At 49.4% G+C, this 57,671-nt stretch carries 53 protein-coding genes (2 of these 53 cut by a window edge); 48 read left to right on the plus strand and 5 right to left on the minus strand.

What is annotated here, in order from left to right; translation table 11 throughout:
• Positions 1 to 1,951 carry the 3' portion of a phosphoribosylformylglycinamidine synthase gene (locus tag EJL91_RS01285; protein WP_125140156.1) on the plus strand. The gene continues 1,814 nt to the left of window position 1, outside the view, so the window shows 1,951 of its 3,765 coding nt (coding positions 1,815–3,765); its start codon lies beyond the left edge, outside the window; its stop codon occupies positions 1,949 to 1,951.
• A 900-nt stretch (positions 1,952 to 2,851) separates the two neighbouring features.
• Here EJL91_RS01285 and EJL91_RS01290 read toward each other — a convergent pair.
• Together EJL91_RS01290 and EJL91_RS01295 are read right to left on the minus strand one after the other, a co-directional pair.
• Positions 2,852 to 4,168 carry an IS4 family transposase gene (locus tag EJL91_RS01290; RefSeq protein WP_125140157.1) on the minus strand — a complete coding sequence of 439 codons (1,317 nt, stop codon included), beginning with the start codon at positions 4,166 to 4,168 and terminating at the stop codon, positions 2,852 to 2,854.
• 441 nt (positions 4,169 to 4,609) lie between these two features.
• Positions 4,610 to 5,386 carry a nitroreductase family protein gene (locus tag EJL91_RS01295; protein WP_125140158.1) on the minus strand — a complete coding sequence of 259 codons (777 nt, stop codon included), beginning with the start codon at positions 5,384 to 5,386 and terminating at the stop codon, positions 4,610 to 4,612.
• A 247-nt stretch (positions 5,387 to 5,633) separates the two neighbouring features.
• Between EJL91_RS01295 and EJL91_RS01300 the strand changes: the two genes are divergently transcribed.
• Positions 5,634 to 6,782, plus strand: coding sequence for an N-acetylmuramoyl-L-alanine amidase family protein (locus EJL91_RS01300; protein WP_125140159.1), 1,149 nt, complete (start codon positions 5,634 to 5,636; stop codon positions 6,780 to 6,782).
• A 15-nt stretch (positions 6,783 to 6,797) separates the two neighbouring features.
• Positions 6,798 to 8,474, plus strand: coding sequence for an acyltransferase (locus EJL91_RS01305; RefSeq protein ID WP_125140160.1), 1,677 nt, complete (start codon positions 6,798 to 6,800; stop codon positions 8,472 to 8,474).
• A 130-nt stretch (positions 8,475 to 8,604) separates the two neighbouring features.
• Here EJL91_RS01305 and EJL91_RS01310 read toward each other — a convergent pair whose 3' ends face one another.
• Both EJL91_RS01310 and EJL91_RS01315 read right to left on the minus strand, forming a co-directional pair.
• Positions 8,605 to 9,096: a hypothetical protein gene (locus EJL91_RS01310; protein WP_125140161.1), complete on the minus strand. Its 492-nt coding sequence runs from the start codon at positions 9,094 to 9,096 to the stop codon at positions 8,605 to 8,607.
• Positions 9,097 to 9,180: 84 nt separating this feature from the next.
• Positions 9,181 to 10,059, minus strand: a complete 879-nt coding sequence (locus EJL91_RS01315) for a DMT family transporter (RefSeq protein WP_125140162.1) — start codon at positions 10,057 to 10,059, stop codon at positions 9,181 to 9,183.
• A 325-nt stretch (positions 10,060 to 10,384) separates the two neighbouring features.
• On the opposite strand from EJL91_RS01315, the gene EJL91_RS01320 reads away from it, so the two are divergent.
• The 22 genes from EJL91_RS01320 to EJL91_RS01425 all read left to right on the plus strand — a co-directional run bounded on the left by EJL91_RS01320 (position 10,385) and on the right by EJL91_RS01425 (position 34,002).
• Positions 10,385 to 10,636, plus strand: a complete 252-nt coding sequence (locus tag EJL91_RS01320; protein ID WP_125140163.1) for an HPr family phosphocarrier protein — start codon at positions 10,385 to 10,387, stop codon at positions 10,634 to 10,636.
• A gap of 230 nt (positions 10,637 to 10,866) precedes the next feature.
• Positions 10,867 to 11,697, plus strand: coding sequence for a carbon-nitrogen hydrolase family protein (locus tag EJL91_RS01325; protein ID WP_125140164.1), 831 nt, complete (start codon positions 10,867 to 10,869; stop codon positions 11,695 to 11,697).
• Between the two features lie 253 nt (positions 11,698 to 11,950).
• Entirely contained in the window at positions 11,951 to 13,252 is a 1,302-nt protein-coding gene (locus EJL91_RS01330) for a dicarboxylate/amino acid:cation symporter (RefSeq protein WP_125140165.1), read from the plus strand.
• 89 nt (positions 13,253 to 13,341) lie between these two features.
• Positions 13,342 to 14,343 (plus strand): 2,5-dihydroxypyridine 5,6-dioxygenase NicX family protein, encoded by a 1,002-nt coding sequence (locus EJL91_RS01335; RefSeq protein ID WP_125140166.1) that lies wholly within the window; start codon positions 13,342 to 13,344, stop codon positions 14,341 to 14,343.
• 336 nt (positions 14,344 to 14,679) lie between these two features.
• Positions 14,680 to 15,981, plus strand: a complete 1,302-nt coding sequence (locus EJL91_RS01340) for a dicarboxylate/amino acid:cation symporter (RefSeq protein ID WP_125140167.1) — start codon at positions 14,680 to 14,682, stop codon at positions 15,979 to 15,981.
• Between the two features lie 85 nt (positions 15,982 to 16,066).
• Positions 16,067 to 17,068, plus strand: coding sequence for a 2,5-dihydroxypyridine 5,6-dioxygenase NicX family protein (locus EJL91_RS01345; RefSeq protein ID WP_125140168.1), 1,002 nt, complete (start codon positions 16,067 to 16,069; stop codon positions 17,066 to 17,068).
• A 675-nt stretch (positions 17,069 to 17,743) separates the two neighbouring features.
• Positions 17,744 to 18,697 (plus strand): LysR family transcriptional regulator, encoded by a 954-nt coding sequence (locus tag EJL91_RS01350; protein WP_125140169.1) that lies wholly within the window; start codon positions 17,744 to 17,746, stop codon positions 18,695 to 18,697.
• 165 nt (positions 18,698 to 18,862) lie between these two features.
• Positions 18,863 to 19,486 (plus strand): NAD(P)H-dependent oxidoreductase, encoded by a 624-nt coding sequence (locus EJL91_RS01355; protein WP_125140170.1) that lies wholly within the window; start codon positions 18,863 to 18,865, stop codon positions 19,484 to 19,486.
• 153 nt (positions 19,487 to 19,639) lie between these two features.
• Positions 19,640 to 20,641 (plus strand): 2,5-dihydroxypyridine 5,6-dioxygenase NicX family protein, encoded by a 1,002-nt coding sequence (locus EJL91_RS01360; protein ID WP_125140171.1) that lies wholly within the window; start codon positions 19,640 to 19,642, stop codon positions 20,639 to 20,641.
• Between the two features lie 315 nt (positions 20,642 to 20,956).
• Positions 20,957 to 21,769, plus strand: coding sequence for a nitrilase-related carbon-nitrogen hydrolase (locus EJL91_RS01365; RefSeq protein WP_125140172.1), 813 nt, complete (start codon positions 20,957 to 20,959; stop codon positions 21,767 to 21,769).
• 18 nt (positions 21,770 to 21,787) lie between these two features.
• Positions 21,788 to 23,029 carry an aromatic amino acid transport family protein gene (locus tag EJL91_RS01370; protein WP_125140173.1) on the plus strand — a complete coding sequence of 414 codons (1,242 nt, stop codon included), beginning with the start codon at positions 21,788 to 21,790 and terminating at the stop codon, positions 23,027 to 23,029.
• 305 nt (positions 23,030 to 23,334) lie between these two features.
• Complete coding sequence (locus tag EJL91_RS01375) at positions 23,335 to 24,360, plus strand: LysR family transcriptional regulator (protein WP_125140174.1); 1,026 nt, start codon at positions 23,335 to 23,337, stop codon at positions 24,358 to 24,360.
• The gene (locus EJL91_RS01380; RefSeq protein WP_125140175.1) at positions 24,351 to 25,238 is read left to right on the plus strand and encodes an SPL family radical SAM protein; all 888 of its coding nucleotides are present in this window, start codon (positions 24,351 to 24,353) and stop codon (positions 25,236 to 25,238) included. Before EJL91_RS01375 ends, EJL91_RS01380 begins: the two co-directional genes overlap by 10 nt.
• Before the next feature lie 31 nt (positions 25,239 to 25,269).
• Positions 25,270 to 25,695 (plus strand): DUF3783 domain-containing protein, encoded by a 426-nt coding sequence (locus tag EJL91_RS01385; RefSeq protein WP_125140176.1) that lies wholly within the window; start codon positions 25,270 to 25,272, stop codon positions 25,693 to 25,695.
• Between the two features lie 15 nt (positions 25,696 to 25,710).
• Positions 25,711 to 27,222 carry a polyphosphate:AMP phosphotransferase gene (gene pap, locus EJL91_RS01390; protein ID WP_125140177.1) on the plus strand — a complete coding sequence of 504 codons (1,512 nt, stop codon included), beginning with the start codon at positions 25,711 to 25,713 and terminating at the stop codon, positions 27,220 to 27,222.
• Between the two features lie 55 nt (positions 27,223 to 27,277).
• A complete protein-coding gene (locus tag EJL91_RS01395; RefSeq protein WP_125140178.1) occupies positions 27,278 to 28,522 on the plus strand; it encodes a BaiN/RdsA family NAD(P)/FAD-dependent oxidoreductase in 1,245 nt (414 codons plus the stop codon).
• Between the two features lie 36 nt (positions 28,523 to 28,558).
• On the plus strand, positions 28,559 to 29,245 hold the full coding sequence (gene cmk / locus EJL91_RS01400; protein WP_125140179.1) for a (d)CMP kinase: 687 nt from the start codon (positions 28,559 to 28,561) through the stop codon (positions 29,243 to 29,245).
• A 101-nt stretch (positions 29,246 to 29,346) separates the two neighbouring features.
• Positions 29,347 to 30,198: a 4-hydroxy-3-methylbut-2-enyl diphosphate reductase gene (ispH, locus tag EJL91_RS01405; protein WP_125140180.1), complete on the plus strand. Its 852-nt coding sequence runs from the start codon at positions 29,347 to 29,349 to the stop codon at positions 30,196 to 30,198.
• Positions 30,179 to 31,318, plus strand: a complete 1,140-nt coding sequence (gene rpsA, locus EJL91_RS01410) for a 30S ribosomal protein S1 (protein ID WP_125140181.1) — start codon at positions 30,179 to 30,181, stop codon at positions 31,316 to 31,318. The genes ispH and rpsA overlap by 20 nt, the downstream gene beginning before the upstream one ends.
• A gap of 458 nt (positions 31,319 to 31,776) precedes the next feature.
• Positions 31,777 to 32,091, plus strand: coding sequence for a PadR family transcriptional regulator (locus EJL91_RS01415; protein ID WP_003506802.1), 315 nt, complete (start codon positions 31,777 to 31,779; stop codon positions 32,089 to 32,091).
• 5 nt (positions 32,092 to 32,096) lie between these two features.
• Positions 32,097 to 33,020 carry an HAAS signaling domain-containing protein gene (locus EJL91_RS01420; protein WP_125140182.1) on the plus strand — a complete coding sequence of 308 codons (924 nt, stop codon included), beginning with the start codon at positions 32,097 to 32,099 and terminating at the stop codon, positions 33,018 to 33,020.
• 16 nt (positions 33,021 to 33,036) lie between these two features.
• Positions 33,037 to 34,002 (plus strand): hypothetical protein, encoded by a 966-nt coding sequence (locus tag EJL91_RS01425; RefSeq protein ID WP_125140183.1) that lies wholly within the window; start codon positions 33,037 to 33,039, stop codon positions 34,000 to 34,002.
• Between the two features lie 121 nt (positions 34,003 to 34,123).
• Here the strand turns inward: EJL91_RS01425 and EJL91_RS01430 are convergent, their stop codons facing one another.
• Entirely contained in the window at positions 34,124 to 34,846 is a 723-nt protein-coding gene (locus tag EJL91_RS01430) for a LytR/AlgR family response regulator transcription factor (protein ID WP_125140184.1), read from the minus strand.
• Positions 34,847 to 35,108: 262 nt separating this feature from the next.
• Between EJL91_RS01430 and EJL91_RS01435 the strand changes: the two genes are divergently transcribed.
• The 23 genes from EJL91_RS01435 to EJL91_RS01540 all read left to right on the plus strand — a co-directional run.
• Positions 35,109 to 35,327 (plus strand): small, acid-soluble spore protein, alpha/beta type, encoded by a 219-nt coding sequence (locus tag EJL91_RS01435; protein ID WP_125140185.1) that lies wholly within the window; start codon positions 35,109 to 35,111, stop codon positions 35,325 to 35,327.
• A gap of 61 nt (positions 35,328 to 35,388) precedes the next feature.
• Positions 35,389 to 36,567, plus strand: coding sequence for a cobalt-precorrin-5B (C(1))-methyltransferase CbiD (gene cbiD, locus EJL91_RS01440; protein WP_125140186.1), 1,179 nt, complete (start codon positions 35,389 to 35,391; stop codon positions 36,565 to 36,567).
• A gap of 77 nt (positions 36,568 to 36,644) precedes the next feature.
• The gene (cobI, locus tag EJL91_RS01445; RefSeq protein WP_125140187.1) at positions 36,645 to 37,331 is read left to right on the plus strand and encodes a precorrin-2 C(20)-methyltransferase; all 687 of its coding nucleotides are present in this window, start codon (positions 36,645 to 36,647) and stop codon (positions 37,329 to 37,331) included.
• 53 nt (positions 37,332 to 37,384) lie between these two features.
• A complete protein-coding gene (gene cobM / locus EJL91_RS01450; protein WP_125140188.1) occupies positions 37,385 to 38,179 on the plus strand; it encodes a precorrin-4 C(11)-methyltransferase in 795 nt (264 codons plus the stop codon).
• Positions 38,160 to 39,206: a cobalt-precorrin 5A hydrolase gene (locus tag EJL91_RS01455; protein ID WP_125140189.1), complete on the plus strand. Its 1,047-nt coding sequence runs from the start codon at positions 38,160 to 38,162 to the stop codon at positions 39,204 to 39,206. The genes cobM and EJL91_RS01455 overlap by 20 nt, the downstream gene beginning before the upstream one ends.
• A gap of 110 nt (positions 39,207 to 39,316) precedes the next feature.
• On the plus strand, positions 39,317 to 40,063 hold the full coding sequence (gene cobJ, locus EJL91_RS01460; protein WP_125140190.1) for a precorrin-3B C(17)-methyltransferase: 747 nt from the start codon (positions 39,317 to 39,319) through the stop codon (positions 40,061 to 40,063).
• The gene (gene cobK / locus EJL91_RS01465) at positions 40,056 to 41,522 is read left to right on the plus strand and encodes a precorrin-6A reductase (protein ID WP_125140191.1); all 1,467 of its coding nucleotides are present in this window, start codon (positions 40,056 to 40,058) and stop codon (positions 41,520 to 41,522) included. The genes cobJ and cobK overlap by 8 nt, the downstream gene beginning before the upstream one ends.
• Positions 41,519 to 42,181 carry a precorrin-6Y C5,15-methyltransferase (decarboxylating) subunit CbiT gene (gene cbiT, locus EJL91_RS24465; protein ID WP_243125202.1) on the plus strand — a complete coding sequence of 221 codons (663 nt, stop codon included), beginning with the start codon at positions 41,519 to 41,521 and terminating at the stop codon, positions 42,179 to 42,181. The genes cobK and cbiT overlap by 4 nt, the downstream gene beginning before the upstream one ends.
• Complete coding sequence (locus EJL91_RS01470) at positions 42,178 to 43,608, plus strand: cobyrinic acid a,c-diamide synthase CobB (RefSeq protein ID WP_243125203.1); 1,431 nt, start codon at positions 42,178 to 42,180, stop codon at positions 43,606 to 43,608. The genes cbiT and EJL91_RS01470 overlap by 4 nt, the downstream gene beginning before the upstream one ends.
• Before the next feature lie 9 nt (positions 43,609 to 43,617).
• The gene (locus EJL91_RS01475; RefSeq protein ID WP_125140192.1) at positions 43,618 to 44,649 is read left to right on the plus strand and encodes a tRNA dihydrouridine synthase; all 1,032 of its coding nucleotides are present in this window, start codon (positions 43,618 to 43,620) and stop codon (positions 44,647 to 44,649) included.
• A gap of 547 nt (positions 44,650 to 45,196) precedes the next feature.
• The gene (locus tag EJL91_RS01480) at positions 45,197 to 46,114 is read left to right on the plus strand and encodes an ABC transporter permease (RefSeq protein WP_125140193.1); all 918 of its coding nucleotides are present in this window, start codon (positions 45,197 to 45,199) and stop codon (positions 46,112 to 46,114) included.
• A 14-nt stretch (positions 46,115 to 46,128) separates the two neighbouring features.
• Positions 46,129 to 47,280 carry an ABC transporter permease gene (locus tag EJL91_RS01485; protein ID WP_125140194.1) on the plus strand — a complete coding sequence of 384 codons (1,152 nt, stop codon included), beginning with the start codon at positions 46,129 to 46,131 and terminating at the stop codon, positions 47,278 to 47,280.
• 62 nt (positions 47,281 to 47,342) lie between these two features.
• Positions 47,343 to 48,350 carry an ABC transporter ATP-binding protein gene (locus EJL91_RS01490; protein ID WP_125140195.1) on the plus strand — a complete coding sequence of 336 codons (1,008 nt, stop codon included), beginning with the start codon at positions 47,343 to 47,345 and terminating at the stop codon, positions 48,348 to 48,350.
• 9 nt (positions 48,351 to 48,359) lie between these two features.
• A complete protein-coding gene (locus EJL91_RS01495) occupies positions 48,360 to 49,319 on the plus strand; it encodes an ABC transporter ATP-binding protein (RefSeq protein WP_125140196.1) in 960 nt (319 codons plus the stop codon).
• Between the two features lie 81 nt (positions 49,320 to 49,400).
• On the plus strand, positions 49,401 to 51,101 hold the full coding sequence (locus tag EJL91_RS01500; protein WP_125140197.1) for a peptide ABC transporter substrate-binding protein: 1,701 nt from the start codon (positions 49,401 to 49,403) through the stop codon (positions 51,099 to 51,101).
• A gap of 51 nt (positions 51,102 to 51,152) precedes the next feature.
• Complete coding sequence (locus tag EJL91_RS01505; protein ID WP_125140198.1) at positions 51,153 to 51,641, plus strand: peptidylprolyl isomerase; 489 nt, start codon at positions 51,153 to 51,155, stop codon at positions 51,639 to 51,641.
• Positions 51,642 to 52,809: 1,168 nt separating this feature from the next.
• Positions 52,810 to 53,910 carry a nicotinate-nucleotide--dimethylbenzimidazole phosphoribosyltransferase gene (gene cobT / locus EJL91_RS01510; RefSeq protein WP_243125245.1) on the plus strand — a complete coding sequence of 367 codons (1,101 nt, stop codon included), beginning with the start codon at positions 52,810 to 52,812 and terminating at the stop codon, positions 53,908 to 53,910.
• A gap of 99 nt (positions 53,911 to 54,009) precedes the next feature.
• Positions 54,010 to 54,618: a bifunctional adenosylcobinamide kinase/adenosylcobinamide-phosphate guanylyltransferase gene (locus tag EJL91_RS01515; protein WP_125140200.1), complete on the plus strand. Its 609-nt coding sequence runs from the start codon at positions 54,010 to 54,012 to the stop codon at positions 54,616 to 54,618.
• Complete coding sequence (locus EJL91_RS01520) at positions 54,615 to 55,385, plus strand: adenosylcobinamide-GDP ribazoletransferase (protein WP_125140201.1); 771 nt, start codon at positions 54,615 to 54,617, stop codon at positions 55,383 to 55,385. Before EJL91_RS01515 ends, EJL91_RS01520 begins: the two co-directional genes overlap by 4 nt.
• A gap of 22 nt (positions 55,386 to 55,407) precedes the next feature.
• Positions 55,408 to 55,791, plus strand: a complete 384-nt coding sequence (gene gloA2 / locus EJL91_RS01525) for an SMU1112c/YaeR family gloxylase I-like metalloprotein (RefSeq protein ID WP_125140202.1) — start codon at positions 55,408 to 55,410, stop codon at positions 55,789 to 55,791.
• 32 nt (positions 55,792 to 55,823) lie between these two features.
• Entirely contained in the window at positions 55,824 to 56,273 is a 450-nt protein-coding gene (locus tag EJL91_RS01530; protein ID WP_125140203.1) for a bifunctional adenosylcobinamide kinase/adenosylcobinamide-phosphate guanylyltransferase, read from the plus strand.
• Between the two features lie 53 nt (positions 56,274 to 56,326).
• Positions 56,327 to 57,292, plus strand: coding sequence for an adenosylcobinamide-phosphate synthase CbiB (cbiB, locus tag EJL91_RS01535; protein WP_125140204.1), 966 nt, complete (start codon positions 56,327 to 56,329; stop codon positions 57,290 to 57,292).
• A 158-nt stretch (positions 57,293 to 57,450) separates the two neighbouring features.
• Positions 57,451 to 57,671: the 5' end (the start) of a pyridoxal phosphate-dependent aminotransferase gene (locus tag EJL91_RS01540; protein ID WP_125140205.1), read on the plus strand. 865 nt of this gene lie beyond the right edge of the window; the window shows 221 of its 1,086 coding nt (coding positions 1–221); its start codon is at positions 57,451 to 57,453; the stop codon falls past the right edge of the window.

Here is a 57,671-nt window from a genome sequence, read left to right on the forward strand (position 1 = left end):
CCTTGATACCAACGGAGCGCACCAGGAAGCAGCCGTTACCGTGGAAGTTCCTGTAAAAGAGGGAAATCTCTTCGAGCGCAAAGAAGTGGGCGATGTAAGGGAAACCTGGCTTAAGATGCTGTCCGGTTTAAATGTATGCTCCCAGAAGGGGCTTGTGGAGATGTTCGACGGTTCTATCGGCGCTGCCAGCGTATTCATGCCTTACGGCGGAAAATACCAGCTCACCGAGACACAGACGATGCTTGCCAAGCTCCCGGTGGAAAAGGGAAGCTGCGATACCGTGACGATGATGAGCTACGGATATGATCCATACCTTTCCAGCTGGAGCCCATACCACGGTGCCGTTTATGCGGTTCTGGATTCAATTGCAAAGATCGTGGCAAACGGCGGAGATTACAAAAAAATCCGTTTCACGTTCCAGGAATACTTTAAACGTATGACCGAGGATCCGAAACGCTGGGGAACACCGTTCTCCTCCCTGCTGGGCGCTTATGATGCACAGATCGGGTTCGGCCTTCCTTCTATCGGCGGAAAAGACAGTATGTCCGGAACCTTTAACGACGAGGAACACGGGGAGATCAACGTACCTCCGACACTTGTATCCTTTGCCGTGGATATTTCCGATAAACAGCATGTGGTTTCTCCTGAGTTTAAAAAAGCAGGCAGCAAGATTGTCCTGTTTACAATCGAAAAAGACAAGTACGACCTTCCTGTATACAGCCAGATTATGGACGGCTATGAGAAACTTTATAAGGACATGGAGGCCGGAAAGATTATTTCCGCCTATGCGGTGGAGGGCCACGGCATCGCCGAGGCGGTGAGCAAAATGGCGTTCGGCAACAAGCTGGGTGTAAAAGTTGAGCACAACCTGGATCCGAGAGACTTCTTTGCACCAGGCTGGGGTAATATCGTATGCGAAGTGCCTGACGGAAAAGTGGGTGAACTCTCCATCTCCTATACCGTGATTGGTGAAGTGACGGACAAAGCGGTATTTGAATACGGCAGCGCCGCGATTACCATGGACGAGGCACTGAATCAGTGGACCGGAACACTTGAAAAAGTATTCCCGACCAGCTCCGGCGTAAAACAGACGGAAGTGAGAAATGAGCTTTATAAGGCGGACTGCGTTCATATCTGCAAGAATAAAGTGGCAAAACCAACCGTGTTTATTCCGGTTATGCCTGGTACAAACTGCGAATACGACAGCGCGAAAGCGTTTGAGCGCGCCGGTGCGGATGCGATTGTAAAAGTATTCCGCAACATGAGCGCTTCCGATATCCGCGAGTCCATCGAGGAATATAAGAAAGCAATCAGCCGGTCCCAGATCATCATGTTCCCGGGCGGTTTCTCAGCCGGAGACGAGCCGGAAGGTTCCGCTAAATTCTTTGCAACCGTATTCAGAAACGCGGTGATGCAGGAAGAGATCGAGAAGCTGTTAAACGAGCGCGACGGCCTGATTTTAGGCGTCTGCAACGGTTTCCAGACCCTGATTAAGCTGGGTCTCCTTCCGGGCGGAAAGATTGAGCCTCAGAAGGCGGATTCACCGACCCTTACAATGAACAATATCGGACGCCATATCTCCAGGATGGCAAGCCTAAAAGTTGTATCCAACAAGTCCCCGTGGCTTCAGGAAGCAGAACTTGGCGGCGTATATGTAAATCCTCTGTCACACGGTGAGGGACGTTTCGTGGCAAGCGACGAATGGATAAACACCCTCTACGCAAACGGACAGGTGGCGACACAGTATGTGGATCTTGCCGGCAACCCGACGATGGATGAGGAGTGGAACCCGAACGGGTCTTACATGGCAATCGAGGGTATTACCAGCATGGACGGCCGTATCTTTGGTAAGATGGGCCATTCGGAGAGACGCGGAGACGGCGTTGCCGTTAATATCTACGGTGATCAGGATATGAAAGTGTTTGAGTCTGGAGTGAAGTATTTTAAATAAGTATAAGATGTAAGTGAAAAGCGCACTTTGTCCGAGCGGGGATAAAGTGTGCTTTTATGTTAGTTGAGATGCGAGGACGCCTCTGTAAGGAGGCGGACGGGGGAGTGGGAGGGTGTTTATGAGTCTTCAGTCCCGGTTGGCAGGATGTGGTGAGGGGGAATCCAGGAGAAAAAATTTCTGCGGGGACTCGCTCCCGCTTGTGGAATGCGCAGCGGATGCTAGCTTCGTGTAAGACCTCAGCAAGCACCGGCGGATTCCAAGGTCTCCCTTCGGAAAGTTTTCTCCTTCCTTCCCCGGGCAGGTTGTCGGCGGGACTGAAGACTCAGCGAAGGTTATTGCCCCGTCCGCCGGCTTCAGGGGCTGATTGTCTCTTTCATCAAGTAAGGGGGAGGTATTGTCGCGGCCACTATATAGTCGTGATTCTTTTACATTATGACGACATCTTTGGCTGCATAAAAAGAGGATCAGAATAAATAATCTAGGATTATAAGATTACACAGTTTCATAGCGAACAAGATGTAGTTTTCAGGCATTTTATAAAAACGTAGTGGCAGCGACAAGCGCCTCCCCCATTGAAGGAATAGGACAGATCAGCCGCCGCAGGCCGGGGGTCGGGCAGCCGTCTGGGCTGAGCCTTTCGTCCCGGCCATAACCTTCCTGCGGGGGAAGAAGGGAGAAAAAGATTCCGGAGGGAACCTGGGAGTTTATTGGTACTTACCGAGGTCTTTTCGAGGTTAGTACCATTATGTACTCCAACGAGCGCAATGTCATTAAGTTAAGAGATTTTGATTCCGCCTATGTAATGGATTTTCTTTCGGAAGGTCAAGCGCTGCCTTTTTATGGCACCACAAAAAGGCAGGTTGCCATCTGCCTGGTTTCTGTCTTATAATGAAGGGGATATTAGACAACTCTGTAGTTGAATTTTACTGCGGGATGATAGCTTACCTTCCGGGGAAAGCTCCGATTCGGGCGGATTGGCAGCAGTTCTTTCGCGATCAGTGTTTCTACATCAGGTGGAGCTCCCTGGAAGTGACCTTTCAGGAAATTACGGCAGATATGGATGGCCATTGTGTGGTTAACCTGGTATTGATATTTCGTACCTTTTTTCTCGACGATCACAGCGGCAATGACGATCTCGCAGTAATTATACAGGATGACCCGTGCCAGGATTTCCTGTTGGATGAGCTCCACCTTTTTTGAATGGAGATTGGAAAGGCCAATGGCATATTTCAATTCCCGGAAGGAAGTTTCGATTCCCCAACGCATCCGATAGAGTTCTTTTAACTCTTCCGGAGGAAACTCTTTTTTTGGGAGATTGGTGATGACACACTCATAAATGCCCGGTGATACTTCAAACCGTACAATCCGCAAGGTCATTTTAAACTGCGGCCGCTCCTTGTTGAGAAAATAGGGGGAGTTGCCATGGGTAACGATTTTGTAAAGCTCCGGATGGGTTCGGATATCCTCGTTTTTGCGCCAGGTAAAAATCCGGGTAAATGTTTCGTCGAATTGGGCATCCTTTTCTTTCGGGAGTGGAAAGCCCTTTACAATCACCCCGGTATTGCCGTCCTTGACCCGGAAGAGAAAGAAAAGCTCTTTTTGTTCAATCTGGGCAAAGAGACGGTAGGCCTCATAGCCGCGGTCAGCGATCAGAATCGAACCGGGAGTAAAATCCCGGCGTTCCAACATCTCGCAGAGGCCTTGGACCTCATGGTGCCCTTTTCTTGGATGGATGATCAAATCGGTATAACAGTAATTGCATAAATCATAAAGGGCATTGATATGAAGCTGATAGTAATCCTTCTGGGTCTCGCGCTTTGAATAAGAGTAGGCTTCATTTCCCGGGACATGGTCAAGGGGGACATTCAAAACAGAACCATCGCAGGCCAGGAGTTGGTGTCCACGGTAGGAAGAAGAGAGGAAGGCCTGGTTAAACTGATAAAGAAGGTGATAAAAAGCCTTCAGGCGTATCTTTTTTCTTTGCTGGATTAAAGCGGAGGGAGAGACGGTATCCGCCTGATAGTCAAAGAAGTCCAGAAGCTCTTTTTTTAAGGGAGAAGCCTGCATGGAAAGAGTAAATCTCATGGTGGTGAAGAAGTCAAGGATGCGGTTCCTGGTAAAATCCTTATCCGGATTCAAAACATAAGGAGCCGGGGAAGCGGCCATAGAGCGGATGATTTGGAAAAGCGTATTTTTTGCAATCAGTGCCTGGTTCATAAACGAAACCTCCTAAAGATAATTTATAATTAAGGGCTTCGCTGCACATTTTTATAAAGATGTCAAGTGTTTTTTGCGATTTCAAGAAAAAAATCAAGAAAAAAAGCGACCTATGAAAGGAGGAATTTCATACATCGCTTTATGATGGTAATTATAAATTTCTTAACTTAATGACATTGCCAACGAGCGCAAGCGTTTCCCGCAGGAACTTTTTCTGCCCGGATTCCCCGCCCGCGACAACCTGACGCCCGGGACGAAAGACTCATCGATCCCCCTCACCACCCCGGTCCCCGGCCTGACGGCGGCGTCCTCATTTCTCAACCCAATCCTTATTTAATGAAAATGTAAGTAAAAAGTTATGGATAGGTAAAAAGAGTCTGATATAATTACATTATAAAACCAGTAAAGGAAATTGCGGGATCACATTTTCTGCGGTTCCTTTTAACTCCTGTTTATACCGGAAAAATCGTGAGGAAGAAATTCTCTCAGATATTCCCCGACGGAGCGCCCCATTTCTTTTGAAAAATCGGAATTATATTTTCTGTTACAGAATGCGGTTATCCAGTCTTCATAAGACTGACAGCCGGATTTGTGGGAAAGCATCCGGTGCAGGGCGTCACCATCCATGAGACGGTATGTATTTTCCATTACAATGGAATCCATCGGGCAGCGCTCAGGTTTCGTCCGTTCCCACTGCTGCCTGGTCGGATAACCGAATACCACCATGACGGCTGGGAAGACATAGGGGGGAAGATGTAAGAGTTCCCGGTGGGTTTCACAGCTTTCCATGATGTCCCCGATATAACAGGAGCCGATTCCAAGGCTCCAGGCGGCGGTAACGGCGTTCTGGGCGGCGATGGCGCTGTCCTCTACAGCCAGCATCAAATCACCGGCAGTTGGGAGCTTCGGAGAACAGCCGGCAGACCGGAAGGCGTCGTACCATTTCTGGCAGTCGGCGCAGAAGAGCAGGATAAGAGGAGCTGATGCAATGAAAGGCTGATTGTCGCAGGTGACGGAAAGACGCTTTTTCAGTTCCGGATCCGTGATGTCCAGGATAGTATAAAGCTGCTGGTTTCCGGCAGTGGGAGCCTCGCAGGCCGCCTGAAGGATAATGAGACGATCTTCAGGGGCAACCGGGCGATCTTCAAATACCCGGACAGATTTCCTTTCATAAAGGTTTTTGATAACTTCGTTAGTCTGGTTTTCTAAATGTTTCATAGGGATGGTTTCCTTTCCTGTGATAGCCGGTACGGCCCTGTTAAGGGAACGTACCTGGTACTTCCGGAGATAATTCCGGGAGCTAGATAAAATATATAAATTATTATAATAAATGAATAAAAAACTGTCAAATTTCTGAAAATATGGCAGAGTTTCTTTGACGAACTTAGGTTCATTTGCTATAATAACATATATTAAACAGTAATTTCAGTATACGAAGGTAAAGAGGATGAAGGAGGAGTGTTTTATGAAACGTAACTTGAAAAGGGCAGCGGTTCCTGTTTTTGCAGTGATTACCGCCTGTGCAATGTGTATGACCGCATATGCGGCCGAGAAAAAGATTACCAAAGTAAAGGTTCAGGTGGAGAGCGCAGTACCTGAGGCGGGAGACAATGTAGGGACTCCATCAGTTAAGGTTTCGGTGTCCGGACTTAGCGATTCCGATTTCAAGATAGTCGAGCAGGAGTATTACAATACGAATGATGACGAGTGGGAACGCGGTGAGACTCCGGTAATCAGAGTGGAGCTGGAGCTCCTTGGTGATGCGGCGGATGAATATCAGTTTTATTATACCTCGTCAAAATATTTCTCTATTTCCGGAAACCGCAGTGAATTTAAGAGCGCTAAGAGGCTCGACAGCGGCAGGGGACTTCAGATTGACATTAAACAGCGTAAGGTAAGCGGCGAGCTGGAAGTACCGGAGATTCTCGACTGGGACGGCAGGCATGCTACCTGGGAATCCGTGGACGATGCCGATAAATATGAAGTAAAGCTTTACCGCAACAATTCATCGGTGACAACAATTACAACATCAAATGAAAGCTACAACTTCTATCCGTATATGTCTAAAGCCGGCGACTATTCCTACAAGGTAAGAGCCATCAGCAATTCGGACGGAGAGAAGAGTGAGTGGAGTGACGAGTCCGATGATTACTACATGAACGCCAGCAACGTATATACGGGAACACCGCCAACCGCCAGCAACGGAAGCAGCACTAACGTAAGCGGCGGCTGGGTGCAGGATCAGATTGGCTGGACATACCGCCAGAACGGGACACCGCTGACAAACCAGTGGCTCTATGTTGATAATAACTGGTTCTACCTTGCGGCGAACGGCTACATGATGACAGGTTGGATTTATGTAGACAACAACTGGTTCTATTTAAATCCCGTATCTGATGGAACGAGAGGCGCGATGAAGACCGGCTGGCAGGCAATCGATGGAGCATGGTATTATCTGAACCCGGTTTCCGACGGTTCAAGGGGAGCTAGAAAAACAAGCTACCAGATGATCGATGGCAAATGGTATTTCTTCGACACCGCAACGGGCGCTATGTGGGTAAACAGACAGGCACCGAACGGCAAGTGGATTGATGCCAACGGCGTTATCTGGTAATCTGAAAGATAAAAGATGAAGAATAAAAAAAGAGGTTTGGCCCTGATAATCACGGGGTTGATCGCAGCAATATGCATTGAATTGTGCCTGGCTTGTTTTTCAGCCAGGCGCGGTTCAATTTTAGAAGAAAATATTACGATCCTGCCAGAATATGCAGCGGATGCAGCAGCCGATGGGAAGCCGTACCGGATGGCGGAGGACATGCCCTGGCTGGACTTTGCCCCGCACACGGCGGGCGGATATCTGGAATTTGAATTTGCGGCTCCGGTTCCGGACAAGATGCAGGTTCTCGTCTACTATACGGAGAATGAGGGACAGGAGTTCAACCGGTTCAGGCGGATTGAACGCTGGATTTTAAAGGGTACCACGAAAGGAAGAGTCGCTCTTCCTGCAGGATACTGCGACAGGCTGAGGCTGACCCTGACGGGGGATGCGGAGATTGAGAATGTATCCATGAGTATTCCTGCCGTCCGTCCGGCTTTCGGGGAGGCAATCAGTTTGGTAAATCCTGTCCGGCTGCTGGCAATATTTCTTATTCTAGCTCTTTCAATCCTTCTGCACCACAGGGAACGCCGGGAACAGAAGTTGAGGAAATCTGTAAATAAAGGAAACCCGGGTATAGGATGCCAGGGGAGCGGAGAACGCAGAAAAAGAACAGCCTATCTGGACGGCGTACGCGTCCTGGCAGCCCTGTTTGTAGTAGCGGTGCACGTGGTGGAACCGGTGGCCCTGGCTCAGATTAAGGGTACCCCGAGGGATTTTGTGTTCCGGGCGGTGGTTCTGATAGTCCTGACCTGCAATCTGCTGTTTTTCTTTATCAGCGGAGCGCTCCTTCTGCCTTACAGGGAGGAGACGATAGGTGAATATTATAAAAAGAGGGTGCTGAAAATTCTTCTTCCCTTTGCGCTTTATTCCCTGTTCTATTTGAAAGTTCTCTGTGCAACGCAGGAAGGCATTCTCGGATGGGGAGGCCAGGCAGCCCTCGATTTCCTGGGCGGAACGATTACCATGGGACCTCACCTGTGGCTTATCTATAAGCTGCTGGCCCTCTATCTGCTGGTTCCGTTTTACCGCCTGATGATGGCAAAGATGCCGGAGCGGACGGAAAAACAGCTTTTTGTCCTGATTGTGGCGGCGCTTGCGATCCGGACGGGATGCGAGTATCTCAATTTTGATCTGGGTATTTCCCTGTATCTGGATTCCTGGCTGGGCTTATTCCTGGCAGGCTATCTCCTGAACAGGGCATGGATGAGAAAATACGATCTCTGCCTGGTGTCGGGAGGTATCCTGGCACTGATTATCTCCCTCTGGATTTACAGCTTCCGGGCGGACTATCTGGAGATTATTACGAATTGTTCAATCCTCGAATTCCTCATGGCCTCGGCCGTATTTGTCACAGTGCTCAGGATGAACGGAATTTGTGTGCGTTTTTCAAAAATACTGCAGATACTCGGAAAAAGAAGTTTTTCCGTGCTGATGGTGCATCTGTTCGTCATGTCGGCGGTGCTTCCTCTGGGATTCGTCCCATACGGTATGGTGAATAAGAGTATTGGACAGCTGGTGCTCCCCTATCTGTTCATCTGCGCGGTTTCCTATGCGATTGCCGTCCTGTATGATGAGACTGTAGTCAAGGTATTTGATGCCGGGGCGGAGAGGCTTCTGGCAGGTAAAAATAAAAGGCGTAAACGGTGAGGCTGTCTGAGAACAGAAAGTAGAAATCAGAAAGTGGAAAAGCGGTCCGGAAGAGGCGTAACGGCCTCCCCGGATCGCTTTTATGTACCGGTAATGACGGCGGGCTGAGCATAAAGTCTGCAGCGGCTGCTTATGAGTAACAGAAGACAATCACACGATCCGGCGTTGTCTGGGCGGGAATGCTTCTGGTGGAAGTCGTATACTCCACAAGAACGGTTTTTCCCACAATGGCGCCGGAAAAAATCTGCCCGTTCGGCAGAAATGCATTGAGGGCGGCCATGCTGTTCAGCTGGAGGACTCCGTCTGTACTGATAAAATTATTATAAAACTCTCCAAGATAATACTGGTGATAAGCGGAGAGGGCGATGACAACTGCTTTATACTGCGGTGGATATATAAGGGGCGCAGGGGCATTCCCGTCGTAAAAGACAGTCACCTGATCGCCGGGATGCAGCGTCTGGTTGTCAACAACATAAGTATCTCCATTCAGGGTGAAATTGACTTCTCCCTGCTGCATGGATCGTATGGACATGTTCAATGTACAGCCGTACTGGGCGCTGTTGCCCCCCGTCAGCGGCTGAATCCGGGTGATGACACCGGATACGGATAAATATGAACTCATGAGAACCTCCGTGAAATGGATTATACTCTATCATATTATTGGCGGGCGGCAAAATGAACGAAAAGTTTTAGAAAATGCCTTAAATCAGGACTGTTCCACCCGTGAATAGTAAATTACGCCGCCCAGGATGATGACGCCGCCCAGAATCTGAAGAAAAGCCGGAACTTCGCCGAAGAGCACCATGGCAAACAGGGAAGCTACAACAGGCTCACAGAGCTTTGAGGACGATACAAAGGCCGGTGAGAGAAATTTCAGGCACCAGCTGAAAATGCTGTGGCCGAGCAGAGTAGAGCAGATAGCAAGCAGCAGGCCGCAGAGCAGGGAGGTGCTGCCGTAACCGGCCAGTGGAGTTTTTGTCGCGGCGGATGCTGCAAAGAGGGAGAGGCCGCAGAAAAAATATACGATGTATGTATAGACGGTAGTCGACGTATTCTCCCTGACAACGCGCCCAAGCAGAGTATAGGCGGCCACCATGACGGCGGCAAACAGAGCCAGGAAATCGCCTTTCAGGAGATTGCTGCCGGAACCGTAGTCCGACATGGCAATCAGAATGCTGCCGGAAAAGGTCACGGCGATGCCAAACACCGCTTTTTTAGAAATCCGTCCTTTCAGGAAAACGCAAAAGCCCAGGGCCACCCAGATGGATTCGGTACAGACAATCACGGTGGAGCTGGCTACGGAAGTATAGTTAAGTGATTCAAACCAGGTGACGAAATGAAGAGCCAGGAAGATTCCGCTGACGGCGCACAGGAACACGGTCCTGACAGAAACGGAAAAAAGTTCCTCCCTGAAACCGCGGTTCAGGAACACGACGGGCGTCATCAGGAGAACGGTAAAGAAAAGGCGGTAAACAGCAGTAATCAAAGAGGGGGCGTCTGAATACTTTACTATAATAGCAGACAAAGAGATACCCACTACCCCGGTTGCAATCATGTACATGGGGTGTTTTTCTAAAAATTTCATAACAAATGCCTCTCATATTTAATATTGTGTGCGGCAGATCACGGTCACACTGCGAGTATTATACCATGCCGGATAAAAAAATTACAGCTTTGTTAAACGCAGAGTGTGCGGTATCGCTGAAAATGCTGCTGTGCACGGAGTGAACCGCGACGTCAAATGTGAACAAATTATAAAAGTTATATAAAGAGTTGTACAATGTTGACTATAAGTGTATAATAATAGATAACAAAGCAAATAAAATACATTGACAGAGAAAATAAATGTGATATAGTAAATTAAATGAATATTGTTGACAGCCCTGGATGATGGAAAGGAGGAAGGCCTTATGCTAGCCAGGCAATATAATATGGCCGGGAATGAAAGGATTACCCCGCCGCCGATTTCCGCATTGATTCAGGCTGCGAATCTATTTGGATGTGACATCTATATCAAGTCGGAACAGCACAGAATCAATGTTAAGAGTTATGACGAACTGCAGAGTGGAATACAACGGCAAAGAAAGTTTTTGATATTCTACTTTGACGGAGCAGATGAAAAGGAGGCAGACGTAAAATTCCGCAAAATACTGGGAATTTAAGTGAAGACTATGGAAAACATGAGAGCAACTGTTAACGCAACGACGTAAAACCCTGAAACGGTAATCTGGTTTCAGGGTTTTTTGTTGCCCGGGACCGTACCGCGGCGGAGTAGGGATGGTCTTATAAATGGATCGTTCTCTAAAAAATACAATTCGCTCTTTTCCGCATGCAGATCCATATGATATACTTTTTTCTGCGAGGACACAAATAATACAAATGGAGTGAGAAAATGAAAAATGTAAGGATTGCACTTGGGCAGATGGAGGCGGTTCAGGGAGATACGCAGGCCAATATGGCGAAGATGGAACGGATGGCTGCCGAGGCGGCGGCCGGAGGGGCGGATGTCATCTGTTTTCCGGAACTTTCTTATACGGGATACTTTGTGAAGAAGGACAGGCTGCTCGAGATCGCGGAAACGGAGAACGGTGAATTCTACAGAAGAATCAGCCGTACGGCGAGGGAGAATGGAATCTGTATTGTGGCCGGTTTTGCCGAGCGCGGGCCGGGGGAGGATATTTACAATACGGCCGTATTTGCCGATCGGGCCGGAAGGATTGCAGGAAAGGCGAGAAAAGTATACCTCTGGAAGAGTGAGAAAAAAAGATTTGTGCGCGGTGAGGAGTTCCCTGTGTTCAATACGGAGTTCGGCGGGGTGGCTATTCTGACCTGTTATGACCTGGAATTCCCGGAGCCGGCACGGATAGCCGCCCTGAAAGGGGCGAAACTGATTTTCTGTCCGGCGGCCTGGAGCGTGCCTGCAAGGAACAGATGGGATCTGGATTTGATGGCCTGCAGCCTTTATAACATGGTGTTCACGGCCGGGGCTAATTTCTCAGATGAGCTTTGCTGCGGAGCCTCGGGCGTGGCTGGGCCGGCCGGTTCTATGATCGACCAGTCACAGGGACAGAAGGAAGAAATAGTATTTGCCGACATCGATCTCGATGAGGCGGATAGACAGAGAGAAGACATACCATATTTTGACGACTTGGACGGGATGGTTTTGAAGCAGCTTTCCGGTGCACTTGAGGAATACCGGAAAGAGCGGAAGGTATCGGAATAGAAGCTCTGACTCACGGTAAGCCGGGAAAAGGCGCGGGATTTTTTTATAATCCCGCGCCTTTTTTCGGCTGTTTTGGTATTTATTTATATATTTTAACAATGTCTTAACATATAACCAAAAAACTATATAATATTTCAGATCTTGTATAACAGTTTATTACTGCACCATGTCCTGATAAAATACATTTAAACCTCATGAGGAAAGGGTAATAAAGGGAACTAGTTAATCATCAAAGCAAAAAAGGGGGTCCAATATGGCAGAACAAATGACGGGAGAGATTAAGACTAAAAAGAAACAGCCATTGTATGTGAAGATTTTCATTGCGCTGTTTGCAGGTATTATTTTCGGGTACATATTGAATTTTATGGGAGGAGTAGAAAATCCTACTATCAACGATTACATTTTACCGTTCCTCCAGTTTCTTGGGGATTTCTTTATAAAACTGATTAAGATGATCGTCGTACCGCTCGTATTCTTCTGTATTATTGATGCAGCGCTTTCGCTGGGGGACATCAAAAAACTCAGAAGCATCGGAGTCAAAACAATTTTGTGGTTCCTGTTCAGCTCCGGTATTGCAGCTACAATCGGCCTTGTTCTGGCAAATATCATTCAGCCGGGTAAAGGACTGATTCTTGGCTCAATCGAGAACACGGTGGAAGTAAAAGAACTTCCGGGAGTTTACCAGACAATCCTGGATCTGCTTCCAAGCAACCCGTTTGCATCATTGACAAATGGAGATATGATGCCAATCATCGTATTTTCCCTGTTTCTTGGCTTTGCCATCATCAGTATCGGCGATGCGGCAAAACCGCTTGCAGATGTCATCTCAGTCTGTTCTCAGGCTATGTTTAAGATTGTAAATATGATTCTCGGAATCATTCCGTTCGGTGTATTTGGACTTATGTCGGTATCACTGGCCAAATATGGCCTTGCAATTTTCGGGCCGGTTCTGAAGTTTATTTTGACCGACTATCTGGCGAGCTTCATCATGTGTTCGGTTGTCTATTCCATCTTCCTGATAGGAATTGCGAAGGTAAGCCCTATCAAATTCTGGAAGAAGGCATTTGAGCCCTGGATGATCGCATTCAGTACCTGTACCTCTTCGGCAGCCCTTCCGGTATCTATGGAAGTTGCGCCAAAGAAAATGGGCGTTCCGAAGGATATTGCAAGCTTTGTACTTCCGCTCGGCGCTACCGCCAATATGAACGGCACCTGTATCTATTTTGGTATCATCGTTTTATTTGCAGCACAGCTTTACGGAATTGACCTGAGTATCCAGCAGCAGATTATGCTCGTTGTACAGGCAACCTTCTTAAGCGTAGGCTGCGCGGCTACTCCACAGATTGGACTTGTTATCAGCCTTACCCTGCTGACCCAGATGGGCCTCCCACTGGAAGCATACGCACTGGTTGCAGGTATCTACCGAATCATCGACCAGGCCCACACATCCACAAACTCTGTTGGTGACCTTGTGACATCCGTATGTATTTCCGCAATTGAGGGAGAACTGGATCGCGATAAATTCAACAAGATGGATGATAAGAGCGCGGCATAAGAGTCCGGTGAGGCAGAAAGTATCGGAAGAGAGTTAAGAGATTTAGAACCTATAAAGTCAAGTCATGTTCAAAGAAAAGGAGAAAAACTATGGAAGACAACAGAATTATTGAATGTATCGAGAGAGCGCACTATATTTTATCCAACCTGATGGCGGTAAAACCGGGTGAGGAAGTCCTGATTGCTATTGACCCGCAGACCGACATGCGTATGGCGAACGCCATGGCGGCAGCCGCTTTAATGTGCGGAGCCGAGTATAACGTAAGCATGATGCCAATCCGCGGAAAAGACAAAGCAACGATTTTCCCGAAGACACTGGAACTGGCCATGGAGGCTTGCGACGTATTCGTCGGCATGACGACGGCGTCCGGAGCCGCTATCTACAACAACCGTTTAAAAGAGCTGATGAATGAGAAGAAACTGCGTGAAGTTTCCATCTGCTTAAGACATATCGACAACTTTACAAGAGGCGGCGCCCTGGCGGATTACGAGGCGGTATACGCAGACGGCGAGAGACTGCAGGCAATCTGGAGAGGCAAGAAGAACGCCCACATCACAACCCCGGCCGGAACCGACCTTTATATGGAAATGAACGATATGGAGCCAATCATCGAGTGCGGTATTGCCCGTAACCCTGGAGATGCAATGGCATGGTCAGACGGCGAAGTATCCTTAGGGCCGGTAATCGGAACTACCCACGGAAAACTTGTCATCGACGGACCAATCTGCTACTACGGCTGCCCGACTATCCCGGTAGAGCTTAAGATTGAAGGCGGACGTATCGTAGAGGTAGTAGGCGGAGACGCAAAGATCTGTAAAGAGATCCGCCGCCAGATTGCGGAAGTAAAAGACAGCGACAACATCGCGGAGATTGGTATCGGACTGAACCCGGCCTGCATGTTCAACGGTGACTTCGAGGAAGAGAAGAAAGCAAGAGGAACCTGCCATATCGCAATGGGCAACGGTTTCTACTATGGCCAGCCGGCACGTTCCACGGTACATATCGACATGGTACAGTACAACCCGACCATCACCTTTGACGGTGAATTGATTGTAAAAGACGGAAAGATGGTCTGCCTGGGCGAGGAATAAAAGAAACTGCAAATTATAATTAACTTCCTGTTTTAACAGGGGAGGCGCTCACCGCTTTGCGGTGGGCACCTCCCTTTTTATGCAGGTGATAAGAAAATGAAAAAATAATAGTATATAAGCTAATTGATTTGTATCAAAAACATAATAAATTTATGGATAATATCATTATAAATGAGATTTTTGTTAAAAATATCTGTAAGTTATTACTGAAATATTATAATATATTCGTATTTGTATATACCTTTTTGACATAAAATGGAAACCTGATAGAATGAAGTTCAACCTCATGAGGAAATGGAAACTGGTTGATTGTTCTTCTTGCAAAAGGGGGTCCATATGACAGGGCAAAAAGAAGAAGTGAAAACAAAAAAGAAACAGCCATTGTACGTGAAAATTTTTATTGCATTGTTTGCCGGTATTATTTTTGGCTATGCTTTAAATTTCATGGGAGGGGTGGATAATCCGCTAATTAATGATTATATTCTGCCGTTTCTCCAGTTCCTTGGTGATTTTTTCATCAAATTGATCAAGATGATTGTTGTTCCGCTGGTATTTTTCTGTATTATTGATGCGGCGTTATCGCTGGGGGACATCAAAAAGCTGAGAAGTATCGGTATTAAGACTATTTTATGGTTTTTAGCCAGCTCGGGTATTGCGGCTACTATAGGTCTTGTCCTGGCTAATCTGATACAGCCCGGCAAAGGGCTCATTCTCGGGACCGTGGAAAATACGGTGGAAGTAAAGGAGCTTCCTGGGGTATACCAGACCATTCTGGATCTGTTACCAAGCAACCCCTTTGCAGCGCTGACAAATGGAGATATGATGCCTATCATCGTATTTTCACTGTTCGTCGGTTTTGCCATTATAAGTATCGGAGATACGGCAAAACCGCTGGCCGACGTCATTTCCCTCTGTTCCCAGACCATGTTCAAGATTGTAAATATGGTTCTTGGAATTATTCCCTTTGGGGTGTTCGGACTCATGTCCGTCTCTCTGGCGAAATATGGAGTGGCAATCTTTGGGCCGGTTCTGAAGTTTATTTTAACGGACTATCTGTCCAGCATTATCATGTGCATTGTTGTCTATTCGATCTTCCTGGTGGGGATTGCAAAAGTAAGCCCTGTCAAGTTCTGGAAGAAAGCATTTGAGCCGTGGATGATCGCGTTCAGCACCTGTACCTCCTCCGCCGCACTTCCGGTTTCCATGGAAGTTGCTCCGAAGAAGATGGGTGTTCCGAAAGACATTGCAAGTTTTGTACTTCCGCTTGGCGCGACTGCCAATATGAACGGTACCTGTATCTATTTTGGTATCATCGTATTGTTCGCCGCACAGCTTTACGGTATTGATTTAAGTATCCAGCAGCAGATTATGCTGGTTGTACAGGCGACATTTTTAAGTGTGGGCTGCGCGGCAACCCCGCAGATCGGTCTTGTCATCAGCCTGACGCTGCTGACCCAGATGGGGCTTCCTCTGGAGGCATATGCGCTGGTGGCCGGTATTTACCGGATCATCGATCAGATTCATACGTCCACCAACTCTGTCGGCGACCTGGTGACGGCGGTATGTATTTCTGCCATTGAGGGAGAACTGGATCGCGACACATTTAACAGAATGGATGAAAAAAAGGGCGCGGCATAGACGGACGTTACAACATACCAGGCCCTGAAACAGGAACGAAACGGGAACTTATTTCAAAAGTCATATCATAAAAAGGAGAAAAACGATGGAAGACAACAGAATTATTGAATGTATCGAGAGAGCGCACTATATTTTATCCAACCTGATGGCGGTAAAACCGGGTGAGGAAGTCCTGATTGCTATTGACCCGCAGACCGACATGCGTATGGCGAACGCCATGGCGGCAGCCGCTTTAATGTGCGGAGCCGAGTATAACGTAAGCATGATGCCAATCCGCGGAAAAGACAAAGCAACGATTTTCCCGAAGACACTGGAACTGGCCATGGAGGCCTGCGACGTATTCGTCGGCATGACGACGGCGTCAGGAGCCGCTATCTACAACAACCGTTTAAAAGAGCTAATGAATGAGAAGAAACTGCGTGAAGTTTCCATTTGCTTAAGACATATCGACAACTTTACAAGAGGCGGCGCCCTGGCGGATTACGAGGCGGTATACGCAGACGGCGAGAGACTGCAGGCAATCTGGAGAGGCAAGAAGAACGCCCACATCACAACCCCGGCCGGAACCGACCTGTATATGGAAATGAACCCGATGGAGCCAATCATCGAGTGCGGTATTGCCCGTAACCCGGGAGACGCAATGGCATGGTCGGACGGCGAAGTATCCTTAGGGCCGGTAATCGGAACTACCCACGGAAAACTTGTCATCGACGGACCAATCTGCTACTACGGCTGCCCGACTATCCCGGTAGAGCTTAAGATTGAAGGCGGACGTATCGTAGAGGTAGTAGGCGGAGACGCAAAAATCTGTAAAGAGATCCGCCGCCAGATTGCGGAAGTAAAAGACAGCGATAACATCGCGGAGATTGGTATCGGACTGAACCCGGCCTGCATGTTCAACGGTGATTTTGAGGAAGAGAAGAAAGCAAGAGGAACCTGCCATATCGCAATGGGCAACGGCTTCTACTATGGCCAGCCGGCACGTTCCACAGTACATATCGACATGGTGCAGTACAACCCGACTATCACCTTTGACGGTGAATTGATTGTAAAAGACGGGAAGATGGTCTGCCTGGGCGAGGAGTAGATAAATGATTTAAAGCAGTGAGCTTCTAAATGAGGCGGTGAAAGGTTTGCAAAGCAGACTTTTTACCGCCTTTTTGTATACCGCAAGAGTTGGTTCAGGCATGAACCGTCCATAGGCATACCTGCTATATCTCAAGTAAAGATATAATGAATAGGTTATGGAATATTCATAAAATGACATAATAATTTATGGAGAATTGACAGTATGATAAACTTATAACAAATACTATGATAATGTTTATCTGAATTGTTGAAACAAAGAAGTGAAATGGATAAGGGCAGTGATAAAACTGTTTTTATAGATACGCCGCTGATATCTGGCCGGAAATGATATCAGTCTGGAAGAAACAGCCGGGGAGCTATCTCCTGGCCGTGACCTGTGGCTGTGCCGGTATTATTGCCGGTGTCGTCACGGCAACCGGGATCTCAATTATATTATACATTCCAGCGTGGATTTGCTGGTAATCTGCGGTGTTCTCATGGCAGATGCGTGGAATGTTACGGATCTGATCAGAGTTGCACTGTTTGCTGTGATTATTGGAATCCAGTTAATCAGAAGAAAGAAGCAGACAGCTTAATATGGGAGACAGGTCTGAAGGAGTTCCAAACCGAATCAGGCCTGTTTTTTGGCATCAATAATTACGAATGTGAAAACAGTATGACTGGGGGAGATTACTTGCTGAATGAGATGAAATACGTATATGCCGTGTATCAGGAGAAAAGCTTTTCCAAGGCGGCGAGAAAACTGCAGGTCAGTCAGCCGGCTCTCAGTAAAATGGTGAGAAAGGCGGAAAAGGATATCGGAATCGTAATTTTTGACCGCAGTACAATCCCGATTACCGTTACGAAGGAGGGCGACTACTATATCAAGTCGATAGAGGACATCATGTTTATCCAGAGAAATATCAAGTCCTATTTCATGGATCTGAAAGAGCTGAATACAGGCAGTCTCTCCCTTGGCGGTTCCTCGTTTTTCTGTTCTTTCGTTTTTCCCGGCCTGATAGGAAGGTTTCGGGAAAAGTATCCGAATGTGGTGATCGATCTGATGGAGGGAAATATTGGGGAACTGAGAGAAGGGCTTGAGAATGAAACGGTGGATCTGGTGATCGAGACGGCAACGGATGTAGGAGCCAACATTGAACGCTATTTTTATAATAATGAGAATATCATTCTGGCCGTTCCCACCCGGTATCAGGTGAATAAGAGGCTCCAGCCTTACCGCCTTACATATCAGGATATTCTCACAGGCAGATTTGCCGGAAACAAAACGGAGGCGGTTCCGATGTACGAACTTCGGGAGGTGCCTTTTATTACGATGAAACCCGGCAATGATATGTTCCAGAGAAGTAACCAGATTTGCAGGAACGCAGGTTTTACGATGAAGACAGTCTTATTGGTCGATCAGGTCCTTACTTCCGTCAACATTGCATCCAACGGGGTTGGAGCCGTGTTTATCCGTTCCGATATCGTAAGCTGCATGCCGAAAAATGAGATGCTGACTTATTACAAAATCGGAGATCCATTAGCAACCCGGCCGGTCAGCTTTGCCGCAAAGAAGGGGAAATATACTACATCCGCCATGCGGGAATTTATGCATATGGCCGGTGTGCAAAGAAAGGAAGAGGAATAAGGAGTTATTGTCATACGCCCCGGAATATCCGGGGTGCTTTTTTGATCGTTTGATTGATTTTTAGACATGGTATGGTACACTTAAAGCAGTTTTTCATAAACGAAGAGGATATCTATGACAGGACCGTGCCTTCGCAGAAGGAAGAATGAGAGGAGAATTAAAATTATGAAGAAATTTTTATTTGTAGACTGCTGCATCAGAGGGGAGGAGTCGCGCACAAAAGAACTGGCGGGATGCCTTGTGGATGGGCTTGAGAACCGGCAGGGCATTGAGCTTGAGACGGTGAGGTTAATGGAATGTGATTTAAAACCGTTAGATGCCGGTGATGTGAAGCTGAGGAATGAGCTGATTGCGTCCGGCTGTTTCGAGAATCCTTTTTTTGATCTGACGAGGCAGTTCGCTTCGGCCGACGCGATCATTATCGCCGCCCCGTTCTGGGACTTTTCCTTTCCCAGCCTGCTGCGCGTGTATCTGGAGCGCATGTGCGTCAGCGGAATGACATTCCATTACAACGAGAAGGGGGAGACCGTGGGAGACTGCCGCGCATCGCGCATGGTCTATGTGACGACCAGGGGAGGTTACACGGGAGTTATGCCCGCAGGTTATCCGGATCTTGCCGGAGAGTATATGAGGGCGCTGTGCCAGATGCTGGGGATTGGGCGCTTTGACTGTCTGTCGGCCGAAGGGCTTGATATTTACGGTAACGATGCGGGAGCGATCCTCAATACGGCAAAAGAGCGTGCGGCATGTCTTTTGGAGGAACTTTTACACACCTTTGAAAATGTATAACTAAATAGTGATATGATATAGAAAAATACATATAACGAATGAAATATAGTGCGGAAATTACTACAATATACTCAGGTTCTGAAACAGAAATAAAAGATACAGAAGTTCTGCTCCAGACGGAAACAGGAGTAAATTCAAAAAGGAGATAAGACAATGGAAGACAACAGAATTATTGAATGTATTGAGAGAGCACACTATATTTTATCCAACCTGATGGCGGTAAAACCGGGCGAGGAAGTCCTGATTGCCATTGACCCGCAGACCGACATGCGTATGGCGAATGCCATGGCGGCAGCCGCTTTAATGTGCGGAGCCGAGTATAACGTAAGCATGATGCCAATCCGCGGAAAAGACAAAGCAACGATTTTCCCGAAGACACTGGAACTGGCCATGGAGGCCTGCGACGTATTCGTCGGCATGACGACGGCGTCCGGAGCCGCTATCTACAACAACCGTTTAAAAGAGCTGATGAATGAGAAGAAACTGCGTGAAGTTTCCATCTGCTTAAGACATATCGACAACTTCACAAGAGGCGGCGCCCTGGCGGATTACGAGGCGGTATACGCAGACGGCGAGAGACTGCAGGCAATCTGGAGAGGCAAGAAGAACGCACACATCACAACCCCGGCCGGAACCGACCTGTATATGGAAATGAACCCGATGGAGCCAATCATCGAGTGCGGTATTGCCCGTAACCCGGGAGACGCAATGGCATGGTCGGACGGCGAAGTATCCTTAGGGCCGGTAATCGGAACTACCCACGGAAAACTTGTCATCGACGGACCAATCTGCTACTACGGCTGCCCGACTATCCCGGTAGAGCTTAAGATTGAAGGCGGACGTATCGTAGAGGTAGTAGGCGGAGACGCAAAGATCTGTAAAGAGATCCGCCGCCAGATTGCAGAAGTAAAAGACAGCGACAACATCGCGGAGATTGGTATCGGACTGAACCCGGCCTGCATGTTCAACGGTGATTTCGAGGAAGAGAAGAAAGCAAGAGGAACCTGCCATATCGCAATGGGCAACGGCTTCTACTATGGCCAGCCGGCACGTTCCACAGTACATATCGACATGGTGCAGTATAACCCGACTATCACCTTTGACGATGAGTTAATCGTAAAAGACGGCAAGATGGTCTGCCTTGGCGAAGAATAATTATTATACCCATAGATCACCCCGAGGGGCGTTCCTGAAAAGGAGCGCCTCTTTTAATGCCATAGGAAAATACTCTTAACCATATCTCCGTAAAATCAAAAATTCCTCCTGAAAACGTAGTTCCTCTCTGTATTTCTCTGCGGTAATAACAGTTATAATTGTGAAGTTATAAGGCATAGAAAAATCTGTATAACAGGTGAAAACCCCCATTTATCGCCTTAAACTATAATGTATAAACACTGCATACGGTACGGGGAAAGCTTCATATAAAAGGGGATCGTAGGGCAGGTAAGTATATAAAAGGAGAAAAGAAATATGGGACAGGACAGAAAAGTTAAGATCGCTCTCGGCCAGATGAAGGTAATCCAGGGCGACACAAAGGAAAATCTGCGTAAGATGATGGAGATGATTGACGAGGCGGCGGAACAGGATGTGGATATCATCTGCTTCCCGGAACTTGCCTACACGGGATATTTCCTGGAATCGGAAGAACTGCAGAGACTGGCGGAGCCGGTGGACGGGCCATTTGTACAGACGATGAGAAAATGCGCAAAGGCAAAAGGCATGCACATTATTGCAGGCTATGCCGAATCCGTACATATACCCGGAAAAATGTATAACTCATGTATATTTATTGATGACAACGGCGAAGTAATCGGAAATATGAGAAAAGTAAACGCCTGGGGCACGGAAAAATTAAAATTCTGTGAAGGAGACAGCTTCCCTGTAATCAACACTAAGTTCGGTAAGATCGGCATGCTGATCTGCTATGACGTGGAGTTCCCGGAGCCATCGAGAATTGAAGCCCTCAAGGGGGCCGAGCTGGTATTCTGTTCCGCAGTATGGAGCATCCCGGCAGCCCGCAGATGGGACGTGGATCTTGCTGGAAACGCATTGTTTAACCTGATGTTTATGGCGGGTTCCAACCCTGTATACGACAATTGCTGCGGCACCTCGAAAATTGTCGGTCCCGACGGCGTCGTGCAGGCGGAAGCTTCGAAGACGGAAGAAGAACTGCTCGTATGCGAGATTGACCTGAATGAGGTCCTGAAGGTAAGAAGCCGTATTCCTTATTTCAATGATTTCAAGGAAGACACCTTCTCCATGGACGCAGTTGAGAAATACTAGGAACGGGGGCAAAACATAATGGGGGAAAATGAAAAAAACGAAAAGACGCAGCCGAAATATGAAGAAGGCGCGTTAAAAATACATAAACTTACACCTGCGGAAGTCGTATTTTCGGTTGTAGGCTGCGGAATCGGATCGGGCTGTCTGGGAACAGCGTATTCGGCCAGGCTGGCCGGACTTCCGGTCCTGGTGTTCTGGTTTATCGTCACCGGTGTGCTGACCCTGTTTTCGATGATGTACGTGGCGGAGACAACGCTCCGGACGAGGACGCTGGTCCAGCTTCCAGGACTGGCGGAGAGATACCTGGGGCCTGCGGGTTCCATTCTCATATTTGTTGCCGTGGTAATTAATTCTTTAAGCTGTATGATTGCTTACTTTTCAGGCAGCGGAAACATCATGAATGAGCTTCTGGGCGTGCCGGACTGGGTCGGCACCCTGATATTCCTGGTTCCGGCGGCGGGAGTTGCCTGGTTTGGGTTAAAGGCTATGGGCGTCGGCAATAAGCTGATGAGCGTAGGTATGATTGTTATGCTGGTAGTCCTGACGGCGGCCTCCATGATTGCTAAAAACGGTGATCTGTCAAGGATTTTTACAAGCAACTGGACTTATGCGATTCCTATTTTTAACGTTGCGGCGTTCAGCTATATTGGACAGTATCTTGTACCCGATCTGGCGAGGGGTCTGTCCCACGATCCGAAAAAACTGGCTCCGGCTATTGCCATCGGCCAGCTGATTGTCTGTATCCTCCTGATAATCGTTCCGATGGGCGTTATGTACATCACACCGTCCGAGGATCTGACACAGGTTGCGACAATTGCATGGGGACGTTCCCTGGGCTTATGGGCGCTTTATATCGCCAACATTTTTGCACTGATTGCAATGCTTACATCGTACTGGGCTATTTCCCAGACGCTGCTTTCCAATATTGTCGACAAATTTAAATTCCACTCGGATGAGGACGTAAAAATCCGTCTGCCGATTACAATCGTGATTGTGGGAATACCGCTTGCACTTACTCTCAGCGGGGCTGTGGGCTTTGTGGATGCAATCTATTTCTCCGGTACATTTGCCGGCGCAATCATGGCGATTCTTCCAATCTTCATGCTCAAGGGGGCGAGAAAAAAAGGTGAGATTGAGCCTGACTGGAACTGCGGATGGATGTATAATCCGGTCATTCAGGGAATCATAATACTTCTTTACAGCGGAACCATTATTTATGCCATTCTGGGTGCATTCAAGCTTCTTCCAGCGGGATGGTAAAGTAAACGCAGATTAGTAGATATGATATTTACGATAAGAAAATGGAAAAGTAATTTGCCTGGGAAGGAAAATAGTGGTAAAATAAATACATCAGGATAATACGTTATCCAGCCAACAGAAATCTGCTTCCGGCGCCGCCAGAAGTGGATTTCTGTTTTGATGATGTAAGGCTTCATGAAGTAAGCCCTATATCATTGATAACGGTGAGCTGTGCGCAGCGCGTGCGTTTCATCTTCCGGCAATGATGGGATGTTTTCATGACAGGCTTTTTATCGCAATATACATATAAGACGGGAGGAATTTACTTGCTGAATGAAATGAGATATGTGTATTCAGTTTATCAGGAAAAAAGCTTTTCAAAAGCAGCGAAAAAATTATTTATCAGCCAGCCGGCGCTGAGCAACATGGTGCGGAAGGCAGAAAATGAGATAGGTGCGCCCATTTTTGACCGAAGCACAATACCGCTTACAGTCACAAAAGAGGGCGCATATTATATTAAATCAATTGAAGAGATCCTGTTTATCCAGAGAAATCTGCAGGCTTATTTCAAGGATTTAAGGGAGCTTAACACGGGGTCCCTGTCAATTGGGGGAGCTTCTTTCTTTTGTTCCTTCGTCTTTCCGGATCTGATAGGCCGCTTCAGGGAGAAGTATCCCAATGTGACAATCGATCTTCTGGAGGGGAATGTAAAGGAACTGAAGGAAGGACTTGAGGATGAGTCGCTTGATCTGGTCATTGAGACGGCACTCTATGAGGATTCTTCGGTGGAACGGTTCTTTTTCAAAAATGAGGAGATTATCCTTCTGGTACCGGCCTCCTATCCCATCAATAAGAGGCTGCAGCCCTACCGTCTGTCCTATCAGGACGTTGTCACGGAGCGGTTCCTGTCGGATTCCTATGATCCGGTGCCGCTGGAAGTGTTTAAGGACATTCCTTTCATTATAATGAAGCCGGGCAACGACATGTACCAGAGGAGTTTTAACATGTGCAGAAATGCGGGATTCACCCCCAAGGTGGCAATCCAGATGGATCAGGTCCTGACGTCCATGAATATCGCCTCCAACGGTGTGGGCGCCGTATTCATCCGGGCGGACATTATCGGCTGCCTGCCTGAGAATGAGAAGCTGGTTTACTATAAGATTGGTGATCCGCTGGCATGCCGGAGAGTCGTATTTGCCAGCAAAAAAGGAAAATATATTACAGCGGCCATGAGGGAATTTCTGCGCATGGCAGGGGCTAAAAAAGTAGACGGAGTCTGTCCCGGCAAGGGGCCCTGCAAAACCGGCAGCGCCTGTAAGGGAGGCCAGAGAGGAACGGATGAATGGAACTGATTCCTGCAAAGACGATAGTGACGAAGAATAAGGATACCTCCTGGTTTGGAAGCGACTACAATATGAATCTGTACCGCGGCTGCAGCCACGGCTGCATCTATTGCGACAGCAGGAGCAGCTGCTACCATGTGGATGACTTTGAAAATGTGAAGGCGAAGGAAAATGCCCTTCTCATTGTCAGGGACGACTTAAGGCGCAAGGTAAAGAAAGGCGTGGTAGGTACCGGAGCTATGAGTGATCCTTACAATCCCCATGAGGCAGAGATGGAGCTTACGATGCACAGCCTGGAATTGATAGGGGCTTTTGGCTTCGGCGTATCCATGCTCACAAAGAGTACGGGAATCCTGAGGGATATCCTGCTCTACCAGGTGATTGCCGAGCAGTCCCCGGTCAACTGCATGCTAACGATTACGACCTGCGATGACACACTGTCAAAAAAGCTGGAGCCGGGAGTTCCCCCTTCGTCGGAGCGTTTTAAAGCGGTCAAAGAGCTGGCCGACGCCGGTCTTTACACCGGAGTCGTGATGACCCCGGTGCTGCCTTTTCTGGAAGACACAAAGGAAAACATACTGGGCATGATTGAACTTGCCAGGGAATCGAAAGCCAGATTCATTTATCCCATGTTCGGCGTGACACTTCGGGATCGCCAGAGAGATTATTTCTACAGCAGTCTCGACCGGATTTTCCCGGGGGAGAATCTGAGGCAGCAGTATGAAAAACGATACGGTGACCGATATTTTTGCAGCAGCCCAAAGGCGAGGAGCCTATACAGCTTGTTTGAGAAAGAATGCGTGAAAGCTGGTATTTTATACAAAATGCCGGATATAATTCATTCATATAAGAAAAATTATCAGTACGAACAGCTTACTCTGTTCTGAAAAAGGAAATTCTTAAAGGAGAGAAAATTGGATGAAAGAAACAGTGCTTCTTTACAACTTTAATGACAAGGACAGACTGATGAAAATCAGACAGGCGCTTCTGCCCCTGGGCTTTCGCATCAGGCAGGTGGACAAAGAGGATTATATGAAACCTCTGGGAACGCTCGCCGGAGTGAAGGGTATGGAAGAATTGACTGCTGCCGCATGTCCTTCGGACGACGCTTTGGCGTCGGAAGGTTTTGAGGATGAGATGGCGCTTCTTGCAGGCCTCACGTCTTCCCAGGTGGACGCTTTCATCAAATCACTCCGCAAAAGGGGAATCGGCCGCATCAATTATAAAGCGATACTGACTCCCGTGAACAAGGATTGGGATTCGGTACATCTGTACCATGAAATAAAGAAGGAACACGAGGCAATGACAGTGGCAACATCTCAGAGTGAGCCCAAAGAGGCTTAGAAACGGAGGGAAGATATGCTGGAAAAGGTAGATCTGCAAAAAACGGTTGACAAAGAGACTTATAAACAGGTCAGCGAGGAGCTGGGAGAGCGCCTGGGCCTGCTGCAGAGAAAGTGCAAGGCAGAGAAAATTCCGGTGGTGATTGTGTTTGAAGGATTAGGAGCCGCCGGAAAAGGCGTACAGATCAACCGACTGATCCAGTCCTTCGATCCAAGGGGCTTTGATGTGTATGCCAGCAGGAAACCGGGAGAGGAAGAGCGAATGCGCCCATTCCTGTGGCGCTACTGGACCAAGACGCCGGAGGACGGCCGTATTGCCATCTTTGACAGGAGCTGGTACGATAAGGTAACCGTGGACCGTTTTGACAAGGTGACAAAGCGCGATGAGCTTCCCGGGGCCTTTGCCGACATTACCTCCTTCGAAAAACAGCTTTCGGAAGGCGGCTGTGTGATTATCAAGCTGTTCCTCTATATTTCACAGAAGGAGCAGAAAAAGCGATTTGAAAAGCTGACATCGAATAAAGAGACAAAGTGGCGCGTTTCGGACGGCGACTGGAAGAGAAATAAGGAATATGACAAATATCTGATGATGAACGAGGAGATGCTTCAACGGACCGATACCGGCTACGCTCCATGGACAATCATTGAAGCCACAGACAAGAATTACGCGGCGATGAAGATTCTTGCTACGGTGGCCGACCGCATGGAATATGAGGTGAACAGACGGGAGTCCGAGAAGAAGGAAATAGCCGCTGCGGCTGCCTCCCCCACACCCCAGGACCGTTTCAAAAATGGCGTGCTCTCGGGCGTCGATCTGACGAAATCCCTGGATAAGAGCGAGTACAAAGCGGAGACGGACAAACTGCAGAAGAGGCTTGAATATCTCCACAGTGAGATTTACCGTCTGAGAATTCCGGTGGTAATCGGCTTTGAGGGCTGGGATGCGGCGGGCAAGGGCGGAGCTATCAGGAGACTGACCAGCCATCTGGATCCGAGAGGATACAAGGTAAACCCGACGGCTGCACCCAATGATATAGAAAAGGTCCATCACTATCTGTGGCGTTTTTGGAATAATATGCCGAAGGCGGGCCACATTGCAATCTTTGACCGCACCTGGTACGGCCGTGTCATGGTGGAACGGATCGAGGGCTTCTGTAAAGAGGAAGACTGGCGCAGGGCATACCAGGAGATCAACGAAATGGAGGCCCATATGGCTAACTTCGGCGCCGTGGTCCTGAAGTTCTGGCTCCATATAGACAAGGAAGAGCAGGAACGCCGTTTCAACCAGAGGATGAACGATCCGGCCAAGCAGTGGAAGATTACGGACGAGGACTGGAGAAACAGGGAAAAGTGGGATGAATATGAAGCCGCGGTCAACGAGATGCTGGTGCGTACCTCCACCACCTATGCGCCGTGGACTATCGTGGAGGGTAATTCCAAGTACTACGCCAGGGTAAAAGTCTTAAAAACTGTGGTGGAAGCGCTGGAGCAAAAAATAAAAGAGGTTGAAAAAGAGCGCGATTCATAGTATTCTACTGTAAACACATAAAGGAGCGGACCGAAAGTCCGGATGAAATTACAGGATGGATAAGATTATTATAATCGGCGGCGGGGCAGCAGGCATGGCGGCTGCCATCGCCGCCGCTGAATGCGGCAAAAAGGCCGTTATATATGAGAAAAATGAGAAACTGGGCAAGAAACTTTTTATCACCGGAAAAGGCCGCTGTAATGTGACGAACGACTGCGATCTGGAGCAGCTTTTTTCAAGCGTAGTTACGAACAAGCGGTTTTTGTACAGTGCATTTTACGGCTTTACCAACACGGACATCATGGATCTTCTTAAGGAAGCGGGCTGCCCTCTTAAGACGGAACGCGGAGGCCGTGTTTTTCCCGTGTCGGACAAGTCCTCAGACGTAATAAACGCCCTTGCAGGAAAGCTTAAGAGCCTGGACGTGGAAATTCATTTAAACGAAGGCGTGAAGAGCCTCTGGATAGAGGGGGATGACGTAAAAGGAGTGATTCTGGAACGCAGCGGTAAGAAGGAGAGCGCTTCGGCCGTCATTGTGGCGACGGGAGGCCTTTCCTACCCAACCACCGGTTCCACGGGAGACGGATACCGCCTTGCAAAGGAGGCGGGACACAGCGTCACAAAGATGAGCCCGGCCCTGGTGCCTTTCATTACTGCGGAGGATGTGGTGAAAGAGCTTCAGGGCCTGGCTCTCAAAAACATAGAGATTACGGTGAGGGACGGGAAAAAGGAGCTTTACCGGGACTTTGGAGAAATGATGTTTACGCATTTCGGCGTTTCCGGTCCGGTGCTTTTAAGCGCCAGCAGCTACGTTGCAAAGCGGCTTGAGAAAGGAAACACGGTCACATTGTCTATCGACTTGAAACCGGCTCTTTCCGGAGAGCAGCTGGATGCCAGAATCCTCAGGGATTTTGATGAGGTGAAAAACAAACAGTTCAGCAATGCGCTGAACCATCTTTATCCCTCTAAACTGATTCCTGTTATGATAAAGAGGAGCGGCATTGCTCCTGAAAAGAAGGTCAATGAGATTACTAAGGAAGAGCGGAGAAGACTTGTGGAAGCCACAAAGGATTTTAAACTCACCATCACTGGGCTGCGGGGATTCAATGAGGCCATTATCACCCAGGGCGGAATTACCGTAAAAGAGGTGAATCCATCCACGATGGAATCGAAATTGACGAAGAACCTTTATTTTGCCGGTGAAGTTTTGGATCTGGATGCGGTGACGGGAGGATATAACCTTCAGATTGCCTGGTCAACCGGATTCCTTGCCGGCAGGAGCGCGGCAGGCGCGCAGTAGAGATAAAAGCTTAAATATCAGGGAGGAACATGAAAAATGCCGTTTAATATAGCGATTGACGGACCTGCGGGAGCGGGCAAGAGCACAGTTGCAAGGCAGCTTGCAAAAAATCTTGGATATATCTATGTGGACACAGGAGCCATGTACAGGGCAATGGCACTGTATTTTCTGAGAAAAGGAATTGATAAGGAAGACGGCAGGGCGATTGAGGAAGCCTGCGGCGAAGTGGAAATCTCCCTCGAATATAAAGACGGGGTTCAGCAGCTTATCCTGAATGGAGAGAATGTCACGGATCTTATCAGAACCGAGGAGGTAGGAAATATGGCGTCCGCCACATCAGTCTATGCACCAGTCAGGAAGAAACTGCTGGAACTGCAGAGAAAACTGGCGCAGAGAAAAGACGTGGTGATGGACGGCCGAGACATCGGCACATGCGTGCTTCCGGACGCCAACCTGAAGGTATATCTGACCGCGGGCAGCCGGGTCAGGGCGCTCCGCCGCTATAAGGAGCTGCAGGAGAAGAATGTGGATTGCGACCTGGAAGCGATTGAGAAGGATATCATTGATCGCGATTACCGTGACATGCACCGGGAAATTGCGCCGCTTGAACAGGCGGAGGACGCGGTCCTTCTGGATTCCTCCAATATGACACTGGAAGAAGTGCTTAATGAGATGGAGAGCCTGGTGGAGGATGCGGGCAGCAAGGGCTGCTGCGGCTGTTAGCAGTTACCCTGCGTGCAGGAATATAAAGTGAGGCTTACATCTGGCGGGAATGAATATCCAAACATGCTATAAACTGACGGTTGGAGCAGAAAGTGAATAATATGGAAGTAATTGTTGCAAAGACAGCCGGTTTCTGCTTTGGCGTAAAGCGGGCTGTGGATCAGGTTTATGAACAGATTGAAAAAGGCAAAACGCCGATTTATACTTTCGGCCCGATTATCCATAACGAAGAAGTGGTCCGGGATCTGGAGGAGAAGGGTGTTAAAGTCATCGAAACGGAAGACGAGCTGAGAGGGCTGAGCGAGGGTGTAGTGGTGATCCGTTCCCATGGTGTCGGAAAAGAGATTTATGACATCCTGGAGGAAAAAGGAATCGAGATTGTCGACGCCACCTGCCCCTTTGTAAAAAAAATACACCGGATTGTAAAAGAGCAGAATGAGGCGGGCCGCCGCGTCATCATCGTGGGAAATGGCAGCCATCCGGAAGTTGAGGGAATAAAAGGATGGGGAAATGACGATACTCTAGTCATCCAGACGCTTGAAGAATTTGAAAAATTACACATTACAGAGGGCGAAAAGCTGTGTATTGTTGCCCAGACGACATTTAACTACAATAAATTTCAAGATTTAGTTGAAAAAATTTCTAAAACGCGTTATGATATACTTGTTTTAAATACGATTTGCAATGCAACACAGGAAAGACAAGTGGAAGCAAGGCAGATAGCTTCACAGGTTGATGTTATGATTGTCATCGGAGGAAGAAACAGTTCTAACACTCAGAAGTTGTATGAGATTTGCCGAAGGGAATGTAAGGAGACTTACTATATCCAGACACTGAAAGATTTCAAACCTGAAAAGGCAGGTTCTGTGCGCAGCGTAGGTATTACAGCAGGGGCATCAACCCCGAATCAAATTATCGAGGAGGTTCATACTAATGTCAGAATTAAGTTTTGAACAAATGTTTGAAGAATCATCAATTAAGCGATTACGTGCAGGAGAGGCAGTTACCGGTCAGGTCATCGGCGTAAAAGAAGATGAAATTATTCTCAGTATCGCTGGAAGTAAGTCAGAAGGTATTATTACGAGAAGCGAATTCACGAATGAAGCAAACGTGGATTTAACAACAAAAGTTTCCGTAGGGGACGAACTGGAAGTAAAAGTTCTCAAAGTAAACGACGGCGAAGGAATGGCTGCTTTATCTTACAAGAGACTGGCTGCCGATAAGGGATTAAAACGCCTGAAAGAAGCATTCGAGAACAAAGAAGTGCTGACTGAGAAAGTTACACAGGTTATGGAAAAAGGTCTTGTTGTTGAAGTGGAAGGCACAAGGGTATTCATCCCTGCAAGCATGGTTTCCGATACTTACGACAAAGATTTATCCAAATATGCAGGCCAGGAGATCGAATTCGTGGTAACAGAGTTCAATCCGAACGGCAGAAGAAGCAGAATCATCGGCGACAGAAAACAGCTTCTGCTTGCTAAGAAGGCTGCTATGCAGAAAGAATTATTTGAGAAGATCGCTGTTGGACAGACAGTTGAGGGTGTTGTTAAGAATGTAACTGATTTCGGTGCATTCATCGACCTCGGCGGCGCCGACGGTTTACTTCATATCTCCGAGATGTCCTGGGGCAGAGTTGAGAACCCGAAGAAGGTTTTCAAAGTTGGCGATAAGGTAACGGCTCTGATCAAAGACATCAACGGCGAGAAGGTTGCATTAAGCCTTAAGTTCCCGGAGACCAATCCGTGGGCTAACGCTGCAGAGAAATATGCAGTAGGCAACATTGTAGAAGGTAAAGTAGCACGTATGACTGATTTCGGCGCATTCGTTGAGCTGGAGCCAGGCGTAGATGCTCTGCTTCATGTATCCCAGATTTCCAGAGAGCACGTTGAGAAACCATCCGACGTATTATCTGCAGGCCAGATCATCACAGCAAGAGTTGTAGACTTCAACGAAGCTGACAGAAAGATCAGCCTCAGCACAAAAGCTCTCGAAGCTCCGGCAGAGATGTACAACGATGGAGACATCGCTGATGTTGATATCGATGCAGTAGCTGCTCAGGAGGATGCTGAGTAATCAGGATCGCGATAATAGATTAATGATAAGGACGTCTGCCGGAATGGCAGGCGTCTTTTTATGTTGGGGGAGGCTTCAGTTCCATCGATATTCTCCCTGGCGGCAACCTTCGCCGGGACTGAAGCCTCAGCATCAACTTCCCCGCCCGTCCGTCATCCTGAAGTCGGCGTCCACCCATTTCAACGAAATCTTCCCCCTAAAAATAAAATAATTGTTGACAACCAATATTATATATCATATAATACCAATATACTATACAATATATAATATAGAAAATGAAATAATATAACAAATAAAATAATATTAAGTTTACAATAATATTAAAATTTTCACAATATTATTGCAGTAATCATCCTCCGTCCCTCGTTATAACATACAGGACGGCAAATAACCCGGTAATGATACGGAACACGTATCGTTACTGCACAACACAAATCTACAGAACAGGAAGTGAGAGAATGGTATTTAACACAGGAGCAGCACTTTTGGATGCAGTAGTTTTGGCCGCTGTTTCCAGAGAAAATCAGGGGACTTACGGGTATAAAATCACCCAGGATGTCCGCCGGGCCATTGAAATTTCGGAATCCACCTTATATCCGGTGCTGAGACGGCTTCAGAAAGAGGAGTGTCTGGAAACTTACGATATGGCTATTGATGGGAGAAACAGAAGATACTATAAGATTACGGAGAACGGCCGTGCTCAGTTGAACCTCTATAAGAGTGAGTGGAGCATCTATTCACGCAGAATATCAGAGATCCTGGGGGAGGTATGAGGAAGATGAAAAAAGAAGAATTTTTAAGACAGTTGGAATATCTGCTCCAGGATATTCCGGAGGATGACAAAAGAGACGCAATAGATTATTATAGAGATTATCTGGAGGAGGCAGGACCGGAACAGGAAGAAGCGGTGCTTGAAGAGTTTGGAAGTCCGGAGCGGATTGCCTCCGTGATACGGACCGATCTCCTGGGAGGAATGGAAAGCGCGGGTGAGTTTACTGACAATGGATACGATGACCGGCGTTTCAGGACCTCGGCTTATCCGGCAGTGAATGACGGAAAAACGGCCGGTTCCGCGGAGCAGGATAACGGCGGACAGGACGGAGAACAGAAGAAAAACTGTCACTCCGGCAGCGGCAGTACGGGAAATAAACAGGGATACCGCGCAAACAGCGGCCGGAATAATTACAGGCAGGGAAGTTACGGCCAGGCTGGCTATGGTCAGGGAAGCGGCCGGGGGACCGATGGAAACGGAAACTATGAAAAAGGCAGTTACGCCGGCAAAAGCCAGGGTAATCCATCAAATGACAGTAAGTGGTGGAAATATCTTCTGATTGCTCTGGGAATTCTCTTCATTGGACCTTTTGCATTAGCGGCAGTATTTGGGGCCGCGGGGACGGCAACCGGTTTTGTAGTTGTACTGGCCACCGTGCTTCTTGTGCTTGCCATTCTGACGATAGCAGGTATTTTGGGCGGCGTTGCTATGGTGATTGCCGGAATCATGCAGTTGTTCGGCGGTTTTTGGAGCGGAGTGATGAGCATCGGCCTTGGGCTGGTGTTTGGAGGAGCGGGATGTCTGCTTCTTTGCTGTTCCTGGCTGTTTTACGGCAGGTTTTTGCCATGGGCGGTCATGGGAATTGTTCATTTTGTTGAAAAGCTCATGCACCGGGACAGTGGGAATTCCGGCCGGAAGACAGGCATATAACAGAGGAGGATGAGAGATGAAAAAATGGATGAAAGGCATAGCGATCACCGGTATCGTCCTGCTTCTTGTAGGTACTGCAGTCACAGCTCTGGCGGCCGTTGTCGGGAATGCCACACAGGAGCACGGCATAGTGGGAAACTGGGCTGAACGGCACTTTGACGACGGACTGATGGAACATATTGAAGATACCCTAAGGCTTAACAGCCGCCGCTACCGGAACAGCAGGAGCCATTCGATTGACTCCGGACGGTACGATGACAGCGGTTATGACAGTGATTCTTATGACAACCTGAACATTTGCCCGAAAGAGGAGATGGAGCTGGCCGGAACTTATAAAGGTATCACAAAGCTTGAAGTGGAGGCTGAACGTTCAGCGGTGAAGATAGTAGAAAATCCGGAACTGACGGATGAGATCAACGTTTATATGAAAAATGATACGTATACAATTATTGACATAGATTCGGATGACGAGCCGGGTCAGCTGTCTGTCAAGTATTCCTGGCCAAGCAGAAAATACTCATGGTCATCAGGGGATAGCGGATATACGCAGGGAATCATTGAGATTCCCGTGGGATACCGATTCCGTGAGGCAGAGCTGGAGGCAAAGGCTTCATTTATCAAAGCGGACTATGTGAATGCGGATGAGCTGGATGCAAGTGTCAAGGCAGGGGAGCTGCAGCTGGGAAGCTTTCAGGCGGGCAAAGCGGACTTCTCAGTGGAAGCCGGCAGCATTACTGCATATGGGGACGTAGAGCGTGAGATGGAGGCGGAGGTGAAAGCCGGAGCAGCCACGGTTGAACTTGCCGGAGGTGAGAAAGATTATAACTTCTATCTGGATAATGCGGTTGGCAGCGTTTTACTCGGTGATTCGGTTTATTCCGGTCTTTCCAACGACACAAAGGTCAACAACGGTTCAGATAAAATTGTAAAAATCGACTGTTCCGCAGGAACGGTCGAGGTGAGATTTTCCGATAAGAATTGAGAAAAGATGATAAAAAAGAGGCCGTCTGCCTTGAAAGACAGACGGACAGATAAGCTTTTGAAAGCTGGCACAGCCGCCGTAACAAGAACAGCTGTGTCAGCTTTTATGAATAAAAATTCATTTATATGCCTCCGTTTATTTTTAAAAACTGGTAATCTGCATACTTCTGGTAAATGGCATTCCGGCTGCCGCGGGTGATGGGAACACGCTCCCCATTCTCCATGATGAAATCGTGTTTATCGACGGAGGCGACGTGATCCATATTTACAATACAGTTGCGGTAACAGCACAGAAACTGCGGATAACAAAGCAGAAGCGGTGAAAATACATCAAATTGCTGGTAAGAACGGATCAGTCTGACAGAGGTGTGAATTTGAATATAGTGATTATAATAATCAGTGTAGATGATTTCACCCAACGGTATCTTGACCAGTGTACGGCTTTCCTTCACCTCTATGTAGCGGATATGTTTAACCAGTTCATTGTGGCACAGCTCCATGGTTCTCTGGAACCGCTCTTCCGACAGAGGTTTCAGCAGATAATCAAAAGCGCGTACTTCGAATCCCTGGAGGGCGTATTCTTTGCTGGAACTGATGAAAATCAAAAGACATTCCGAATCGGTTTCGCGGATTTTTCTGGCTACCTCGATACCGGAAATGCCATCCATGAGGATGTCCAGAAATATTAAATCGTAAGATTTGGAGGGCCAGTTTTCCAAAAATTCATTTCCGCTAGTGTAAGTGTCGATTGTTCTGTACACCTGGCGTTTTGACAGGTATGTCTGGAGATAACGTTCCAGCAAAGATAATTCCTGCCCAGAGTCTTCTATAATTGCAATGTCCATTTAAATCTCCCCTAGTTACAAATTCTCGTTTCTATTTTAACAAAATAGCGGCCATGTTTGAAAAAAATGTCGGTAAAAATATGTCGAAAAATGTAAAAAACTTGAACGAGAACATATTTTAAGTATATTCTGAAAAATAACCTTGTCAACGGAACCGGATTTTTCCAAACAGGTAAATATTGGAAATATCTCTAAAAATTGTATATACAGGAAGACACAGGGCATACTCTAAGTACATTTTGGAAAGGAGTGTGCTTTTTTTATGGGCAATGAAACAAAAAAGAAAGATAAATTCGACCCGGCGGATTTGAAGCCTGAGGATATGATGAAGTTTGAAATTGCAACCGAACTGGGCCTGGCCGACAAGGTTATAAACGGAGGATGGAGGAGCCTGACGGCCAAAGAAAGCGGCCGGATCGGCGGACTCATTACCAAACGCAAGCGGGAAATGAAAAAGGAAGTATTGAAAGATAACACCTGATCCAATATAATGGATATCGAAATCATTTTTTCGATTCAGATTTGGAAAGGCCGAATGAACGATGGAAGAAAAAGAACTTAGGAGCGGTTATACAACCGGAACATGCGCGGCGGCGGCGGCCTGGGCTGCTGTCCGTCTTCTTTGCTCCGGGTTCAGGGCGGCTGCGGTGGAAGTATTGACTCCCGGAGGGCAGACTCTTGCGATACCGATCGCCGGTTTTGAATTTTTGGAAGGAAAGTGGGCGCTTTGCTCGGTAAAGAAGGACGCAGGCGATGATCCGGATGTGACGAACGGCGTGTTTGTCTATGCGCGGGTAAGTTTTACCGGGGAGAGGCCTTCAGGAATTCCCTGTTACAGTTCGGACATGCATCCGGGACTGTATCTGACGGGAGGGGAAGGCGTGGGGACGGTGACCAGAAAGGGACTGTCATGTCCGGTCGGATACCATGCCATCAATCCGGTGCCACGTATGATGATATTCGAGGCGGCCGATGAGGCAAGGCAGCTGCCGGGACGGTCGGACGGTGGGCTCCTCATTGAGATTTCCATTCCCGGGGGGAAGGAACTGGCGGCGAAGACGTTTAACCCCAACCTGGGAATTACCGGCGGGCTTTCTGTACTGGGAACGACGGGAATCGTAAATCCGATGAGTGAGGCGGCTTTGACAGAAACCATACGGCTGGATATCAGGGTCAGGGTGGCTGAGGGAAGAAAAATTCTGGCAGTGGCTCCGGGAAATTATGGGGAGCGTTTTGTAAGGGAAGAACTGGAACTTGACATGTCTTCCTTTGTCAAATGCAGCAATTTTATCGGTGATACCTTCGGCATGATGGCAGAAGAAAAGGTAGAAAAGGTTCTTCTGGCAGGCCATCTCGGCAAGATGATTAAGGTGGCGGGAGGCGTCATGAACACCCATTCCAAATATGGCGACAGAAGAATGGAAATTCTGGCAGACTGTGCTGCAGAGGCGGGCATGCCGGAAGATAGCGCCGGTCATCTTTATGGAATGAACACGACGGATGAGGCGGCGGATTATCTGGCCGGTGAAAAATGGCTGAGGCCGGTGATGGAGATTGCAGCCAAACGTGTGAAGAAGAATCTGGAGAGCCGGTACCGTGTGCACACGGAGGTCGTTCTGTTTAACGGGACAATTGGAATTCTTGCGATGACGGCAGGGGCAAAAGAATTTGCAATGGCTCTGGGAAATGAAAAACAGATGAATAATTATAACTGTTTATGAATAAAACCGGCGGTGCATTTAAGTGGCAATATGTAAAAAGGCAGTGCATGGGAATACATAGAAAAGGCGGACAAAAGATGACAGGAATATGGTACGCGGTGGGAGTCGGCCCCGGAGATCCGGAGCTCATGACACTTAAAGCGGTAAAGAGACTGAGGGAGTGCGACACATTAGCCGTTCCTCATAAAGACAGGGATCAGTGCGTGGCATATAAGATAGCGGTACAGGCGGTTCCGGAGCTGGCGGAAAAAAAGTGCATCTGCCTTCCGATGCCGATGACAAAAGACAGAGATTTATTGGAACAAAGCCACAGTGAGGCGGTAAGAAGGACAGAGGACTGCCTCCGGCAGGGGGAGAATGTGGCGTTCATTACGCTGGGAGACACGACGGTCTACTCTACCTGCCTATATATTAAGGAAAGACTGGATGAGAAACAGTACCACACGGAACTGATTAACGGAATCCCTTCTTTTTGCGCGGCGGCGGCCAGAATGGGCATTCCCCTGGTGAACGGGAAAGAGGAGCTTCATATTATTCCTGCATCCTATCAGATTGAGGATGCATTGGAGCAGCCGGGCGTAAAGGTGCTGATGAAGTCTGGAAAGAAGCTTTCCGAAGTAAAGCGCCTCCTTGAAAAGCAGGGCCGCGATGTCAAAATGGTAGAAAACTGCGGGATGGAGAGCGAGAAGATTTACGGCAGTATAAAAGAGATTCCCGATGAGGCAGGATACTATTCCCTGTTAATCGTGAGGGACGGGAAATAAAAAATCACAGAAGAATACACTTTAGCAAAAACACTTCATACGGAGGAAAACAGATGGTACATTTTGTGGGAGCCGGTTCAGGGGCAGCCGACCTTATTACGGTGAGGGGGGCAAGACTCCTTGGAAAGGCGGATCAGATAATCTACGCGGGCTCACTTGTAAATCCGGAGCTTCTTGAGTACAGAAAAGAGGGCTGCACTGTTTTTGACAGCGCCAGGATGACGCTTGAGGAAGTGATCGCCAGAATCAAAGAAGCGGAGGACGGCGGCAGAACAACGGTCAGGCTCCACACGGGGGATTCCAGCATCTACGGGGCGGTTCGGGAGCAGATGGACCGGCTGGATGCGCTGGGAATTACATATGATGTCTGCCCGGGAGTAAGCTCCTTCTGCGGGGCGGCGGCAGCAATGAATCTGGAATACACGCTTCCGGGAGTGTCGCAGAGTCTGATTATCACCAGGATGGCGGGCAGGACGCCCGTGCCGGAGCGTGAGAGCATTGCATCCTTTGCCGCGCACGGGACGACGATGGCGATATTCCTGAGCACGGGCCTTCTGGGGCCTCTGTCCGAGGAACTGGTGCGCGGCGGATACGGGAAGGAAACACCGGCGGCTATTGTCTATAAAGCAACCTGGCCGGATGAGAAAAAGGTTTGCTGTACCGTTGGGACGCTTAAGGAGACGGCGGCCAGGGAACAGATTACAAAGACTGCCCTGATCCTGGTGGGCGAGGTTATTGCCCACAGCTCCTACGAGCGGTCCAAACTTTACGATCCCGTTTTCACCACGGAGTTCAGAAAAGGCGTGCCGGCCGGAGGAGGGGAGCAGAATGAGGATTGCAATCATTAGCTTCACCGGCCAGGGCGGCGTCACCGGTGAAAGACTTGATAACGGCTTTAAAGTCCTGGGGTATGAGTCCCGGGCTTTTTCGGTACACGGACTTGGGAGGTCCCTGGGCGAGTTTGTGAAAACGGCTTTTGACGAGGAGGACGGACTCGTTTTCATCGGGGCGGCGGGAATTGCGGTACGCTCCATTGCTCCTTTTTTAAAGGGGAAAGACAGGGATCCGGCCGTGGTTGTTGTGGACGAACTGGGGAGATTTGCCGTTTCCCTCCTATCGGGCCATCTGGGAGGGGCCAATGAGCTGGCCTCAGAGGCGGCACAAGTGTTGGGAGCGCAGCCGGTCATCACAACGGCTACGGATCTGCATCACGCTTTTGCAGTGGATCTCTTTGCAAAAAAGAACGGACTGGCAATAGATGATCTGAAAGAGGCGAAGGAGATATCCGCCGCCGTTCTGAGAGGGGAGCCGGTGGGTTTTTTCAGTGATTTTATGGTGGAGGGAGAGATACCGGAGCCGCTTGATAAAGGAATGCGGCGCCGTCGGAATATTTACATTACATGCAGCCGTTTTGCTCTTCCTTTTGAGGATGGGGATATAACGCACGGCTGCGGCCTTCTGCGCCTGATTCCGAGGGCCGCCGTCCTGGGAATGGGCTGCCGCCGCAATATACCGGAGGAGGCCGCAAAAAACGCGGCTGAGGAGCTTCTGAGGAGCAGCGGGATCGACAGGCGGGCGATATGCATGCTTGCCAGCATTGACCTGAAACGTGAAGAGAAAGCTCTTATTGCGCTGGCCGCGGACTGGGGCCTTACATGGAAAGTCTTTACATCCGAAGAGCTGGGCGCGGCAGAGGGCAGTTCTTCGGAATCGGAGTTTGTAAAAAGCGTGACGGGAGTTGGCAATGTATGTGAGCGCTCGGCCCTGGCAGGCGCCGCGCTTGGCGGCGGGAAGGCGCGCCTGGCGGCAGGGAAAAGCATATTTCCTTCCGTGACGGCGGCGGTTGCGATAAGGGAAATCGCGGTGAGATTCTGATGGATTAGGTCTTCGGGCGAGCTGGTATCCGGATGCAGTTTATTTGGCTGTAATAATATCCGGATCTGCCGTTACTTCAATAGACTGTGATAGAAGGGAAGAAAAACAGGATGCAGGAAATCAATAAAGGGAAATTATACGTGGTAGGGATTGGGCCGGGCGCTTATGAACAGATGACAATAAGAGCGGAGCAGGCGCTGAACGAGTGCAGCGTAATTGCCGGCTACACCGTTTACATCGATTTGCTAAGGGGGCATTTTCCGGATAAAGAGCTTCTCACAACGCCGATGCGCCATGAAAAAGAGAGATGCATTATGGCTCTTGAATCGGCTGCAGGGGGAAAGGTGACGGCAATGATTTGCAGCGGTGACAGCGGCGTGTACGGGATGGCCGGGCTGATTCTTGAACTGGCGCCGGAATATCCGGGTGTGGTAATCGAGATTATCCCGGGGGTGACGGCGGCCCTGAGCGGAGGAGCCGTTCTCGGCGCGCCGTTGGGACACGACTTTGCCGTTATCAGCCTGAGTGATCTTCTCACTCCGATGGATACGATAAAAAAACGGCTTAAGGCCGCAGCCGAGGGGGATTTTAATATCTGTCTTTACAATCCTGCCAGCAGGAAACGCTGCGATTATCTGAGACAGGCCTGCGAAATCCTGCTCTGTTATAAAGACGAAAAAACGGTCTGCGGCGTGGTGAAAAATATCGGCCGTGAGGGCGAAACAATGGAAGTGATGACGCTGGGGGAATTAAAGGACACCGCAGCCGACATGTTTACAACGGTTTTTATCGGCAACAGGATGACGCGGGATATAGGGGGCAGAATGGTTACGCCCAGAGGTTATAAAGATGTGTAAGGTAATGATATTCGGAGGAACCACCGAGGGGAGGTTCCTGGCGGAATACTGCGGCAAAAACAGGATTCCGGCTTACGTAAGCGTGGTGTCTGAATACGGAAGAGAGCTGCTGGGGGAGAACCGTTACATAAGGCCGGTGACGGGGGCCATGGATGCGGAAAAGATGCGAAACTGGCTGACGGAGAGAAAAATCGAGCTTGTCATCGACGCGACCCATCCTTATGCGGCGAATGCAACGAAAAATATAAAAGAGGCATGCGGAAAGACCAAGACGGGATATCTGCGCTGCGCAAGAAGCACGGAAAGCGGCCATGAAACAGCGGGAAATATAACATTTCAGACTCTGGCGGAGGCTGCGGCCTGGCTGGAACAGAGCGAGGGCAACATCTTTATTACAACCGGCAGCAATGAGCTTAAGGTGTTTGCCGGGTCCGACGGACTGCGGGAGCGCATCTATGCCAGGGTGCTTCCGTCTTCCGCCGTCGTACGGAAATGTGAAGAGCTGGGGATTTCGGGAAAACACCTGATCTGTATGCAGGGGCCTTTTTCAAAAGAAATCAATGCGGCTATGCTTCGTCAGGCTAATGCCGCTTTTCTTGTCACCAAGGAGACGGGCAGGGCCGGAGGGTTTGACGAGAAGCTGGAAGCGGCGAAGGAGTGCGGAGTAAGGGCCGTAATCATCGGCCATCCGGAGGAGAACGGCGAGACAATGGAACGTCTGTTTGAAACGCTTTCACGTTTTTCCGTCAGGGGAACACAGCAGGGGAGACGAAAGGTGATTCTGGCCGGAATCGGGCCGGGCGCCGTCTCACTGATGACGGAGGAAGTAAAGGAAGCGGTAAAAAACAGCGATTTACTGCTGGGAGCTCCGCGCATGCTGGAAACGGCAAAAGAGCTTTTGAAGCGGGAAAATCCGTACGGCAGGATGCCGGAGGCCAGGAGCGCATATCTGGATCATGATGTGGCGGAGGAGCTTCGCTCCAATGACGGATGGCAGCAGGCGGCCATCCTGTATTCCGGCGACAGCGGATTTTACAGCGGGACTAAAAAACTGGCGGAAAATCTTCCGGAAGAGGCGTATGAGTTTCGCATACTTCCCGGTATTTCCTCCATCAGCTATTTTGCTTCCAGGCTCATGACCTCCTGGGACGACGCCCTGCTCGAAACGGCGCATGGCCGGGAGTTTGACGCTGCAGCGGCGCTGCGTGAGGGAAAGAGGAAGATTTTTCTCCTTACGGGCGGAAAAAACAGCGTGGGAGAGCTTTGCCGCAGCCTCGCAGACAGTGGTTTCGGCCATGTGGGAGTTACGGTCGGAGAAAAACTGTCTTATCCGGACGAGAGGATTACCTGCGGGACGGCGGTTAGTCTGAGCGGGGAGGAATTTGATCCACTGAGTATTGTACTGGTAGAGGCAGATGGCTTGAGGCAGATTACTGCAAATACGCAGAATGTTGAATGACAGGGGTAGAAAAAATGAGAGACGACTGGTTTATCAGAGGAAAAGTACCGATGACAAAAAGCGAAGTCCGGGCGGTGTCCCTGTCAAAGCTTGAACTGAACCGCGATTCCGTGCTCTGGGATATCGGAGCGGGAACCGGCTCTGTCTCGGTTGAGGCGCTGCTCTGCCATCCGGTGAAAGCGGTCTGCGCTTTTGAAAAGAATGCGGAGGCTGTAGAGCTGATTAAGAAAAACAGAGAAAAAGCGGGCGTTGGAAATTTAACGATTGTCGAGGGCGATGCACTGGAACAGATATCCCTGGCTGTAACAGGAGGCGGGGACAGCGCCATAAAAGATGAGTGTATGCGGAAGGTGACCCATGCGTTTATCGGCGGCACTTCGGGTGAAATGGGCGCCATTATCGATATACTGCTTTCTTTCAATCCCCAAATCAGGGTGGTAATCAACGTGATTGCCCTGGAAACACTTTCCATGGTGTTGGAGTGCCTGAGAACACGGGGAATTGAAGCGGATATCGTTACAATCCAGGTTTCCAGGGCGGCCCGCACAGGCCGGTATCATCTGATGCAGGGGCAGAACCCGGTTTATATCATTTCCTTCGGCGGGAAAGAGCCGTTTATTGGAGAAAGCAGGGAACAGAACGGAGAGACCGGAGTATGATGATGGGCAGAGAAGAAAATAAAAATCCGGTTCCGGCGATTCTCTTTGCCGCCCCCAAAAGCGGAAGCGGAAAGACCCTGATAACCTGCGGTTTCCTGCAGGCATTAATTAGGAGAGGACTCCATCCGTGCTCGTTCAAATGCGGGCCGGATTATATTGATCCGATGTTCCACCGCCATGTTCTCCGGATACCGGGGGCAAACCTGGACAGTTTTTTTCTGGATGAAGAGGAAGTAGAGAAAAACTTCAACCGGACGTTTTTAAGGAACGGGGCCGATATAGCGGTAATAGAGGGCGTGATGGGATACTACGACGGCGTCGGCGGGATTCATACACAGGCCAGCGCCTATGATATCTCCAGGATTACCAGGACGCCTGTCATCCTGATCCTGGACGGTAAGGGGGCATCCCTGTCTCTGGCTGCCGCAGTAAAAGGTTTTGCCGGATTCAGGCCGGACAGCCGGATTGAGGGCGTTATACTGAACAGGACTTCCCCGGCTATTGCCGGGCGGCTTGCAAAACAGATAGAGGCGGAGACAGGAATACCGGTGGTTGGGAGCCTTCCCGAAGCGCCGGAATACAGCTTTGAGAGCCGTCACCTGGGCCTCTTTCTGCCCGGGGAAATTGATTCGCTCTGCAGGCGGCTTCAATGTCTGGCGGAGCAGATGGAAAAGACAGTGGATATCGATCAAATTCTCTCGATTGCAGGAACCGGAGAGGTGAATCGGGCAGAATCAGGAGAGGCGGAACATGCGGGCCTGGCAGAGTTTATCATTGCCGGGGAGAGCGCCAGGAGGGAAAACGTGCGGATTGCCGTTGCCCGCGATGAGGCATTCTGCTTCTATTATCAGGAAAATCTCGACCTTCTGGAAGCACAGGGGGCGGAGCTTGTAAATTTCAGTCCCCTTCATGATAAAGAACTGCCCGGGGATGTGGCCGGTCTCATTCTGGGAGGCGGTTATCCGGAAAATTACGCAGGTGAACTCTCTGGAAATACGGAAATGCTCCGCTCCATCAGGGAAGCCTGGCAGCAGGAGATTCCCGTGCTCGCGGAATGCGGAGGATTTTTATACCTGCATGACCGGCTTGAGGGCAGCGACGGGACAGACTATCCAATGGCCGGAATTTATAAAATGCGGGCCTTCAGAACCGGGAAACTCGGCCGATTTGGCTATATCAGCCTGACACCGCCGGATGGGGCAAACCTTAAGGGACACGAATTCCATTACTGGGAGAGCGAGGATCCGGGGGAGGACTGGCTGGCTGAAAAACCGGCATCGGAGCGGAAGTGGCGGTGCATTCATCAGGACGGCGCAAGAATCTGTGGATTTCCTCATCTTTATTACCTGTCTGCGCCATCCTTTACAGAAAACTGGCTGGAACAGTGCAGGTCATGGAGCAAAGAACGAAAAAAGAAAAGGATATAAAAATAAGACATGAAATATTATTTTGCCCCCATGGAGGGAATTACAGGATATATATACCGGAGCGCCCATCACCGTATTTTCGGAGGCGTGGATCGTTATTTCACCCCCTTTATCGCGACAACCCAGAATCACAGGCTGAGTTCCAGGGAAAAAAACGATATCTGCCCGGAACATAATCAGGGATTGTCGCTGGTGCCTCAGATACTGACCAACAAAGCGGAGGATTTTATCTGGGCGTCCAGAGAAATCGCCGGATACGGTTACCGTGAGGTCAACCTGAATCTGGGCTGTCCCTCCGGAACCGTGGTTGCGAAAAAGAAAGGTTCCGGATTTCTGTTCTACACGGTGGAACTCGACCGTTTCCTGGAACAGGTCGTAAAAGAGCTTGAACCCGATGGTATCTCGGTGTCGGTAAAAACAAGAATCGGCCTTAACAGCCCTGACGAGTTTGAAGACTTGATGCAGGTCTACAACCGGTATCCGCTGAAAGAATTGATTATCCACCCGCGGGTGCGGAGTGATTTCTATGCAAACAAACCAAACCTCAGCGTTTTCAGGGAAGGCGCAAAACAGAGCCGCAATCCGGTCTGCTATAACGGAGACATCTTCACGCGGGAATCGTTCGCCGCATTCACGGACCAATTCCCGCAACACCAGTTTCCTATGATAGAGAGCGTTATGCTGGGCCGCGGAGCCGTCTCAAACCCGGCGCTGTTCCAACAGCTAAAAGCCGCGGAAAACACAGCTGCCTGCACAGCCTCCGGCACAGCCCCAGGCCGGGAAAACCCCGCCAAACCTTCCAAATCTGCCTTAAAGGCATTCCACGATGAAATTTTTAACGGATATCGGGAAACAATGTCGGGAGACCGGAATACACTTTTTAAAATGAAAGAGCTGTGGTTTTACATGGGCAGCCTATTCGAAGGAAAAGAAGAGGGAACCAAAGAAAAACAGCTAAAAAAAATAAAAAAATCCCAAAAATTCCCGGAGTATCTGGCAGCGGTGGAAGAGCTTTTTGCGGAGTGTTGTTTTGAAAATTGAGGACGCTGTTGTAGGCTGGGAAGCGGGATGGTGAGGGAGGGTGTGAGTCTTCAGTCCCGGACGTAGGTTTGGTCGCGGGTGGGGCATCCGGATAGTGTGCGGGCCGATCCCTGCCTGGTCTTCAGTCCCGTCGATCCTCTTGGCCGAGGGGAAGGAGGAGGAAAACTTTCCGGAGGGGACCTTGGAATCCGCCGGTGCTTGCTGAGGTTTCTCACGAAGCTAGCATCCGCTGCGCATTCCGCAAGCGGAAGCGAGTCCCCGCAGGAATTTTTTCCTCCGCATTCCCCGTACACGACATTCTCCCCGGACTGAAGCCCCGCCATCCCCATCCTCCCCGCACACTATCCCAATCCCCCGCCCCCTCATTTTCAATACACAACTTCACACTGGTAATGCGAGAAACCAATTGACAAAAAGCAACAATAAGGCTTATAATCGACCATAAATAACGGTTTTTGTGTTTGTAGCAGAGACATTTGAACGCCATATGGAGATTCATGGCGGACAGGTGTAAAACCGTAAGAAAAGACTGATGTGAGGGAATGAAATGGTAAAATATTTTATAAAACGTCTTGGAATGATGCTGATTGCGATGTTCCTGATTGTGCTTCTGACTTTCGTCATTATGCACTCTGTGCCCGGCGGGCCGTTTACGAGTGACAGGCAGGTGTCGGAGGAGGTGCTGGCCGCGCTGAATGAAAAATATAATCTGGATAAACCGCTGCCGGAGCAGTTCTTTGATTATCTGGGCAACCTGCTCCATGGCGATCTGGGTCCTTCTTATAAGTATCCGGGTAAAGCGGTGGGAGAGTATATTTCCAACGGCTTTCCGGTATCGGCAAAGCTGGGCTGTATTACCATCGTCTTTGTTCTGCTGGCCGCTGTCCCGATGGGAATCCTGGCCGCGGTGAAGAACGGCAGGTGGCAGGATATGGTGATGATGGCGATAGCGACGATAGGCGTCACGATCCCTTCCTTTGTCATTGCGTCCGTTTTGATTTACATATTTTCCTTCCGGCTGAATCTGCTCCCGACTTACGGAGTTGATACGTGGAAGGGGTATATTCTCCCCGTAATTGCCCTGGGCGGATATTCCTTAAGCTATATGGCGAGACTGATGCGTTCCAGCCTCCTCGAAGTGATGGGGCAGGACTATATCCGTACCGCAAGGGCAAAAGGGCTTTCCGAGACGAAAGTCATTTTAAAACATGCCATGAGGAATGCGCTGATTCCGGTAATTACCGTGCTGGGACCTACCGTGGCAAACCTGATGACAGGCAGCTTTGTAATCGAGAAGATTTTTGCAATCCCTGGACTCGGAGTTCATTTTGTCAACAGCGTGCAGGTGAGAGATTATACCACAATCATGGGCGTTACGATTTTCTATGCTACGTTCCTGATGGCAATGATTTTTATTGTGGATATTTTCTACTGTCTGATTGACCCAAGAATCAAATTTGAATAAGGACGGGGATAAAAATGGATAATAAATGGGAAATGCTCGAGGCCTCGAATGAGGATCGTGAAAAAATATGGACTAAAAACAGAACATTTGCCGGTGATGTGTGGTTCCGCTTCCGCAGGAAACCGACGGCGATTGCCGGATTTGTCATTATCGTGCTGCTGCTTCTTTTTGCAATTGCAGGCCCGATGTTTACAAAATACAGCTATTCGACCCAGAATCTGGAAGTGGTTAACATTCCTCCTTACATGAAAGTGTATGAAGCCCCGGACCAGTCGGGTTATTTCTATATCACACAGTCCCTGAAGGTGCTTCAGGTGGATAAGGACGGCACCCTGGGGACACAGCTTAAAAAGGTCAGGGAAGAGTCCGACCGGATGATGACGATCTATGACTACAACGGAACGGAGATTGCCCTTTACTACGGACAGAAACCGTATGTAATCGCAAATCCGGAAACAAACACAATTTATCCCACGGCCAAAATCTGGAATAAATCTTACGTGCTTGGAACCGACAACCTGGGGAGGGATATCCTGACCAGGCTGATGTACGGCACAAGAGTTTCACTGATGGTGGCATTTGTGGCCGCGGCCGTCAATATGGTCATCGGCATTCTGTTCGGCGGTATCTCAGGATACGCGGGCGGCATGGTGGATACGATCATGATGCGTATCGTGGATATTATCAGTACAATTCCTCTGACGCTCTATGTCATTCTTATCATGGTCCTTCTGGGGCAGGGAATCCAGAGTATCATTATTGCCCTGGGAACCGTTTACTGGGTGGATATGGCCAGAGTGGTCCGCGGTCAGGTATTAAGCCTTAAGGAGCAGGAATTTATCCTGGCGGCAAAGACCATCGGTTCCTCCACCAAAACAATACTGTTTGAACACCTGATTCCAAATGCCATGGGTTCCATTCTGGTAACCGTCACAATGCTGATCCCGTCGGCTATTTTCATGGAGGCATTTTTAAGCTATCTGGGTATCGGACTGAGACCGCCCCTGGCCAGCCTTGGAACCATGTGCAACGATGCGACGGAAAACCTTCGTTCCTGTCCGCACCAGCTTTTTATCCCGGCTCTCGTTATCTGTATTATCATGTTTGCCTTTAACTTTGTGGGCGACGGACTGAGGGATGCGCTGGATCCGAAGCTGAAAAAATAGCCGCCGGCATTCACCTGCAAAAAGGCAGGACCGTATATGCGGCAAAAGTAAGGAGTGAGAACATGGAAACGATATTGAATATAGAGAATTTGAAAACCTCATTTATGACGAGCAACGGTGAGGTGCAGGCGGTCCGGGGAGTCAGTTTCTCCGTCAAAAAAGGGGAAATCCTGGGGATCGTAGGGGAATCGGGAAGCGGAAAGAGCGTTACGTCCATGTCTATTCTCCGTCTGCTGGCGGATACGGCCAGAATTAAGGACGGCGCCATCGTCTTTGAGGGCCGGGATTTGACAAAGCTTTCCAAAAAAGAAATACGTAAAATCCGGGGAGAGAAGATCTCAATGATTTTCCAGGATCCGATGTCCTCGTTAAATCCACTGATTCCTGTGGGAAAACAGGTATCCGAGATGATCCGGGAGCACCATCCGGAAAAGAGCAAAGAAGAATTAATGAAAGAGGTTCTGGAACTTTTTTCCAGAGTGCGTATTCCGGAACCTGAGAAACGGTATAAATCATTTCCCCATGAATTTTCCGGAGGTATGCGCCAGCGTGTCATGATAGCTATGGCCCTTGCGAATAAACCGGATCTCCTGATTGCGGATGAACCGACGACGGCTCTGGATGTGACAATCCAGGATCAGATTCTGCGCCAGCTCCGGGAACTTGAGAAGGAGTACGGAACCAGCATTATCTTTATCACACACGACCTGGGCGTCGTAGCGGAGCTCTGCGACCGTGTCATTGTTATGTACGGCGGCCTGGTGATGGAGGAGGCTGAGATAGAAGATATCTTTGAACATCCGAGCCATCCTTATACGATGGGGCTTTTGGCCTCCATTCCTGATGTGGAACAGGACAAAGACGTGCGCCTGCGTCCAATCCCCGGCTCACCGCCGGATATGACGAATCCGCCGAAAGGCTGTCCTTTTGCGCCGCGCTGTCCCTATGCGAGAAGAGTGTGTGCAATGGAAATGCCGGAATTCACCCAGGTGGGAGAAGGACATTTTTCCCGATGTTTCCTTCTGGCCCCGGATGCGCCGGCCGATGAAAATAATCCATTTCACAGATAGGAGAACGCCATGAGTGAGCAGAATATATTGGAGGTCAGAAACCTCACAAAACATTTTAAGGCAGGCGGCAAACAGGTGGTTCACGCGGTGGACGGCGTGAACCTGACGCTTAAAAAGGGAAGGACGCTGGGACTGGTCGGTGAATCCGGCTGCGGCAAATCAAGCTGCGCCAGGACGATTATCAGAATGTATGACCCAACTTCAGGAGAGATTTTCCTGGACGGAGAAGACATCACGAAGTTAAGCCAGAAACAGTTAAAACCATATAGAAAAAAGATGCAGATGATTTTCCAGGATCCATATTCCTCCCTCAATGCCAGGATGACGGTCCGCGATATCATCGCCGAGCCCCTTGTGGCCCACGGCATTGTGAAAAAGAAGGAACAGTCGAATGACCTCGTCTATCCGATGCTGGAACGCGTGGGTCTGACAAAGGAACACGCCAACCGGTACGCCCATGAATTTTCCGGCGGACAGAGGCAGCGTGTGGGAATTGCAAGAGCGCTGATCCTCCAGCCCGATCTGGTAATCTGCGATGAGCCGATTTCCGCCCTGGACGTCTCAATCCAGGCGCAGGTTATCAACCTCTTAAAAGATTTTCAGGATGAAAAGGGCGTCTCTTACCTCTTCATTGCCCATGATCTGTCTATGGTGCGTTACGTATCAGACGACGTGGGAGTCATGTACCTGGGGCAGTTAGTGGAGGTCAGCGATGCGGGGGAGATTTACAGGAACCCACTTCACCCGTATACAAAGGGACTTTTAGGCAGTATTCCTGTGGCGAACCCAAAACTTGCCAGACAGAAAGAAAAAAGCAGTATAGAGGGAGATATACCGAGTCCGATTAATCCGCCTTCGGGCTGCCGGTTCCATACGAGGTGTCCCTATGCGACACAAGCCTGCAGCGAGGCGGTACCGCAGATGAAGGACGTGGGAAGCGGGCATATGGTGGCCTGCCACTTATACTGATGCGATTGATGTGACGGCGTCTTTGGGAATAAAGAAAAGCGCGCCTGCAACATAAAAATTCCATGAAGGAGGAGCAATATTATGAAAAAGAAAGTAAGTCTGCTTTTGGCCCTCGGCCTTGTGGGCACAACGGTGCTTTCCGGCTGCGGCGGCGGTGGAAGCAAAGCTACGGAACCACAGACCATCGCGGAGGCAACGACGGAGGCTGCAGGAAGTGAGGCTTCCACGGAAGGAGCCGGAGATACCCTTGCAGACAAACAGGAGATGACATTTGTCCTCAACAATGAACCGGATTCCATTGATCCGACCGTTACCAGCAACTCGTTCGCCACACCGTTCCTGGCGAACTGTTTTGAAGGCCTTGTTACCTATGACGAGAGCGGAGAGGTAGTCCCGGGCAATGCAGAGTCATGGGAGTCCAATGACGACCTGACTGTTTTCACCTTCCATTTAAGAGACGGTTTAAAATGGAGTGATGGAAGCGCTTTGACAGCGGAGGATTATGTATATTCAGCACTTCGTGTCCTGACACCATCTACAACAGCCCAGTACCTCAATATGATTTCCGACTATGTTGTAAACGGCCAGGAATATTATGACGGTAAAGTGGGAGCCGAGGAAGTCGGTGTGAAAGCGCTGGATGAGAATACCTTAGAGTACACTTTAAAGGCTCCGTGCCCATACTTTGTAGATCTGGTAAGCATGCAGGTATATTTCCCCGTACAGAAAGCTGCAGTTGAAGCAAACGGAGATAAATGGACACAGTCTGCCGATTCTTATATCAGCAACGGACCGTTCAAGGTTACCCAGATTAACATGGGCGAAAGCTATGTCCTTGAGAAAAATGAAAACTACTGGAATGCAGAGAATGTAACGCTTGAAAAACTTACATACCGTTATATCCTTGACACTTCAACAGCCCTTACCGCATTTGAAAACGGTGAAGTGGACGGTGTCAGAATGGTTCCGTCCGGTGACATCGCCCGCCTGAAGGCAGAGAAATCCGGCCTCAACACAGCGCCTATTTATGGCACTGTATACTACAATTTCAACTGTGAAAAAGAGCCGTACAACAATCCGCTGGTAAGGAAGGCATTAAACCTTGCAATCGACCGTGACGCCCTAATTAACAACGTGGCACAGTTAGACGCCGTTCCGGCATACAGCTTCTATGCTCCCGGCTATGTGGTTGACGGAAAAGATCTGACGGACGGACGTTCCGACTTTGGTTTATCCTCTACGGCAAATCCGGAAGAGGCAAAGAAAGCTCTTGCAGAAGCAGGATACCCGGATGGAGAGGGATTCCCAACCGTTCAGCTTTCTTTCTACTCCGATGACAATGTAAAGAAGATTGCAGAGGCAATTAAGGAAATGTGGGAGCAGAATCTCGGCATTAAGGTAGAAGTAAGTTCCGCCGACTGGGCCGTATTCTACAGCGACGTTCAGGCAGGCAACTATGAAGTGGCCGCCATGGGCTGGGGCGCTGATTACATTAACCCGATGAGCTTCTTACCGCTCTTATACACCGATGATATTACAAACAATGCAAATTACAGCAACGCAGATTACGACGCTGCGGTAGATCAGATTAAAGTGGAAAAAGATCCGGCAAAATTTGCCGAGCTGGTAAAGAAGGCGGATGAGATCGCTTCTTCAGAATATGCAGTTCTGCCTCTGTACTATAAGGCTGAGAACTTCCTGTTAAAGGATTATGTAAAGGGAGTTTATATGACTTCTTCTTCCAACCTTTATTTCAAAGATGCAAAAGTTATGGCAAAATAACAGCATAACGACGGCATAATTTAAGAAAGTAAAGACAGCAGAGGGAAAACGATGAAATGTATTATTACAACGGAAGGTTTCGGCGAGATGGTCTTTGACCTCTACCCGGAGCATGCGCCGCTTACAGTGAAAAACTTTGTGGATACGGCGGAGCGCGGGTTCTACGACGGCCTTGCCTGGTGCCGGATTGTGAAGGATTATGTGATACAGTCGGGGTCCCCCGACAACGATATCATGACAGACAGTGACTGGCATATCAAAGGCGAATTTGAGGAAAACGGGATACACAATCCGATTCCCCATATAAGAGGCGCCATCTCCATGGCCCGCGACGACGGCTTTAACACGGCGGGTACCCAGTTCTTTGTGGTGCATAAGGACGCCCACAAGCTGGACGGCCGCTACGCCGCTTTCGGACAGATGGTATCCGGCTTTGAGGTTCTCGACAGGATTGCCGGACTCCCTACTTCCGGGGCTGAGACATGGAATAAACCGGTGGAAATGCCGGTGATGAGTTCCGTGAAGATCGAGAGAGAGTAAGAGATAGGGAAATGAGTGCGGTGGAGGTTCCGGTTTGGGGATCTCCACCGTTTTTCTATGGGGTAGTTGAGATGTGAGGACGCCTCTGGAAGATGGCGGACGGGGGAGTGGGAGGTTGGATATGAGTCTTCAGTCCCGGTTTGTAAGTTGTCGTGAGGGGAATCCAGGAGAAAAAATTCCTACGGGGACACGCTCCCGCTTGTGGAATGCGCAACGAGTGCTAGATTCGAAAATACCTCATCAAGCACCGGCGGATTCCAAGGTCCCCTTCGGAAAGTTTTCTCCTTCCTTCCTAGGGCAGGTTGTCGGCGGGAATGAAGACCGGGAAGGCTGTTGCCCCGTCCGTCATCTTCAGAGGCTGATTGTCTCTTTCGTCAAGTACGAAGAAGGTATTGTCGCGGCCACTATTTGGTAATGATACTTTTATTCCGTCAAAGGGCGGAAGGATTGCCGCCGCCACCATATTCATTCGAAAGTTGAATAACTGGCTCCTGTATAATATGAGATTGTATATGTCCGGATAGCTCAATATTAGAGCGTTCTAAAACTTAGGCTCAGATTTGGCGTCCGGTTTTGTCTGAGATTCCGGTAGAATGAAAACTATCACAACCGAGTTGTGGTCGCAACAATACTAGCCCTGTTTGACAAAAGGGACAATCAGGCTCTGAAAATGACGGACGGGGCAATAACCCTCGCTGAGTCTTCAGTCCCGCCGACAACCCGCCCGGGGAAGGAAGGAGAAAACTTTCCGAAGGGGACATTGGAATCCGCCGGTGCTTGATGAGGTATTTTCGAATCTAGCATCCGTTGCGCATTCCACAAGCGGGAGCGTGTCCCCGTAGGAATTTTTTCTCCTGGATTCCCCCTCACCACAACCTACCAACCGGGACTGAAGACTCATACACAACCTCCCACCACCCCGTCCGCCATCTTACAGAGGCGTCCTCACATCTCAACTAATTCCCTGAAGAACGATTGCAGTATGGTAAAAAAGCAGATCTTTTGTTATAATAAATCTGTTTTACGGATAACGGCGTGACGATTGACGAAAGATGCCTAGCAGTCAGGCGGCAGAGCGGAACAGAGAGTGAATAAAATGACTACGGATAAGGAAACAGAGAAAGAATTAAATATAGAACCGGCGAAACAGGAAGTAACAGGCTGGGAAATGTTCAGGGAGTGGCCGGAAGACAGGCTGGCGGCCCTGTTTGAGGAAAGATGCAGGGAGATTATCCCCCCGGATCGGATTGCGGCGGAAAAGGCGGCGTTTCGGTGGAGCAAGGTAGCCAAGCCGCTGGGGAGTCTCGGGGCGCTGGAGGATGATATTATCCGGATAGCCGGAATGATTGGTTCTCCTGCGGTGCGGATTGATAAAAAGGCCCTGGTAATTTTCTGCTCCGATAACGGAGTGGTGGAGGAGGGCGTCACCCAGGCGGGACAGGATGTGACGGCGGCTGTCACATCTAATTTTACCCGGGGAGACAGCTGTGCCTGCCTGATGGCGGAAAAGGCCGGAGCGGACGTATTTCCCGTGGATATCGGCGTAGCCTGCGAGATTGGCGAAACGGGGGAGGCCCATCCCCTGACCGAGCGCAAGATCAGAAAGGGAACATCAAATTTTGTTAAGGAACCTGCTATGACGGGAAGGGAGGTTCTCCTGGCCGTTCTTGCGGGGATTGATATAGTAAGGGAATTAAAAGACAAAGGTTATCAGATCATTGCAACGGGCGAGATGGGGATCGGCAACACGACGACGAGCAGCGCGGTGGCATCCGTCCTTTTAGGGGCGGATCCTGCGGAGGTGACGGGAAGAGGCGCCGGGCTCAGCAGTGAAGGCCTGGAACGGAAGATTCTGGCAATCCGGAAGGGGATCGGGCTTCACAGGCCGGATCCGGAAAATGGACTGGATATCCTGGCGAAAGTAGGCGGTTTTGATTTGGCCGGGCTTGCGGGCGTATTTCTGGGAGGAGCCATTTATCATATCCCGGTCGTAATCGATGGATTTATATCGGCGGCAGCAGCAGCGGCGGCTGCAGCCATCCGGAAGACGGCGGCGGACTATATGCTGGCCGCCCATGTTTCGGCTGAGCCGGCGGGCAGGAGAATGCTCGGATTTCTCGGCAAAAAACCGGCTATTGACGCCGGAATGTGCCTTGGAGAGGGAACAGGGGCGGTAGCCTTATTCCCGCTTCTCGATATGACGCTCGCCGTCTACGAAAAAATGTGTACTTTTTCCGATATGGAAATTGAAGAATATAAGCCGCTGTAAGGGCGGCTTCAAACTGTGGACAAACTATATTTTCCTTGTATCGGGAGTTTGGAGGTGTAACCCTCAGTTCTTCCTTACGGATGGAAAGGCGGGTATAAGATGATGCATGTTGTGACGGGAGGCAGCGGAAGCGGTAAATCGGAATATGCGGAGCGGCTGATCGCAGAGAATGCATCGGGGCCTCTGATTTACGTGGCGACAATGATGGTATGGGACCAGGAGGGCGAGAAGAGAGTCAGACGGCACCGGAGCATGAGGGCCGACAGGGGATTTATAACGGTGGAACAGTATACGGATCTTAAATACCTCGACCTCTCTAAGGTCTGTGCGGAGGCGGTTTCCAGCGGCTGCCCCGGTCCTTTTTCTGAGGAAAAGACGGTCTGCCGCGGGGATGCGTCCGTGCTGCTGGAATGCATGTCCAATCTGGTTTCCAACGAATTCTACCGGGATGAGAAATATGCCCTGTCCAGAATTCTGGATGGAATTGAATCTCTGCGCTCTGGCTGCCGGGAGCTTGTGATTGTAACGAATGAGGTATTCAGCGACGGGACGGATTACTCCGATGAGACGATGCGGTATATCGCGCTTCTGGGCGAAGTAAACCGTCTGCTGGGAGGAATGGCCGATACGGTGACGGAAGTCGTATATGGGATTCCCGTCAGGATAAAAGGCCAGAAATACCGGGAGAAGGAGAACATGAGAGTATGAATTTGCTTGGAAGCTTTGTGATTGCGCTGTCCATGTATTCCAGGATACCGATGCCCCAGGTGGAGTGGACAAAGGAACGCATGAGATATGCCATGTGCTTTTTTCCCATAATCGGGCTTATCTCGGGGGGCATTTTGATTCTGTTTACCTGGGCGGCATCTGCCGCAGGGGCGGGAACCGTTTTTAAGACGCTTGGGGGAGTGGCGGCGCCGCTTCTCGTCACGGGAGGAATCCATATGGACGGTTTTCTGGATGTGACGGATGCCAGGCGTTCTTATGGTTCCAGGGAGAAAAAACTGGAGATATTAAAGGATCCCCACACGGGAGCCTTTGCTATCATCGGCCTCGGCGTATATTTACTGCTCTACGGAGCCGCGTTTTCAGAACTGGAATTTGAGGACATCTGTCTTTTAACATTTATTTTTATGGGGGAACGGGCTCTCAGCGGACTGTCCGTGGTCGGTTTTCCCAAGGCAAAGAAAGATGGGCTGGCGGCAGAATTTTCCGGCGCCGCAGTAAAAAGAACGGTACAAGCGGTGATGGCGCTTTATCTGTGCATTTCTTCCGCCGGGCTCATATCCGTCGGAGGCCCCGTCACGGGGGTGGCCTGCATTGCAGCGGCCGGGGCCGTGTTTTATTATTACTACAGAATGAGCATGAAGGAGTTCGGCGGAATGACGGGTGACCTGGCGGGGTATTTTCTGCAGAGCGCCGAGCTTGCGCTTGTCATGGTTCTGGCCGTGTGCCGGATGGCAGGACTTCACTGAAGGAAGTTAGAAGGAGGTTTCTATGTTTTGTTTTGATAAAATACACCATGTTGCAATCATTGTTTCGGATTACAAAAGATCCAGGGAATTCTATGTGGATAAACTGGGTTTTGAGATGATCAGGGAAAATTACAGGGAGCAGAGGGGCGACTATAAACTGGATCTGAGACTAGGTGACTGTGAACTGGAAATCTTCGGCATTCCGGGCAGCCCGGAGCGGCTTAATTATCCGGAGGCCTGCGGTCTGCGCCATCTGGCCTTTAAGGTGGATTCCATGGAGGAGGCTGTAAAGGCGTTACATGAGCTGGGAATTGAGACCGAACCGATCCGCATTGATGAGTTTACAGACAGAAAAATGACGTTTTTCAAGGATCCCGACGGCCTTCCCTTAGAGCTGCACGAATAAAAGACAGTCTGGGAAAGGACGGATAAAGAAGCATGATTTTTATTATTGGAGGGCAGTCCCAGGGGAAAACGGAATTTGCCATGGAACTCTTCGGAAAAAGAAAAAAGATGGAGACCGGCGGCGTCTCAGAATCCGGCAAAACGTCGGCGGACAACAGTTTTTCCATATCGGAGGAAACAGTGGCGGACGGCCGCACATCGGAATATGGAGAGGCAATGACGGCCCCATTTATCATTCATCTGGAATGGTATATCAGGCGGCTGATGGAAGAGGGAAAGGATCCGGCCGGATTTGCGGACCGCCTTATGTCCGAAAATGGCAGGGCAGTAGTAACGGCAGATGAAATCGGGTACGGAATCGTTCCGGCCGATGCGTTTTTGCGGGAATACCGCGAGACGGACGGGCGCATCTGCCAGAAAATAGCCGCGTTTTCCGACGAGGTCTACCGGGTTGTCTGCGGTCTCGGAACAAGGATTAAATAATAGGATAGAACGGTTCGGTCTGCATTCTGAACCGTGACGAATGGAGAAATAGAATGGTGACACATATCGCATCGATTTTGACGGGATTTATTCTGGATGCTGTTTTCGGCGACCCCCATTTTTTCCCGCACCCGGTCCGGGCGATCGGGTGGCTGATTAACAGGCTGGAAAATGGAATACGAACCCTGTTTCCCGGGACGGAAAAAGGAGAGCTGGCCGGAGGTGCCGTTTTTGCGGTTCTGGTCCCGGCGGTTACGGCCCTGGCGGCGGCGCTTCTGCTGGCGGCGGCAAAGGCGGCGGGAGACGCGGTTCTTTTCTTTGCGGAATCGGTTCTGGTTTATTTCCTTCTGGCGGCCCGTTCCCTGAGGGACGAGAGTATGAAAGTCTATCATTCACTGAAAAAGGGGGACGTGGAGGAGGCGCGGTACAATGTTTCGATGATTGTAGGCCGTGACACCAGTGTGCTGGATGAGGCAGGAATCGCCAGGGCGGCGGTGGAGACGGTTGCCGAGAACACTTCGGATGGGGTAATCGCCCCTCTTTTTTTTCTGGCCCTGGGCGGGCCTGTCCTGGGATGGGCTTACAAAGCGGTAAACACGATGGATTCCATGGTTGGATATAAAAATGAAAAATATCTCTTCTTTGGAAGAGCCGCGGCAAGGTTCGATGATCTGGTGAATTTCATCCCGGCCCGTCTCTCGGCCGTTCTTATGATAGGGGCGGCTCTGATAGGGAGGATGGATTTTCAGAATGCCGTCCGGATTTTCAGAAGGGACCGGTTTAACCATAAAAGTCCGAATTCGGCACAGACGGAAGCTGTCTGCGCCGGAGCGCTCTGCATCCGCCTGGCAGGCGATGCCTGGTATTTCGGGGAGCTATGTAAGAAACCGTTTATCGGCGACGATATCCGCCCGGTGGAACAGGACGATATAAAAAAGGCCAACCGGCTGATGTATACGGCCTCGGGGCTGGCGCTTTTTCTGGCTCTTGCCTGGCAGGAAGTGATGGTGCTGTACTAGAATGGGAGATAAATCCCGGATGGTTTGCGGCGCTGCAGAGCCTGTTTGGTAAATGCCGCCCTCGGCGGACAAGACGCCGGACAAATCAGAAGGGCGCTAAAAAAGAGATTTCAATAAGTGAAAAAGAGATACGAAGAAAGAGATGAGGTAATCAAGGCATGGAATATCTGCATGGAGGAGACATTTATTCGGACGGGAAAATCAGGCTGGATTTCTCGGTGAATACAAGCCCGCTCGGTATGCCGGAGTCCATCAGGCAGGCGGTCATAAATTCTTCCGGCAGCTGGGAACGGTATCCGGACAGCCGCGGCCGCAGCCTGAGAAGCGCACTGGCAGACTATTACGGCGGCCGTATCCCGAAAGACGCCTTTCTCTGCGG

The sequence above is a fragment of the Clostridium transplantifaecale genome, assembly GCF_900626075.1.
Lineage (GTDB): Bacteria > Bacillota > Clostridia > Lachnospirales > Lachnospiraceae > Otoolea > Otoolea transplantifaecalis.

What these genes read in the sequence shown, in the direction of transcription:
- EJL91_RS01290 (WP_125140157.1), bottom strand. Translation starts at nt 4,168, where the DNA reads ATGAACCAGGCACTGATTGCAAAAAATACGCTTTTCCAAATCATCCGC.
- EJL91_RS01295 (WP_125140158.1), bottom strand. Translation starts at nt 5,386, where the DNA reads ATGAAACATTTAGAAAACCAGACTAACGAAGTTATCAAAAACCTTTAT.
- EJL91_RS01300 (WP_125140159.1), top strand. Translation starts at nt 5,634, where the DNA reads ATGAAACGTAACTTGAAAAGGGCAGCGGTTCCTGTTTTTGCAGTGATT.
- EJL91_RS01305 (WP_125140160.1), top strand. Translation starts at nt 6,798, where the DNA reads ATGAAGAATAAAAAAAGAGGTTTGGCCCTGATAATCACGGGGTTGATC.
- EJL91_RS01310 (WP_125140161.1), bottom strand. Translation starts at nt 9,096, where the DNA reads ATGAGTTCATATTTATCCGTATCCGGTGTCATCACCCGGATTCAGCCG.
- EJL91_RS01315 (WP_125140162.1), bottom strand. Translation starts at nt 10,059, where the DNA reads ATGAAATTTTTAGAAAAACACCCCATGTACATGATTGCAACCGGGGTA.
- EJL91_RS01320 (WP_125140163.1), top strand. Translation starts at nt 10,385, where the DNA reads ATGCTAGCCAGGCAATATAATATGGCCGGGAATGAAAGGATTACCCCG.
- EJL91_RS01325 (WP_125140164.1), top strand. Translation starts at nt 10,867, where the DNA reads ATGAAAAATGTAAGGATTGCACTTGGGCAGATGGAGGCGGTTCAGGGA.
- EJL91_RS01330 (WP_125140165.1), top strand. Translation starts at nt 11,951, where the DNA reads ATGGCAGAACAAATGACGGGAGAGATTAAGACTAAAAAGAAACAGCCA.
- EJL91_RS01335 (WP_125140166.1), top strand. Translation starts at nt 13,342, where the DNA reads ATGGAAGACAACAGAATTATTGAATGTATCGAGAGAGCGCACTATATT.
- EJL91_RS01340 (WP_125140167.1), top strand. Translation starts at nt 14,680, where the DNA reads ATGACAGGGCAAAAAGAAGAAGTGAAAACAAAAAAGAAACAGCCATTG.
- EJL91_RS01345 (WP_125140168.1), top strand. Translation starts at nt 16,067, where the DNA reads ATGGAAGACAACAGAATTATTGAATGTATCGAGAGAGCGCACTATATT.
- EJL91_RS01355 (WP_125140170.1), top strand. Translation starts at nt 18,863, where the DNA reads ATGAAGAAATTTTTATTTGTAGACTGCTGCATCAGAGGGGAGGAGTCG.
- EJL91_RS01360 (WP_125140171.1), top strand. Translation starts at nt 19,640, where the DNA reads ATGGAAGACAACAGAATTATTGAATGTATTGAGAGAGCACACTATATT.
- EJL91_RS01365 (WP_125140172.1), top strand. Translation starts at nt 20,957, where the DNA reads ATGGGACAGGACAGAAAAGTTAAGATCGCTCTCGGCCAGATGAAGGTA.
- EJL91_RS01370 (WP_125140173.1), top strand. Translation starts at nt 21,788, where the DNA reads ATGGGGGAAAATGAAAAAAACGAAAAGACGCAGCCGAAATATGAAGAA.
- EJL91_RS01380 (WP_125140175.1), top strand. Translation starts at nt 24,351, where the DNA reads ATGGAACTGATTCCTGCAAAGACGATAGTGACGAAGAATAAGGATACC.
- EJL91_RS01385 (WP_125140176.1), top strand. Translation starts at nt 25,270, where the DNA reads ATGAAAGAAACAGTGCTTCTTTACAACTTTAATGACAAGGACAGACTG.
- pap (WP_125140177.1), top strand. Translation starts at nt 25,711, where the DNA reads ATGCTGGAAAAGGTAGATCTGCAAAAAACGGTTGACAAAGAGACTTAT.
- EJL91_RS01395 (WP_125140178.1), top strand. Translation starts at nt 27,278, where the DNA reads ATGGATAAGATTATTATAATCGGCGGCGGGGCAGCAGGCATGGCGGCT.
- cmk (WP_125140179.1), top strand. Translation starts at nt 28,559, where the DNA reads ATGCCGTTTAATATAGCGATTGACGGACCTGCGGGAGCGGGCAAGAGC.
- ispH (WP_125140180.1), top strand. Translation starts at nt 29,347, where the DNA reads ATGGAAGTAATTGTTGCAAAGACAGCCGGTTTCTGCTTTGGCGTAAAG.
- rpsA (WP_125140181.1), top strand. Translation starts at nt 30,179, where the DNA reads ATGTCAGAATTAAGTTTTGAACAAATGTTTGAAGAATCATCAATTAAG.
- EJL91_RS01415 (WP_003506802.1), top strand. Translation starts at nt 31,777, where the DNA reads ATGGTATTTAACACAGGAGCAGCACTTTTGGATGCAGTAGTTTTGGCC.
- EJL91_RS01420 (WP_125140182.1), top strand. Translation starts at nt 32,097, where the DNA reads ATGAAAAAAGAAGAATTTTTAAGACAGTTGGAATATCTGCTCCAGGAT.
- EJL91_RS01425 (WP_125140183.1), top strand. Translation starts at nt 33,037, where the DNA reads ATGAAAAAATGGATGAAAGGCATAGCGATCACCGGTATCGTCCTGCTT.
- EJL91_RS01430 (WP_125140184.1), bottom strand. Translation starts at nt 34,846, where the DNA reads ATGGACATTGCAATTATAGAAGACTCTGGGCAGGAATTATCTTTGCTG.
- EJL91_RS01435 (WP_125140185.1), top strand. Translation starts at nt 35,109, where the DNA reads ATGGGCAATGAAACAAAAAAGAAAGATAAATTCGACCCGGCGGATTTG.
- cbiD (WP_125140186.1), top strand. Translation starts at nt 35,389, where the DNA reads ATGGAAGAAAAAGAACTTAGGAGCGGTTATACAACCGGAACATGCGCG.
- cobI (WP_125140187.1), top strand. Translation starts at nt 36,645, where the DNA reads ATGACAGGAATATGGTACGCGGTGGGAGTCGGCCCCGGAGATCCGGAG.
- cobM (WP_125140188.1), top strand. Translation starts at nt 37,385, where the DNA reads ATGGTACATTTTGTGGGAGCCGGTTCAGGGGCAGCCGACCTTATTACG.
- EJL91_RS01455 (WP_125140189.1), top strand. Translation starts at nt 38,160, where the DNA reads ATGAGGATTGCAATCATTAGCTTCACCGGCCAGGGCGGCGTCACCGGT.
- cobJ (WP_125140190.1), top strand. Translation starts at nt 39,317, where the DNA reads ATGCAGGAAATCAATAAAGGGAAATTATACGTGGTAGGGATTGGGCCG.
- cobK (WP_125140191.1), top strand. Translation starts at nt 40,056, where the DNA reads ATGTGTAAGGTAATGATATTCGGAGGAACCACCGAGGGGAGGTTCCTG.
- cbiT (WP_243125202.1), top strand. Translation starts at nt 41,519, where the DNA reads ATGACAGGGGTAGAAAAAATGAGAGACGACTGGTTTATCAGAGGAAAA.
- EJL91_RS01470 (WP_243125203.1), top strand. Translation starts at nt 42,178, where the DNA reads ATGATGATGGGCAGAGAAGAAAATAAAAATCCGGTTCCGGCGATTCTC.
- EJL91_RS01475 (WP_125140192.1), top strand. Translation starts at nt 43,618, where the DNA reads ATGAAATATTATTTTGCCCCCATGGAGGGAATTACAGGATATATATAC.
- EJL91_RS01480 (WP_125140193.1), top strand. Translation starts at nt 45,197, where the DNA reads ATGGTAAAATATTTTATAAAACGTCTTGGAATGATGCTGATTGCGATG.
- EJL91_RS01485 (WP_125140194.1), top strand. Translation starts at nt 46,129, where the DNA reads ATGGATAATAAATGGGAAATGCTCGAGGCCTCGAATGAGGATCGTGAA.
- EJL91_RS01490 (WP_125140195.1), top strand. Translation starts at nt 47,343, where the DNA reads ATGGAAACGATATTGAATATAGAGAATTTGAAAACCTCATTTATGACG.
- EJL91_RS01495 (WP_125140196.1), top strand. Translation starts at nt 48,360, where the DNA reads ATGAGTGAGCAGAATATATTGGAGGTCAGAAACCTCACAAAACATTTT.
- EJL91_RS01500 (WP_125140197.1), top strand. Translation starts at nt 49,401, where the DNA reads ATGAAAAAGAAAGTAAGTCTGCTTTTGGCCCTCGGCCTTGTGGGCACA.
- EJL91_RS01505 (WP_125140198.1), top strand. Translation starts at nt 51,153, where the DNA reads ATGAAATGTATTATTACAACGGAAGGTTTCGGCGAGATGGTCTTTGAC.
- cobT (WP_243125245.1), top strand. Translation starts at nt 52,810, where the DNA reads ATGTTCAGGGAGTGGCCGGAAGACAGGCTGGCGGCCCTGTTTGAGGAA.
- EJL91_RS01515 (WP_125140200.1), top strand. Translation starts at nt 54,010, where the DNA reads ATGATGCATGTTGTGACGGGAGGCAGCGGAAGCGGTAAATCGGAATAT.
- EJL91_RS01520 (WP_125140201.1), top strand. Translation starts at nt 54,615, where the DNA reads ATGAATTTGCTTGGAAGCTTTGTGATTGCGCTGTCCATGTATTCCAGG.
- gloA2 (WP_125140202.1), top strand. Translation starts at nt 55,408, where the DNA reads ATGTTTTGTTTTGATAAAATACACCATGTTGCAATCATTGTTTCGGAT.
- EJL91_RS01530 (WP_125140203.1), top strand. Translation starts at nt 55,824, where the DNA reads ATGATTTTTATTATTGGAGGGCAGTCCCAGGGGAAAACGGAATTTGCC.
- cbiB (WP_125140204.1), top strand. Translation starts at nt 56,327, where the DNA reads ATGGTGACACATATCGCATCGATTTTGACGGGATTTATTCTGGATGCT.